The following is a 40,520-nucleotide window of genomic DNA, read 5'->3' on the forward strand; positions in this document are numbered from 1 at the left end:
ATCTAATACACCGGATTATTTGCTCCCAGCATACCAAAATGTGACATCTCTAAATTGGGGAAATGTGACATTACTATATTGGATCTACATTAGTCCTTTGATGGCTTATAAAATAACCAAGATATTCGTGATTATTTGCCAGTAAACAATTGAAAATAAATCTAATGTTGAACTCAGCAGTTTCAAGTTAGAGAGTGGTTATCCTATTAATATTAGTTGGGTAGCCAAAGAGGGAGTAAAACCAAGAGTGGATATGTTTTATTTTAACGTGGTGAACATATTTGTTAATTAACGAATGGCGACTTTAGTCGAGTTGGTTAAACTGATTTAAAAACAGTTTATTAAGTATGAATGGTAAGTGTTATGTTGGCTCACAATATAAGAAAACATCTTTCAAAAGGAGATGATGAATAACGAATTAAATGCCACTTAGATTTTCAAAATCCCCAAAGTACTTAACCAAAGCAGTTGAGAGACTTGCTGTGCCATGCTCCTGAATCTATAGGGCAGATGGTGAAGCTTGATGCATTGATCCAAAAAATAATGTGTGGCGAGTGGATAGGTTCCAGCAAAGTATATTGCGATACTTTGGCATGGAAAAAACGACATGATAGAAAACGACATGATAGAAAACGAACAAATCGCTATAACGATTAATGCATAAAATGTATTTTCTGACATCATTGTCTTTTTTTAGAAGCCATAGACAGGTAAAACTGAAATACTTCGCTTTTTATTACAGTTAGAAAGTCACTAGGGGCTAATAATGTTGTCAGCAGTAATGAGTAAGCAAGTTGATTTTGATGACTTTGATGATTTTGCATCAGATTTAGAATTAGACACTTCAAGCAATAGGATCCAAGATACCAAAGGTTTTACTGATGGTATTATTGAGCAGCAAGATTTAGCGGCTGAATTTGAAAATCAAGCGAAAAAAAGCAGTATTGATGCGATTGAATATGTGGCAGCCAATTGTAATCCCAATCAAAATATTGGCATGGTCAAAAATGCGTTGAATTTCTTAATGGATTGGCAAGCGGCGTTAAATCGAAATTGTGTTTATTGTAGTAAAGCGGTTGAATTGAATTTGAATTCGCTGGTTAAAAACGATTTTGACACTTTTTTTGTTGTGAAGGAAACCAGTGAAGGGGCGTTAAGTCAAGACGTTAAGAATAAGCAGTCCTTTGGTGTGGCAAAAGAGGATGTGATGTCTACTGTATTATCGGACAAGGTGCAAGCGGGTAGCAGAGCCATTATTTATGTTCCGGTAAAAGATCAAGATTTTTCCCATGCGATGAATTTTATTCATCATGAAAAAGGCAGTATAGTGATAGATGGTCAGTTTGGTAAAGTGTACCATCTCAATGATGAAGCAGATAAAAAGCAATTTGATGAAAAGTATGGGACTTCAACGGATAAAGAAAGGCCTTGTACTTTATATGTAACGGGGGATGCGCCGGTTTTTGATGCTGTGAATATCGATGATGAATGGCAAGTTGTTGCACCGATCAACAATATGATATAAATGCCTGTTTTTTATTGATTGTTTTTTGTAAAAGGTTGCAAGCTTTTGCAACCTTTTACAAGAGCTAGGGGATTATGGTGATTGAACGTCCCGCCACCAAGGGTGAGTTTGGGGTAAATCATTGACTGTTAATACTTGCCCCATAATGGGAGTGAGTATAGGGATGTCCGCTTTTTCTGCAAGCGTGGTGATACGCTCAAAGGGTTCATACCAAGGGTGAAAGGCAAGATTAAAGGTGCCATTATGTATTGGCAGTAACGCGGCACCTTTGAGATCAATATGGGCCTGCAAGCTTTGTTCCGGTGTCATGTGATTATTGGGCCATTGTTGATCATAAGCGCCGACTTCAATTAATGTCATATCAAAGGGGCCGTAATGGTCACCTATGCGCTTAAAACCATCGAAATAACCGGAATCACCACTAAAAAAAAGCCTTGTTTTGGGTGAGGAGATCACATAAGAGGCCCACAATGACTTATTTTTATCAAATAAGCCTCGTCCTGAAAAATGTTGTGCTGGGGTCGCAGTGATCTCTAAACCATTTAGCTTAACCGATTGCCACCAATCTAAGGTCACTATTTTTTGACGAGGAACTTGCCACTGGCTTAATGTTTGATTAACTCCAATGGGGACAACAAACAGGGGAGTTTTATGGATTAATGCTTTAATACTGGCTTTATCTAAATGATCGTAATGGTTATGTGAAATGAGTATTCCATCCAGTGGAGGAAGCAGATCTAGTGTGATAGGTGGTTGATGAAAGCGTTTGGGGCCGATAAAGCTCAAAGGGGATGCTCTGTCGCTAAATACAGGATCAATTAGCCATTTTTGACCATTGAGTTGTATGAAAATACTAGAATGGCCTAAGCGTATCACAGTATCAGTCTGTAATTGGTTAAGCTGGTTTGTGCTGAGTGAATGGATGGGAATAGGATGAGTTGGAGTGCTATGTTTTTTACTTTGAGTGACAAAACGAAATAACACGGAATAAATAGATGCACTTTTAGCGAGGGTTTTATCTGTATTGCTAAAGCTTCCATCGAGATTATGATGTGTGTTTTCATAAAAAACAGTTTGCGTGATGGCCTGAGTCTCAGTACTGAGTGTTTTTGTGTTGGAAGCGTGTGGCATAAGCTGATTTGTCCCTTTGCTCAACAGAAAATGGCTATAGGCGATAGTGGCGAGAGTGATGACAGCGATAATAGTGGCAATATAAATGAAAATTTTTAATATCATACTCTTAATATCATACTCTTAATATCATACTAATTAGTGTGCTGCCATTGATCTGATGCCTGTGCAGTCTTACTTAAGTTCTGTTTATTCTTTGAGTATAGTAAAAATGTTGAAGTACCCAAGACATCTAAAGTGATTGACTAAAAATAATGTCTTATTATTTTGTCATACTTTGGTAGCATTGGTTTAATGACTTTAAAACAGTACCTTAGATAATTAGATAAGGTTATTATGTGTCTTCTTGAGTCATGCCAACTTTTGTTCAGAACTTTTTATTCAGAGCTTTTTATTCAGAGCGAGAAAGTTAATCTGGTTGGCATGTTAGTAAAAAAAAGCGCGAGTTTAAGGGAATAAATCAATCATGTTTATGGCGTCTATCATGACACGCTGTCCTCATTGTCAGAATATCGCTAACCCATTTCGTTTTATGCTGATGACGAAATGGAGGCCTTATTTATGCGCAAAATGTGGCAAGCAGTCTGCATTTTCAATGAAAGCCAATAAGATCATATCGCTCTTGAGTGTTATCGCTGGTATGGCTGCGGGCTTAGGTTATTTCGAATTTATCTCCTTTTTGGGGCAAGATGAGCAAGCTTGGTATATTGAACTTGCCACATTCATATTGGTATTTGTCGCCATAATGACACTGGTAAAAGGGCTTTTTCTCAAGTTACGCCCCATATAACAGAGTAGCTAAATTTATATTGATGACTCTATTATTAAATTTATATACATAAAAACGGAGAAAAGTATAATCACTTCACATTGTGTTGTATTAAGAGTGTATTGCTATGTCGCCTAATCCGTTAGATATGATGACGTTTCTTGAAGTCGCCGAGGCACAAAGTTTTACTGCTGCGGCTGAAAAGCTAGGACGGACGACCTCGGCAGTCAGTCAAGCTGTAAACCGATTGGAGAAAGATCTTAATTGTCGCTTGTTTTATCGAACGACTCGCTCTTTGTCATTAACGGATGCAGGCGTGCATGCCATTTCGTATTGTCGTCAAATGCAAGATGTTTATCAGTCAGCAAAAACTAAGCTGCAAAATATTGAAAGTGAGCCTTCTGGATTATTTTCTATCACAGCTCCACATATTTTGAGTCGATCGCTCATTGTACCGACGTTAACACGCTATTGTGACATTTATCCCGATTTATCAATAAAATTGGTAACGGATGATAATCCCATCGACATTGTAGAAAAGCAGATTGATCTTTCAATCAGAATAGGAGAACCCAGTAGCGCCTCTGCTCGAATGACCAAAGTGGGCGTGTTGACAAAAGGCTTATATGCCAGCAGGGATTATGTTACTGGCAAAGGTGGCATACCAATATCATTTTCTCAGCTTGAAAATTGGGATCATATTGCCAGTGGCTGGCAAGGTTCTCCGATTATTTATACTGGGCCCGGTAAAGACAGGATAAAAATCACGCCAAGATACACTTGTAATACAGTATATGACGTTTTAAGTTTTACCGTATCCGGTGCTGGTGTCGGTTTGCTGCCTGATGTGGCAGCCAGAGAGCATCTTCATCAAGGCGCTTTACATAAATTATGTGATTTATTTCCTGTGCCTGTTTATGCGGTTCATCAATATGAACGAAGAGCACCTTTAAAAGTCAAAAACTTTGTTTCGATGCTCAAAGCCGAATTTAAAACTAGGCTTGATTAATGATCACTACTAAGAAAGTTTATGATTGCATTGTTAGAACCCGCTAAATACCTCATCATACGGTAATGGTTTGTTTGAGGCAGTATAAGCAGATGATTCTCTTTTCCATCATCAGCTAACTGCTTTGAGTAACATGATGATTGGCGAATAAACTCTGCCGTTTCATCTTTTCCAACGCAGATCAGAATACGGCTGCTGAGTATTAAATGAGCGTAGATGGGGCTGAGCGTCTTGACATCCTCATTCGATATTTGCAAATCTGTGTTTAAATAAGAATACTTCATAGGCCCCAAATCATATAAGCCACTTAGCAATAACGTTTTCTCAATAGAAAAAGAGTGGTGATTGAATCTATCTTGTTCAAGAATTTTGCACGCAAGAAATGCCCCGACAGAATGGCCACATAAAGTGATTTGATTAATGTTGCCATTCCATTGACTGATATTGGTCAAGATCCAAGAAAACGCCTTGAAGACTTGTTGTATGATTTCCAAGATGGTGACTTTAGGGGCGAGATCATAATTTAGCAGTACTGTCGTGTAGCCTTTTTTGACTAAATTGGCGGCGATAAAGCGATAGTCTTTTTTATCGAGTGCTTTAAAATAGCCACCATGTATGAAGACAAAAACAGGGGCGTTGGCAGACGGTGCAGCAAAAATATCCAATTTTTGCCCTCTTGTGTTTCCGTAAGGAACATCAAGATCGCATTGCAGGTGCTTGCATGTGATATAGCTCTGTAAGCGATTAATGGCTAAATAATAAGGGCGAGAGCGATAAATTTTCTTTAGATCAAATTGCTCATCATAATTTTGCTTCATGTGAATGTCTTCTTTTATCGTTCTTCTTTTATAGTCGCTTCAAAATATACTGGAATAACTCATCATTGGTATCGATTAAAGACTCTATCATGCTGACATGATCTTTGCCGTCCAGAACTTTCATTCGACATTGTTCATTTTGCTTAATGAGTCGTTGTTGGTATTCCTTGGTTTGTCGAAAAAATTCGGCGGTATCATATTCCGGTAGCACTAAATAGAGGGGAGGAAGATCCCTATCATCAGATGCTTTTGAATGCAGCAAGGGGCTGACCGATTGCGCTTGTTCTTGAGTCATGCCTATTTCATCATTGATGTAACTATTCACTAATTCCGTTAAATCAAACAGCCCTGCAAGAGAAAATGCGCTAGAGAGTAAATTAACCACTGCTTTAGAAACACCATATTGGCTTTGCCAATCAATATTTCGCAGTAAGCTGACGAGTTGCCCGCCTGCGGAGTGGCCTACTAGGACGATTTTTTTCGCCCCCTTTTTTTCTGCTTCTTTAAATATTTCAAGCATGGCATATTCAAGCTGTTTGGCTATGGATCCCATAGGATCGTCATTAGTCCAATTTTGTGCCAAAGTGTAGGCTGGAATATACACGGCAGCACCAGCATGATTAAAGGGCTTGGCAATGTACGAGAACATGTCTTTTGAAAACCACTGCCACCAGCCACCATGAATATAAACAATGATGGTGGCGTTATTGGGAATGTGATTGGGCCTGAAAACGTCAATATTTTCTTTCATTCCACGATAGGAATAGGGGATAGAATATAACTCATTATCCTTTAGGCTTTCCTTGTATGCTTTGCTGTGACTTTCGCAAAATGTGATATGAGCGGGAATACATTCATTCGGTGTGATACGAGGTGTCCAAAGGGTGGGGTTAAGTTGATAGTCGAGCATTGCTTGCTTATGTTCAATCATGATTTATTCTCCTAGTGCATTATTTTTAGATGGCACATTCAGGTCAGGCCAACTCAAAGTGTTGAGCTATTTTATGATGAGGCACTAGAGTGAAAAACCCATTTTGTTTAAAATAATTATTAAGATATACTTAATAATGTTGGTCATTCATTTCAGTCTATTGATTGGCATAATAAAGTAGTGGGTATACTTTTTTGAGGCTCAAAAAGTCAAACTCTGAAAGCGTGAATGAATTCGTTGCTACTGCTTATCGCTAATCATTTTACGAGGCAGATGAGCTTTAAAGAATAAAATGGTATTTTAATCAGAACTATCTTACATAAATCACCTAGGCTCTCGACATAATCAGCTACACTTAAAACAGAATAAAACCACTTTATAAAGACTGTTATTTCATGAAAAAATACTTGTTTTTTATGTTATGCATGACTAGCTTTTATTCAACAGGAAAACCATGTGATATGCCTAAGACATTAGATGGCTTACAGTTTTTATTTTCTTTTAGTGAGGAGTTTGGTCATTTCGATCCCGATCCAATGGATCTCATTAGAACTAATTTCAAAAAGCATACCTTTGAAATAGAAAGTATTAAAAATGATTACCAATTTATAGGGGAATATTATTATATTCACTTAGGGAAAGGTCTGGCTAAGCTAACGGCAAGACAAATACTCGGTAATGAAATCATCCGTTACAGCATTGCTTTTTCATGTAATAGCAATGGCTCAGGTTTTTATATTTATAGTCAGATGATTGGTCCTAGGCCTCCTAATATTAAACAAAATATAGGCAGTTATGTGATCCTGAATCTTTAAAAAATAAGGGTTAATGAAAATCAATAAACTATACTCAAATCAACACATTTGTTCATAGATGTATTCATTATAGGGTTATTAAGTGATAACGATGATAAATAAAACCCCCTTTACTGTAATCGGTATACTGTTATGAAGAAATTAGTATTTATATTTTTTTTGTACCTGATTAAACTCGATTTCAGTTACGCAAGTGACTGTCAATTGCCGAAAAAATTGGATGATCTTGTGATGTTACTGCGTGTAGACGGTATTTACACACCAACTAACCCTTTAGCTGATACCGTGCATCAATATAAATTCCATTCTGATAACAACACCTTTATGGTCACTATTCTTAACACTAAAGAAGTTTTTTCAGGTGTTTATGAATATGAATACTTTGATCCCCAACTTACTCGCATTAATTTTACTTATGGTAAGGCACAAACACTCACCATATATTCCATCAGCCTTGTTTGTGAAACCCAACGGGTTGGATATTTTATTTTTAGCCAATCACAAGGTGCGATAAAACCTAATGTCAGGCAGAATACTGGAGTTTATGTGATTGAATAATCACAATGGATAACACGGATGAAAAAATATAACGCTATATATTGGCTCTTTTTAAGTCATACATTATTGACATTGCCTGCTTATGCCGGTATTCAACACTGTGATTTTCCTGATAATTTAACTAATATACGCATTATATTGCAAATTAATAGTATGCATAATTCCACAACGGCTGAAACCAGTTATTTAAGATCACTGACTTTTACTGAAACACATATTCAAGATATGAATATGACAACAGGTAAAACCAATCAGGGAACTTATCAATATGTTAAGCTGGCTAAAGGCATAGGTTTAATTTCTGTCATATTAACTCAGGGGCCAGAGCAAGCTATTTATAAAGACTTATTCGTTTGTAAAACAAGTTTGGAAGGTAAATTTATTTTTAGTCAACGCAAAGGCACTATCAAACCTGATTTAAGACAGGATATTGGCTCTTATGTTATACAGTCTCCTTTTCCAGAGGAATAGTTTAAAATGACAATATTCATCAAAAATAGGCCATTCTTTTTTAGTCACATTTTAGTTTTTTTAGGCTCTTTTATGACTTTTTATTCAGCTGCACAAGATTGTACAGTACCGAATACACTAATCAACTCACGAATTTTATTAGAAATTGATGGTCAATATACACTCTTAAATCCACACGCAGGACATTTACAAGTATTTAGCTTTACCCGCTCAACACTCAGCGTTACCATACTAGAAACAGCAGAGACATATTCTGGACCCTATCAATATCAGGTTCTTTCACCTGAAGTAGGGCTCATTAGTAGCACAATAAAACAAAAAGAAACGGTATTTTCAGATTTCAATCTAGTGTTTATATGTTTGGAAGATGGTTTAGGTCACTATATTTACAGTCAGGATAAAGGAGTGACTAAACCTGATATTAGACAAAATACAGGTAATTTCTTTATTTTTTCTAATGAATGATAAGAGGGTGAGTCCTTGTTTTAGGTACTCGTTTTAGTGAAGTGAGTTTAATACGCTATTTCTGCTTTTGATATAGCTGATAATTGTTAGTGATATATCTGCTAAGGTACGGTTTATGACATTTCTTCATTATTCAGTTTTTTATCTTCCCATTATTTTATGTCTTTAAATACCAGTCAGTTACTTTTGTGTATGCAGCCTAGAATATAAAATACATCATTCGATGTGAAGTTGCTCTTTAACTGAGCTCAAACTGAACTAAAGCTGACCAAAATTTAAATAATAGGTTGATTATAAAAATCTTTTTTATGTAAATTTTTAGCACACAACTTTGAAAATTTAAAACTTTTGTTACTATAAGGCGCATTTTGATTAACAGTAGTGGGATGGCCGTATGCGTTATGGGTTGGTGGGGTTATTTTGTTTGAGTATGATCGCTGGCTGTAATAGTGATGAAGGAGCGAGTGGTAATCAAATCTCTAATGAAGTTGATGATAATAGTGGAAATAATGGAGGCGCCGATGCTTACGTCGGCGAAGACAGTGGCGCAGATGTCAACTATAACCAAATGAGCTGCACTGATGATCTGAAAACCGTGTTGGCTTTGATTAACGAAAAACGTAAACAGGCACAAATGTGTGGCAATGAACTTTATGGTCCAGTGGATGAATTAACTTGGAGTGGGTTATTAACATCTGCTGCTCAATCGCACTCAAATAATATGGCCAATTATGACTTTTTCAGCCATACGGGACTTGATGGAAGCACCATTGGGACTCGAGTGACAGATCAAGGCTACACTTGGTCTTATGTGGCAGAAAATATTGCTGCAGGCCAGAGCACGGTAGAGTCTGTTGTGAATGGGTGGATGGCCAGTGCTGGGCATTGCAAGAATATTATGAGTGAAAATGTGACGGAAATGGGTTTAGCCTGTAGTGCCAATAGCGATGCGAGTTACCATTATTATTGGACACAAGTTTTTGCTAAAGCGCGTTAATGATGAATTGTGTAAGCTGTTAAGATAAAAGAGAATGTATTTTGTATTTGGGCCGTTGGTTTTTTGCGTTAGTTAAAAGACAAGACTTTCTAATATTGACTGTGGTGATGTAGATTTGGAGAAGCTTACAGGAGGTGAGTGAATGAAAATAAGAATGTCCATAGTGCTCATTGTGACACATTTATTCGTGGGAGGTGTTGGTTTTTTAGTGGGAATTTATGCATTGCCTATTCTAACGGCGCCTACTGCTCCTGCTGCCGAAGAGCTTGCTGTTATTTCCGCTAACGCGCAATACAGGACTGAGTTTAAAAAAAACCTTAAGGGCAGTGATTTACTTCATTGGGGGGAAGGACAGGTTTTTCTTAGTCCATCATTTATTACCTTAAAGGGGACACTTGCTCCAGGGCCCAACTATATGCTTTATCTTTCACCTACATTTGTTGAAACGGAAGACGACTTTAATCGCTTGAAGGCCAGAATGATAAGTGTGGGGGATGTTCGAACCTTTAATAACTTTGTAGTGAAAGTACCACCTAATATTGACTTGTCTCAATATAATAGTCTTATTATTTGGTGTGAGGCGTTTGGCGAGTTTATTACCTCAGCAAAATACCGTTGATCATGTTTATGCTATAGCTGAATGCTTAAACTTCCACTTTGACTGAGGCAAATTAACAGCCATTGTAAATCTTGCTGTTCCAATAATAAATCGCTACCTACATTCTAATGTGGTTAAAATGCGAATAGATGAACATCTGCTTAACCTTGCTAACTTGCCATTTAAATGGCACTCATTTTTCTTTTGTCTTAGTCTTAATCTTAGTCCTTTGTCATCGATTTTTTATCTCGTTTTAGATCCCTTTATGACGGTGTCGAATTTCTTCAATAAATACTGATCCGCTAAGTTTATATTAAAGCATTAGGCAATCTTGAAGAAGGAAGCGTAACATGGGTCAAAGAATAAATTATTTTACGGCTGCGCCAAAAGCGATGGAAGTATTATTGGCACAGGAGGAATATCTTGGTCAAGCATTTAAAGATAAAGTGGCCCTTTGGGAACTGGTGAAGTTGAGAGTCTCTCAAATTAATCAATGTGCTTACTGTATTGAGATGCATAGCAAAGATGCACTGAGTCAAGGAGAAAGTGTAGAGCGACTTTATGGATTAACAGCTTGGCGAGAGATGCCGTTTTATTCTGATTTAGAGAAAAGTGCGTTAGGCTGGGCAGAGTTGATTATTTCAGACTCGCCTGTGAGCGATGGCCAATATCAAAATGCTTTGAGCGTATTGGGGGAACAAGGTTTAGTTGATTTGACTATTGCCGTGAATGCGATAAATAGTTGGAATCGTATTGGTAAGGTATTTATACCCGATGTGGGTGTTTATCAGCCCAGTTGATTCGAGCGAGCTAGTATTAGTGAATTCAACCCAGCATTAGCGCAATAATATCAAAAAATGGAGCATTTATCCCGTGAAACCGGAACTTGATTTTACACTTTTTAAACCTAAAGGGTGCTTGGCTGATGAAGTTCAAGCGCTATGGACAGCTAAGGCTTCATTAGACAATATTAAACCTGTTCATCGGTGGCTTAATTGCGATGCTTGTAGTGGCATTGTTTTTCATTTTAATGGTGAGATCAGGCTAAATAAGACTGTTTTCACGCCCGGTGTATTATTACTGCCTGTGAGTAAACAAGCGCAATGCATTGCTTTGTCACCTGGGGCTAAATTGATGGGAATACGCTTTCATCCAGCGGTGAGCTTTGCTCTATTGGGCGCTTTGTATCAGCAGCCGACCTATTTAACTTTTAATTGTGAAGATAGCATGATTGTTGATCTTTATGAGTTGTACGAGCGGCTGGCAAAAAGAGTGGGGCAATATGCGCAAATTGCGGCTTTGTACCGCTGGCTACTCAAAATCATTGAATCTAAACATGTGCTCCCCGATCCACTGAAACACGCGTTAAAGGCGATAGATAAGAATGTGGCACTGGGAATGCTGGCTCAATATGTCCCTCTGAGCCTAAGGCAAACTGAGCGGCAATTTCAAAAATGGATGAGTATGACGCCTAAGTATTATCAAAGAATATTAAGAGTGAACAAGACGATGCATTATCTTAAAAATACCTCTAGTGCATCACTTGCCCATGTGGCAATGGATCAGGGTTTTACCGATCAAGCGCATATGACGCGAGAGTTTACGCAAATTGCTAACGTGACACCAAGGGAATATTGCAAGCGAGCAAGGCTTGCAGGGTGACGTTTAAGTGAAATAACTGAAGAAGAGAATAATGAACCTAATAAAACGAATATTCATCATGATAGCCATGATGTTAGTCATAAAGGAGGTTATGGCAGAGGAAGTCATGATTAGTCAGGATTTGACCTTGTATTATGAGAAGACCGGAGGTGGCAATACCACTATTATTTTTATTCCTGGTTGGATGATGTCAACAGCGGTTTTTCAGCGTCAACTTGCCCACTTTAAAGGATCGACTCGGTACCAAGCACTGACTTACGATCCACGAGGTCAAGGAAAGTCATCTAAACCCGTTGAAGGTCATACTTATCAGCAACATGCGCGAGATTTAGCGCAGTTAATTGAAAAACTTGGCTTGAATAATATTATTTTGGCTGGGTGGTCATACGGTGTGACAGAGCAATTAGCCTATATAAACCAGTTTGGTGTTGAAAAACTTAAAGCCATGATCATGATAGATACAGGGCCTGCTATTGCAGGTCAATCATATGATGAATGGGTGTGGTATTTAAAAGATGATGCCGATGGTTATTCACGTTCATTTACGGAAGGGATCATTGAAAATAGGAAGCGTGTGATCAGAGAGTTTAGCCAATGGATGTTGGAAAGTCCCACAGCTGAAAACCTAGCTTGGCTATCGAATATCGCTCGGCAAACATCAAGTAGTGTCGCTGCGATCACCAATGCAACGGGTTTTTATCAAGATTACAGTGACGATCTTAAGGCTTTAGAGGGTAAAGTGCCGCTACTATATGTTGTGCGCAGTGAAAATAAAGCGGTCGCCAATCGATGGATCAAAGCTAACACGCCGTCTGCCACTGCTGTGTATATGGGGAAACATATGATGTTTTGGGAACGTTCTAAACGTTTTAATCGGGTGGTGGATGATTTTTTGTTTACTCTTGAACATTGACTTTTTTGACAAGGCTGATTTGATGATGTCTTTACAAGTGAGAGTCATTATCATCTAGAGCTTGTGATATTTTTCGGTGGTGGACAGTGGGGCACGGTTGATTGTTCTGTGTAGGTTATCAATAGCTGACTGAACCTTTTGTTTAAGCGTATTGTATCTTTACACGCTATAGTGTGATTGAGGAGACATGAGGACTACTTTATGCCATTTAGTCATAGTGAAAGAGCAAAAGTTGTTTTGTTATGCATTACTGGCGGGTTACTTGAGTTTTTTGATTTTGTTATTTTTGCATTATTAGCCACGCAAATTTCGCAAGTGTTTTTCCTTCTGAAAATAATATTACAGCATTATTGGCAACGTTTACAACGTTTGCAGTGGGTTATCTTGCTCGCCCTTTAGCTGGCATTGTGTTTGGCCATTTTGGTGATAAATATGGTCGAAAAATCACTTTTACTTATTCTATTTTAATCATGGCAATGAGTACTTTTGCCATTGGGCTATTGCCGAGTGATGAAAGTATTGGTGCCTTTGCTGCGGTTTTATTAATCCTGTTTCGAATTTTGCAAGGTTTATGTATCGGAGGGGAAATTCCCGGTGCAATTACCTATATCAGTGAGTTTTGGCCTCAATATAAGAGTTTTTCCAATAGTGTGGTGTTTTTCTTCTTACTGAATGGGACTGGTGTGGGGTTTGCCTTTATGGCACTCCTCACACATTATTCTACTAATGAACAGCTTATTGATTGGGGTTGGCGTTTGCCTTTCTTATTAGGAGGCGTGTTTGGTTTAATAGCGTATAAATTACGTCAACAGTTAGTTGAGTTACCTAGCTTTAGTGCATATTTGTCAGCAGAACATAAATTACCTATCTTTTTTGTTTTTAAAAAACAGATACGCGCTTTAACTTTTTCTTGTATTTTAACCGCTTTTGGTTCAATGCCTTTAGTGATGTTTTTTATTTTTTTGCCTTCGTACTTAACTAAAATAATCAAGCATGATATTGCTGACATCGATCTTAAAAATTCATTGGCCATTTTATTTGCGAGTTGTGTTTGTGTATTGATTGGTTTTGTTTCAGATCATTATCAAGTTAAACGGAAGAAGCTACTGTATGCTTATATTTTTTCAACGTTAATATTGGCCGTGCCTATTTTTTGGATTTATAACCATCATATGAATTGGTCTTTTATTGCTTTGTTTTTTAGTGCCATTATTTTAGCGTTAAATTGGGCCACGATACCTGGGATCCTCGCTTCGTTATTTTCATCTAAGGTACGTTATTCAGCCATTGGTTTTTCTTATAGTGTGGGAATTGGTATTGTCAGTGGGATCACCCCTGTGTTATTGGTGGCAGGCATGAATGTCACGCATAATACCATGCTTCCAGCCTATGTATTATGCATTGCGGCATTAAGTTGTCTGGCTGCCATGGTGTTACTCAAACCAGCCATTAATGATTAAAACCCCTTAGGGCTAATTGGGTGTTTGTTGTTTTTTTATTGTTGTGGGAGTGAGCCTTTCATTATGAAGGCTTCACGCTTTGTACTTATATGAACGGGGATGCATAAAGCATAATGAGAGGATGATATCCTCTCATTATTGAAAACGTCATGCTGTGACGTGAGCGGTTTTAAGGGGTGACTTCGATAAATTCTAGGCATTCAGGGCATTCAAACAGATCATGTTTAACTCTTTGTTCACAATCGTGAGCGGTACATTTCATGAAAACAGCCTTACTTTTTCGAATAAAGCATGAAGGGCAAGGAAAGCCACCCTCATGGTATAGAGCCTTATAATCATTAACCGTGTTTTTGTCGATTGAGATCCCTGAATTTTCCATCGATTCTTTTTCACTGTGTAAGTTTTCTTTAAATTCCTTATACATATTAGCTCCACGTAAATGGCACATTAACCCAGAAATAATAAGTATAGGTGAGGATGATAAGAATATAGCAGTTTCATATGAGTCAAATAGAGCGGCCTTTCAGCTGGTTAGGCTTTTTTACTCTTTTGTACATGCTTCTATTGGTCACATTTTTAATTAGCCGCCGTTCATATCGCTTACTTGCATTAACCCATACTCAGTAATACTACTGTTTTTATATACAGTTGTTTTATGCTTGTTAGTGTTGAATGACTTTTGTGCTTTTTTATTGAGTTCTAGCGGCTGAAAATTTTCACATTTAAGATATAAATGTTTATAAACAAGGTATTATCAATTTATCACTTTTGATCTTCACTCTTCACATTGTTTATTAGGTAATGTGTCTAGTAGGGAATGGGTAAGGTGTTATAGTGGTAAAAAGACGGGAACACATAAATACTGTTTATTTATACAGTGTGTTGCGCTGAACTTGATATTAAGCACTTTATATTCAACATGGGCTGACTTTACTCTTCTCTTTTCATAAAAATCAGCATATTTCCATTAATCCGCCTAAGCTTATGCTTAATATAACAATGACGTGTTAAGGAAAAACCATGCCTTTACTGGGGAGAGATACGATAAAGCAAGTGTTATTGCTAGGAGTGGGGATAGTGACTTTGTTGTTGTCAGCTTGTCATAAGCAAGAGACTAAGCCTGCGGCGCCGATTATTCGTCCTGTTAAATTATTTACGGTAAAAATGAGTGAGGCGGGAGCTATTCGCCACTTTCCTGGGCGTGTTGAAGCTTCACAGCAAGCGGAACTGGCTTTTAGGATCAGTGGCACGTTAACAGACATTGCCGTTAAAGAAGGCGATATTGTTGAAAAAAATCAAGTGTTAGCAAAGTTAGATGACACAGATTTCAAAATTAGCGTACAAGAGAAACAAGCGAGTTATGATAAAACGCGGCGTAATTTTCAGCGAGCAAAAGAACTGATTGTCTCGGGTTATATTTCTAAAATGGATTATGATCGCATGGAGGCTGACGCCAAAAAAGATAAAGCTGCACTTGCGAATGCAAAGCAGCAGTTAGATTATACTCAATTAAGAGCGCCTTTTTCTGGACAAATAGCGCGTCGATTTGTTGATAATTTCGAGGAAGTCGCGGCTAAGCAGGCGATTTTTGCTTTGCAAGGCGTGAATAGTCTTGATGTGGTTATTAATATTCCTGAATCGATTGTACGAAGTTTGAGGGCCAGCGAAGTCGAAGATAGAAAGCGATATATTGCCGTTTATGCAGAGTTTGATGGGCAAAAAGCGCATCGCTTTCCATTGCAGATCAAAGAAATTGCCACAAAAGCGGATCCTGATACGCAAACGTTTCAGGTGCGTTTTACTATGCCTTCTCCCAAGGCCTTCACAGTATTACCGGGAATGACGGTGAATGTGGTAATAGATTTTTCCAAATTTACTAAAGCCGATCCGGTGTTCTGGTTGCCAGTTTCAGCGGTTGTGGCCGATCCGGTATTAGGATCACGAGTGTGGGTCTTGGATCCTGATACTATGACGGTATCCCCTCAGTCAGTGACGATTGGCCGAATGCGGCACAATGAAATACAAGTGACACAAGGGTTAGTCGGCAATGAAGAGGTGGTTGCTGTTGGGGCAACGTATTTAGCTAAGGGAATGAAGGTCTCACGGATGGCGCAATCGGAGCAAGCTGTGCCTCGTCAAGAAAATAGGCCGCTTCAGACTGGCCAAGGAGAATAACGGATGAACATTGGCAAGTATTCAGTCAATAATAAAGTGATTTCTTGGTTGTTGATCTTAATATTGCTGGTGGGCGGCATGCTGGCTTTCAATAAAATGGGCCGATTAGAAGATCCTGAATTCACCATTAAGCTAGCAAAAGTCATCACCTTGTATCCCGGTGCGACGGCACAAGAAGTTCAAGATGAAGTGACTTATTACATTGAAGATGCCATTCAGAAATTGCCTCAAGTTAAGTGGATTAAAATGTCGGTGTCTCGCCCAGGGCTTTCAGACATTACGATAGAATTTAAAGATAAATTTAGGCAAAAAGATTTCCCTAATATTTTTGATGAACTGCGCCGTAAAATTGCTGATGTGACGCCGTCTTTGCCTGCAGGCGCTCATGCGCCAACGGTGATTGATGACTTTGGTGATGTTTATGGAGTGTACGGTATTTTAACGGGAGCAGGTTACTCATGGCGGGATCTCTTTGATACGGCGGATAATGTTAAAAAACACATGGTGCAAGTGCCAGGTGTGAGGAAAATAGTGATTGATGGTGAACAAAAAGAAGTGGTGTATGTGACCATTTCACGTTCACATTTAGCAGAGTTGGGTATTTCATTGCAACATATTGCCAGTATTTTAGCGTCACAAAATGAAGTGATCGATGCGGGCAGTATTCGTGTCGGGAATGATTACTTGCGGATCAGCCCCACGGGGACGTTTCAATCGGTGCAATCCATCGGTGATGTGCTGATCAGCGCTAAAAATAAAAAACTGCTCTATCTTAAAGATATCGCCAACATTACCCGTTCTTATAATGATGTGCCTAATAAACTTTACTATGTGAATGGAGAGCCGGGGTTAGCCATTGGCGTGTCTATGCTTCCGGGGGAAAATGTTGTTGAGGTGGGTAAACGGTTAAGTCAGCGTTTTGCGGAGCTACAATCTATTATTCCAATTGGAATGTCTTTTAAGCTTATTTATAACCAACCTCAGGAAGTGGATAAGTCGGTGAGCGGTTTTATTGTGAGTGTTGGGCAAGCAGTGGCGATTGTGATTGTGGTCTTGTTACTGTTTATGGGGTTAAGGGTGGGCTTGATTATTGGCAGTGTGTTATTGATCACCGTTGCAGGCACATTGTTTTTCATGAATTTATTTTCGATTGATTTACAACGTATTTCCTTAGGGGCATTAGTGATCGCCTTAGGGATGCTGGTGGATAATGCCATTGTGGTGGCCGAAGGCATGATGGTGCGAATGCAAAAAGGGCTTAGTGCGATTCAAGCAGCCTCGGAAACGGTGGGATCGACCATTTGGGCGCTTCTTGGAGGGACGGCCATTGGTATTCTTGCTTTTTCTGCCATTGGTTTATCCCCCGATTCGACAGGAGAGTTTGCGGGTTCCTTGTTTTATGTCATTTTCATTTCATTGTCTTTATCTTGGATAACCGCCATTAGCTCCACCCCTTTATTATGTGCCTTGTTAATGGAAAAAGGCGATGCCTCCGCCGCAGAAGTGGAGCCCTATAAGGGCATTTTTTTTGCAGGTTATCGAAAATTAGTCACCGCTGCGATTACTTATCGTTGGGTGACAGTGGGTGGTGTGGTGGTATTGTTTGTTGCTGCGGTCATCGGCTTTGGTTATGTCAAAAATGGTTTTTTCCCTGAGTCAAATACTCCCCTGTTTTTTATTGATGTCTGGGAACCTGAGGGGAGTGATATTCGACATACCCGTGATACCGCATTAACCATCAGTCGCTATTTAGATAATTTACCTGAAGTATTGCAAACGAGTACTGTGATTGGCGGCGCCCATCAACGTTTTACTTTAGTGTATGACTCAAAAGAACCTGCCTCGGCTTATGCTCAAATTATTGTTGAAACCCAGTCACGTGAAGTCATTCCACAAGTGTGGCAGCAAGTGCAAGACTTTATGAGAGAAAATACCTTATCTAATGATCCTATTATTAAAGCATTGCGTATTGGGCCGGGTCGTGATGGTAAGATTGAAGCGCGATTTAGTGGCCCAGATGCGAGTGTGTTACGAGAACTCTCAGTACGAGCGCAAGCCATTATGCGCAGTGATAATGATGCTAAAGATATTCGAGATGATTGGCGCAATCCAGTCAAAGTGATTACTCCGGTATTTAATGAACAAGTGGGCAGGCAGCTTGGGATCACCCGTGAAGAATTAGCCTTGGCCTTACAATATTCTGGTGAAGGGAATACTGTGGGTCAATACCGTGATAATAATCGCTCGTTGCCGATAAAATTAAGGGCGATTGAGAATGAAAGGGGCGATGTGGCTAATTTACGTGATGTACAAGTGTGGAGTCCGGTATTGGGCAGAACGGTGCCCGCTTCTCAGGTGGTGAGTGAATATCAAACCCGTTGGGAAAATACGGTATTAAGGGGAAGAGATCGTATTCAAACGATTATTGCTTCTTGCAATCCAAAAGGGGAATTAACAGAGCCGTTGTTTGAACGTTTAAAAGCCAAAATAGAGGCTATGCCACTTCCTTCCGGTTATCATTTAGCGTGGGGAGGAGAGTATGAGGACTCACAAAAAGCGCAGGCTGGATTAGCGGGGGCTTTGCCTGTTGGCTTTTTACTCATGATATTAACCTCTATTTTATTGTTTGGACAATTGCGACAACCGCTTATTATTTGGTTAACCGTGCCTTTAGCGATTATTGGGATCACAGCAGGATTATTGATAACAGGTGGCGCTTTTGATTTTATGTCGATACTGGGGGCATTATCCTTAGTGGGGTTACTGATTAAAAATGCCATTGTCTTAATTGATGAAATGGATCAGCAAATTGATTCGGGAAAATCACCGTTTATTGCCATTATTGACTCATCAATGAGCCGGTTACGACCTGTGGTGCTTGCAGCGACGACCACGATTTTAGGGATGATACCACTGCTTCCTGACGTGTTTTTCGTCAATATGTCGATTACCATTATGGCTGGGCTCGGCTTTGCGACAGTGCTTACTATGTTGGTGGTGCCGACTCTCTATGCTATTTTTTTCAATATCAAAGTCACAAAGGATGTTAATGGATCTTGTTCTTAAAGGGGCGATAGTGATATTGCCAGCTTGTTTATTTCGATTTATGGGGTTTGTCTCATCACCTTGTGGAGAGCAATCTCTACTCATATAATGGGGTTACCACGGCTAGTGAAATTCGCGATATGTTTAGCATTGATGGTAGGCTAGCCATTTTATCTGTAGTGAATTAATACTCAAGATTGACTCATTAATACATGAACACCATTAGTATGTGTAACACCTGAGTTACAAATGCATGAGGGTGTTATGTCTCTTTTATTAAGAAAGTATTGTTTGCACTTTATCATTATATTATCTAGTTCATTGTTAATGGCATGTGGTGATAACAAAGAGAGTGATAGAGACTCCGATTTGGCTAACATTGTTAATGGGAATACGGCAATCACCTCAAGTGCTGATGATGGCTCAAGTGCTGATGATGACTTAAGTGCTGATGATGGCTCAAGTGCTGATGATGACTTAAGTGCTGATGATGACTTAAGTGCTGATGATGACTCAAGTGCTGATGATGACTTAAGTGCTGATGATGACTTAAGTGCTGATGATGACTTAAGTGCTGATGATGGCTCAATTGCTGATGTTGTCTTAATTGCAGAGGATGGCTTAAAGGTAGATGACAGCACAAGTACAGATGATGACTTAAGGGCTGATGAAATCATTCTTGTTATAGAAGTTGGTGAATCTTCAAATTACCCATTTAAATGGACAAGATCGAGAACTAGGTTCTGTAACCTTTAATGGTACTCAATTAAGCTATATGCCTACTAGTGGAGTTTTTGGTAAAGATATTTAACTGGTTGGTTGATGGCTTATCAGTAGGGACATTGTCAACGCTTGAAGCGCAAATGGTGGATACTGCTTCTAACATTCAATTACAAGTGTCTGGTCAAGATGAATACGGTCAAGTTGCGTTGCCTCAGTATGCCACTTATACGCCAAATCATATTGTGAATGTATATTCGACCACGATTGCTTTTGCTGCATTGAAAAAAGATGGCAGTGTCGTGACATGGGGAGATAGTCGATATGGAGGAGACAGCAGTAAAGTCGCTGATAAACTGGCTATGGGGGTGGAGACTATTTCTTCAACTGATTATGCTTTTGCTGCACTAAGGACGGATGGCCGTGTTGTGACTTGGGGCGAGGATTTTTTTGGCGGTGATAGTAGTGCCGTTGAAGATAAATTAATGAGTGGCGTTAAACATATCTCTTCAACCACGAGTGCCTTTGCAGCATTAAAAGATGATGGAACTGTGGTGACATGGGGATATTCTGGTGGTGATAGTAGTGGGGTTTCGAGTTATCTTACTAATATTGAAGGATTATTTTCAACTAATGGTGCATTTGCTGCGCTTAGAAACGATGGCAGCGTTATTACTTGGGGAGAAAACGCTTCTGGAGGGAACAGCAATAATGTTGCGGATCAACTCCAAAATGGTGTGAGTAGCATATATGCGAATGAGGGCGCTTTTGCTGCATTAAAGGTTGATGGCACCGTTGTCACTTGGGGGAAAAATGATTTTGGAGGAAATAGCAGTTATGTGGAAGAGCAGCTTATTAACGTAGAGAATATCGTGGTGACTCGCAAAGCGTTTGCGGCATTGAAAAGGGATGGTATGGTGATTGTGTGGGGAAACAGTCTTGATGAACAGCTCTATGATGTCAAAAAGCTATTTGCGACCAATTATGCTTTTGCTGCATTGAAATACGATGGCAGTGTTATGACTTGGGGGGAGAGTAAATATGGCGGTGATAGTAGTGACATCGCGGATCAACTGACTAATATAGAGAATATCTTTTCAACCGATTACGCTTTTGCTGCAATAAGAGCCGATAATCATGTTATTACTTGGGGGCGTTATAACTATGGTACCGACAATATTGCTCAAGTAGAACCATTTACCATGGGAGTTAAGACTATTTATACCAATGACTTTGCTTTTGCTGCGTTAACCGAGGATAACAAAGTGGTGACATGGGGAAGTAATACTTTTGGTGGAGATAGTCATAGTGTTGCTCAGCAGCTTATTGATGTAGAAACTATTTATATGAATAGATATTCTTTTACTGCCCAAACTGCCTCTGGCAAGCTGATTTCCTGGGGTATTAATACCGGCGGAGATAGCCGACATGTTATCAATCAACTCAATGGTAATATTGATACTGTGTATTCAGTCGATTCTGCCTTTGCGGCACTTACTCATGATGGTAGTGTGGTGACATGGGGACAAAAAGAATATGGTGGAGATAGCAGTCATGTTGCCGATCAACTTGCTGATGGTGTGGAACACATTTATTCATCAGAAGGGGCATTTGCTGTACTCAAATATGATGGTAGAGTGGTGACATGGGGTTATAGCGATTCAGGTGGTGACAGCACGGCTGTGAGTGAGGACATTGCCAGTGGTGTGACTTTTATTTCTGCCACTAGAAGTGCATTTGCAGCATTAAAAGATGATGGTAGTGTGATTACATGGGGAGAGAGCAATTACGGCGGTGACAGTACTAGTGTTGTCGAGAAAATAAGTAGTGGAGTCACACAGCTTTATGCCAATGATTATGCGTTTGCAGCATTGAAAACAGATGGGAGAGTGATTACATGGGGAAGAAATGGATACGGTGGAAATAGCAGTAATGTTGAAGATGAGTTGGTGAATGTTAAAGCTTTGTTTTCCACAGAAAGGGCATTTGCAGCGTTAAGGGAAGACGGAAGTGTCGTGACATGGGGAAATAATACTTTTGGTGGCGATAGCAGTGATGTCGCGGCTAATTTGATTAATATAGACAGAATATTCTCAACTGATGGTGCTTTTGCCGCTATGTCAATTGACGGTAAAGTTATTACATGGGGATATCGATTTTCTGGTGGTGACAGCAGTGATGTTACTGATGATTTGGTAAACGTAGAGACGATTTTTTCAAATCAGCGTGCTTTTGCCGCATTGAAAGAAGACGGTTCGGTTGTCACTTGGGGAGAAGGCGGTGACGGTGGAGATAGTAGTCATGTTGAATTGGTTAATATTAAGGATATTCAGTCAACTCCCTATGCTTTTGCCGCATTGAGAGAAGATGGCACCGTTGTCTCTTGGGGAAAAAGTTGGGCGGGTGGTGATAGTGGCTCGGTTGCAGATGAATTGGTTAATGTCAGCTCCCTTTTTTCAACCAGAAGTGCCTTTGCGGCGCTAAAAACTGACGGAACGGTGACTACTTGGGGAGGTGGTAATGGTGCGGATAGCCAAGCAGTCACCCATTTATTGATGAATGTAGAAACAATTTATCCCAGTGGTAGTGCTTTTGCAGCAGTAACGGCAGAAGGTGAACTGATCACATGGGATGATAATTATGGCCAAGATAGTCGTGCTGTCACGGATAAACTGGCGCCTTCTTTACTATTACTTGAAACATCTGTTGCGCCTTAAAAAGAATATGCCCTGATCTAATTGATGAGATCAGGGCATATTCTTCTGTCATTGACTTTAGTGTCACGAGTTCATTATTATTGCAGTAATAAAAGCGATCATTGATAACTTTATTTAGAAATAACCAGTATTACTCATAATAAGCCTAATGTTTATGCATGGAGCAACGGATAATAAGGCTTAAATCTGTCACTACCTCATAATACATTACCCCGTCGTTTGATTCGATATTTTAAAGGGGGTGGTTTTTTATTTTCATCAATTACTTTCACCTCAATACTTGCGCTTATTGCCAACGCTCTTAAGCGCAATAATGGAATCATACAAAGGAATGAAAAAAGGAATGAAAAGTCATGGCTAATGCAAGCAAGCTTAATCAAGTTCATTCAACGCCGATTGACTTAATGGAAAGTCAGGAGGATTTTTCAGCGGTTAAAAAAATGAAGAAGGAGCAAGGAGGGGAAGAGCAATCGATTTCTCATCAAGCGCCTTTTTATCATAAACGCAGAAAAGCCTTATCTGCAGAAGATATTGTGGTGATTATTGCCATTGTCATGACCTTGTTGTTAGCACCTGTACTGACCGTGCTATGGTATTTAAAAGAGCCAATTCTAGTGCCGCCACCTATTATTGCGATTTTTTTAGGCATTGCTGTTTCTTCAATACTTTATCGATTTCTAGGCGGGATCCATAATGCTTCATTGACGATTGGAGCATTAAGAGTCACTGGCTCTGCCGCTATTTTGATTTTTGTGGCCTGGTGGAGTAACGATGAATTGAAAGCGTTTATGCCCGTTATTGAACCTAAAGTGCCTGTATTTGATTTAACAAAAGATGTGATCCCCATGGCGCATTCTTGGCATGCGGTGAACACTGAAACCGGGCAACCTGTGTCATTGAATTTCCCTCACCATGATCAACAACATTCAGCACCTTCTTATGAAACCTTAAGTGATGTTAATATGCAGCATTCTTTGAATTTACATCAAAAAGGAGACAATTTAGTGGTGTCGCTGGATCATCACGCTCGGCATATCATGGGAACATTGCCCCTTGAAGAGCTTAATGCCTTAGGTTTTTTCAATAAAGTGAATATGCAGTTAAGGCCTTTTGAGGTGGCGACATTTGGCGCAAAACAAGGTATTGATATGAACTCGACATTGCCTTTTACTATCCATACTAATGGATTTTCGGAGAACTATACGCGTTTTACGCTTAAGGCGAAAAATGATGAGAAAATCATTTATGAAGACTCGATTTTACTCAGGGGAGCAAAGCTATTTCAATATAAAAATAAGTATTATTTTATCAGTGTTGTGCAAGTGAATCATGCTCCCGATGATATTGAGCCTTATGCAAAAATTTATCTTGCCGAGTTAGGTGTGAGTTACATATAGTCGTGATTGAAAGAGTATTTGTTTGATTGAGTCACCATTGACGTATTTCATTGATTAAATTTAAATGATGTAAGGATAATAAAGGTGGCTCTTTCGTTCAGTTCGTCCTACTTTAAGCGTGCCGAATAGGAAAGGTTATTTGCTAAGTTTACCAGAAAAGAGATCCTCAATATTTAATATTGTTCCAGTGAGATTCAGGTATTTAGAAAGTGGTTTAATAGTGGTAAACTGCATTTAAGACTTCAGTTTTCCCTTTTGTTCTGACGATGCATTCACCAATGAAATTATCAGTATTGAGTGATTTTAAGCAAGACACTCACTCTATCAATACCCCTTGTGATACCCTCGGTGTTGATGTGCAGCTGGCGGAACTTCAATGGCCTGTGCTGGTTTGCTATCAAGGTGATGATGAACTGGTTTATATTGCAGATGAAGCCGCTTGGTTGGCGTATTGTGATGAGGCGCCAACTTTGATAGCAGGAGAAGATAAACTGATTGATGCCAGTGGCCAGCTTTATCATATGATAGAAAGTGACGGTCAATTAGTTTTGTTTGCCACCAATAGGATCTTTTTGTTCGCCGAATTGTTAGCTTTAGTAAGAAAAAATGCCTGTTTAGTGCAACAAAGCTGCAGTGCAAAAATCGATGCAAATACTTATCGCCAGCTTATTCATATTGTTTACGACCTTAATCGAGTGGAAAGCCTATAGCCTTCTGGTGTGGGCAAAATGTTATGCTCTGCGTTTCATAATAGGGCGCTTAATGACAGGAGCCTGTCTTTTCATATTCTGTTCCCAATTGACGCTCTTATATCGTATGATAAATATACTTGGCCGATAACAGTGGATTAAAATGAAAAAGATCATTGAATATTTGCGTTTAATACTCTTTATGGCAGGTGTGCTGGTGGGTATACAAGCGCCCAGTGTTGTGGATCAATATGGTAAACGTTTACAATCACAACTCACCGAATCTAAATTGAGTTTAAGTGCCTTTCAAGGTGATGCCGATCGCTACTTTGGTGGCAGTTTGGATAAGCTGATCGCATATTATCAGAATAATGAGGATCCCGTGTTTAGTGATGCGGGCAAGAATGTGGAAGCTCTCATGCAGCGGCAAATTGCATTATCAACGGCTTGGCAGCGCTTTTCTGCGAATATATACAGTCCTTATCTGCAGTTTGTCTTTGATCCTATGTTGGATATTAAAACCCAAGTATTAGCCCAATATACTTATTCTATCGTATTAAATAAGCAAGCGATTGTGCTTGGTTTAATGGCCGGGGGCCTGCTGGCGGCTGGGGCTGAATGTTTGCTAATCTTGATGTGGCAAACATTGGCTTTATTAAAACGTATGGTTTTTGGCCCGGCACGAAGAAGAAGGCCTATTTAATTTGATAAGATGACACAGTCACTCACTTGAAATCATAGCAGGTTAATGACTGGATTATTGTAATACCTGTGATACCTGTGATACCTGTGATACCTGTGATACCTGTGATACCTGTGATACCTGTGATACCTGAATCCGACATTTTCAGTTCAGGCATTACGGGTATCATTCATATCATGTTACTTGGGTTTAATGATGATGGTTGAAAGGTAACATCATTAATATGATTATTTTCATCATTGTCCTCATTAAGCATTTTAATATCTTCCTCAAGTTCTTTAATCTCTTTAGCGTTTGTGGAGGTTAACTCTAGATTATGAATAGGAAGCTCAACCGGTTTGTTTATAGCGTCTTTTTTGAGAACTTGATTACCATTACCTATATCATGTACTTGCATTTCACCCTTAACGGCATTGATTTTAGCAATGAGGATATTGGCCATATAGAAAGAGGTTGTCACATTATGATGATCTTCGCGTTTATGAAATTCACCGATAGCACCTTGACCCGCTAATTCCCGTAACGCTTCGAACTTTTCATTGAGTTTTTTGAGTCTGTCTGGATGGCTAGTGTTATTAGCAATATCTTGTAATGATAGATACTCATCACCCTCAAAATACTGATTAGCTTGTTCAATTCTTTGCATATTTGTACGGGGATCGGTGAGTTCTTGAAGCTCTTTTAGATTATGGCTTAGCTTATTGAGTATTTCTCCATCAGGATCGTCGGTATTGACTTTACTGAACACATTCATTTCTTTTATTGCATTTAATGCCTGTTGTTTTTTACTGTGGCAGAAAATCGTGTCAAAGGCTTTTTCAAGTACCGTCAGTTTAGTGGCTTTGTCTATGTCTCCGTTTAGTAATGCTTTGGCTCTTTCTTTTCCGATTGAAATATCTTGAAGATCAGGGGCGTAATGTGACATATGCAAGGTGACATTCGTGAATATACTCATTATTTGTGCTCAAAGATAAAATGATATTGGTATTATTGTATTTTTGTGCTAATGAATGCTTCCAGATTTATATCAAAGTAATATTTTTAATGTCAATTAATGTAAAGCTTTTACGTATCCGTTATTTAACCTGAACTCGGGATAATGAGTGTCAAAAATGTGAGGTAACCCATTTAATATTATAAAATTGAATGAAATTGGGTCATTCTTTATTGTCGAACTTGGCTTAATACTGCAATTTTTGTCGATATCAAGGCGTGATTTCGTATCTAATAGTAAGCTATTAGTAGAAAGCACAACACAGATAGGGGCAAGAATAGTGCTATTAAGCGGCGCTGCTTATCCCGAATTCAGGTTATTTATGTATTACGTAAAAACTGAAACTTATTGGAATAAGATTAAAATGATAGCTCTTCAGCAACCCAAGCGCCGGAGGCTGATAAATCTAGACTGTTTTCAAAGCCGCCACAAACGGCGTTGACCTTAGCAATGATCTGTCCGTCGACAATGAAGGTGGTATGACTATCCACTTCATTTCTTTTGATTTGAAATAGTGCACTATTTCCCTCTCCAGCAAGTTCTTTTAATTGTTTAAAATTATGTTCCATGGCAATAACTTGCTGAGTTGCACTGTGAGTTTTATCGGTAAATTCAAGATCAACCATGGCATCAATGACATTCATTGCATTGTCTTTTTTGCTGTCACAGAATATTCGGTCAAAGGATTTTTCAAAGCATCCAAGCTGAGTCACATTATCAATATCACCTCTAATGAAGGCGGTGAGCCGTTGTTTGCCTAAAGACACATCTTTAGTGGTTTGCTCTGAGGTGTTTAATTGATCTTGAGATATGGTCACTCTTGGGTGAATAAGTGAAAGAGTCGGCATAGTTTTCCATTGCATGTAAAAATTAAAATGATAGTTTGGATTAAATACGGCTTATTTTTGTCTATTTTAAGATCAAATTAACGCCTTGTAAGTTAACTAAACCTATTGTAAATAAGATTATTTAATCGATACAGATTATTGTGTTATTACCGCTATTTCACTATCACTTTTTAGCATTTCTTTTTAAAAGTGGTCAAACCTGCTTTGTTGAAGAGTCAATTGGAAAGTCATCGGCGCGGCGCCATATCGTGCAAACAGTGCAAGATTGAGTCAATTATCGAGATTTTTTGTCTTTTAACGAAGAAAGTCTCTTTTATGAGTATAATTTAATCATCATTGAGGGTAAGAGTATTTCGCCGCTTTTTGACTTTTGTTAAAATAGAGAAAATTACAGGAGAGATGTGTATATGTCAGTTTATGTTGTGGGCCATAAAATTCCAGACTCAGATTCTATTTGTGGTGCGATCGCTTTAACCTATTTGAGAAATCAGATTGGTGAAGATTCCATTGCAGCGCGTTTGGGGGAGTTATCGCCAGAAACTGCGTTTATTTTAGATAAATTTGGTTTTGACGCGCCAGAGCTCAAACTCAGTTATGCTGGCGAAAAAGTGTATATTGTGGATCACTCTGAAGTGACTCAAGCGCCTGATGATATTGCCGATGCGACCATTGTGGGTATTGTTGATCATCATAAGTTAGGGGATTTAACGACATCGACACCGCTAGAATGTTGGATCCGCCCAGTGGGCTGTAGTAACACTATTATAAAAATGATGTATGATTTTCATAATGTTGCCATTCCAAAAGCCATTGCAGGCATTATGATGTGTGCAATTTTAAGCGACACTGTGATTTTTAAATCACCAACCTGTACCACTGCAGATATTCGTTGTGTTGAAGCCTTAGCTGAAATTGCTGAAGTTGAGGATTTCAAAGCACTGGGAATGGAGATGTTTAAAGTCAAATCTGCCGTCGAAGGCACACCTGTGCGTGATTTGGTGATGCGTGATTTCAAAGACTTTAACATGAATGGCCATAAAGTGGGAATTGGTCAATTAGAAGTTATTGATTTATCCGTTTTTGATGACTTAAAAGCCGACTTGGAAGCGGATATTGCCGCCTTAAAAGAGGAAGGTGAGCGCCACAGTGTGCTATTGTTGTTGACCGATATTATGAAAGAAGGCTCAGAATTACTGGTGAGCAGTGATGATGCGTCGCTCATTGAGAAAGCTTATAATAAAGGTTTGATTGAAGACAAAGTTTGGCTAGATGGTGTATTAAGCCGCAAAAAACAAGTTGTGCCGCCATTGCAAGCCGTGTTTGCTTGATAGAAGCGTTATCTTAAGCGTCTTTAATCTTTATTTGTGCTAACTGCTTTGTGGCTGTGTTGTAAGAGTATTGCAGTATATTATCGAAGACGTATAGCGACAGAATCAATAATGCCAGTCAGTTTTACTGACTGGCATTGTCTTTTATTAGGTATTAGGTATTAGGTTTTAGGTTTTAGGTTTGCAGTTCACTTATTGAGTATTCGTTCGTAATTTAGTTAATTTAGCTTGGGCTAAACCTAAGACAGAGTTTGCCGAATAATGGTCTTTCTCATTGGGTTTACCCATTGGGGTATCCATTAACAGTTCAATGGCTTGGTTGACATGTTTAATGGCCCAAATGTGAAAGTGTCCCTTTTTCACGGCGTCTATGATGTCTTTTCTTAACATTAAATTGTGAATGTTTGCATGGGGAATAATGACCCCTTGGGTGGGCTTTACTCCTTTTATTTGGCAAACATCGAAAAAGCCTTCAATTTTTTCATTAACCCCACCTATAGGCTGGGATTCACCAAACTGATTCATTGAGCCTGTAATTGCGATATCTTGACGTAAGGGCAACTCTGAGATGGAAGACAATATGGTACACAGCTCAGCCATGGTGGCACTGTCACCATCGACACCCGCATAGGATTGTTCAAAGGTGAGGTGGATTGAGAGTGGGATTTTATCTGTTTTACCCAGAATGGAAGCGATAAAGGCGGTTAAAATCATCACACCTTTTGAATGAATACTGCCGCTTAATTCTACTTTTCTTTCAATATCAAAGACTTTACCTTCGCCAAAAGAAGTGGTTGCTGTGATCCTGCTCGGTGCACCAAAGAGGTGATCGGACGTGGACATGACAGATAAGGCATTGACTTGGCCTATGGTTTTGCCTTGTGTATCCAATAAAGTGGAGCCATTAATGAAACTTTGCATAAACTCATCTTTGGCTCGACAAATTCTTAGTTCCTTATTTTGCAAAGCTTGTTCAACATGGCTTACGCGAATGAGTGTTGACTTTACACTGCGAGCGCAATAATTGGCTTCTCTGAGTAAGTTAGCAATATCAACTGAGTGTAAGGAGAGTTCATTTTGATTGTCCGCTTGTCTTGCACTAAATTCGATAATCCTAGCAATGGCGGCACGATCGCAATGTCGCATTTTATTGCTGTGAACAATACTGGAGATAAATTGTGCATAATGGTGTTCAGATTGTGGCGTGCGAGGCATTTTATCTTCAAAATCGGCCGTCACTTTAAACAATTCACAAAATTCAGGATCGAAACTTTGTAGCAATTGATATGTGCGATGATCGCCAAACAAAATAATTTTAACATTTAATGGAACGGCTTCAGGATCTAGCGAGATTGCGCCGGATAAGGTTACTTCTTTTTCAAGTGAGCTCATGCTGAGTTTTTTGGAACGCAATGCGCGTTTGAGACCATCCCAAACATAGGGGTGTTCAAGTACTTTTACCGCATCAAGCATTAATACACCACCATTGGCTTTATGTAAGCTACCTGGGCGAATGAATGAAAAATCCGTGATAACGGTGCCTTTATAGGTGGCATTTTCTACATAACCAAACAAGGTATGGTAATTGGGGCTGTCTTCAACAATGATGGGAGGGGTCTTTTTTTCTTGTGAGACTAAGATATTGACTTGATACCGCCGAGGCATTTTTTTACTCAATGCGGCGTAAGCCAAGGCGATTTGTTCTTCATTTTCTTCAAGAAAAATATCCAGATTATCCAGTATGTCTTTTTGCATTGCCGTTAAATATTGTTTTACTTGCGGTAATGCGATGTATTTTTCAAGTAATTTATGAAAATTGTGTTCTAAAACATCCTCTGCCACTTGTTCATCATGTTTTTGTTGTTTTTCAGTGTACTCTTCTTCCCAAACGGTGATTTTTCTGATTAAGCCTCTTAATTTGGCTTCCAGTTTACTGATGATGGTTTGCAATTTTGCTTGTTTTGCTTGACTCAGCTGACTGTAAGACTCTTCTGTATGAGGTTCTTCCCCATTCAGAGCTACCAGTTCATAGTTTCCTTTTGCTGAAATGGTTAAACTGACACCGAGTTTTTTCGCATCTTCTGTGAGGGCGATAATGGCTTGCTCTTGCTTTGAAGCGAGTTCATTTTTAAGTTTATCGGCCCGTGAATAATACATTTCATTATCAAATGCTAAAGGCAGTGCTTTTAGCAATTTTTGCATGAGCTTTTCAATGTCTTTTTTAAACTTTGGACCCATTTGTGAAGGCAACATCAATACCTTAGGCTGCCTTGCATCTTCAAAATTCACCACATAGCACCAATCATATAAAGCGGTGTTATCATCTATGGTATCGCTTTCTAATTGATGCTGTTTATTGAGATGGCGCAAGATCATGGTGCGCTTGCCTAGACCATTTCGGCCCAATGCGTAAATATTATAGCCTTTCTCTTTCATCGATAGCGCAAATTCAACGGCGTGCTGAGCACGGGCTTGACCGACAATTTCATCTAAGGGGGCTAACTGTTTAGTGGATGTGCAATTGACATCGAGTGCTTTGAGTTCAGAGCGGCGATACAGCTGCTCACTGCTGAGAGGGGTTATAGGCATAATGCGTCCTCTTAAGGCATATTTTTTTCTACTCTATACCCTTAGTGATTTCATTTCTGCACTAAATGGTCATTTTTCACAATTATTAATAAAAATAATGGCTTTTAGGGTGTTTTTTGTACAGATTAAGGTGTATTTAATCCGTTTTTGAAAGTGATCGTAATGATGTAAGTAATCGCAATGATGATGACTAGTTAAATCAAGGGAGAAGAAGTATCGCGGCCACAGAATGTGACCGGAATACTTTTTATGATGTTACTTTGTCATTACAGTTTTGGGTAATGGGGTTTAATATCGGTTGGAATACTGGCCATTTTTTGATTGATACTGGCGACGTCATCATCAAGTACGGCGTATTTGGCTAAAAAGGCTTTGGCCGCTTGATAATCTCCCAGCGCTTGGATCATAGTGATCTCCTTAACGAGATCGCTGATGGCCATTTCTAATTCAACAAAGTTAACTTTATAAGTCTGTGTCTGTTTATCAAAAGTAAAGGCTTGCTTTTCTTTGAAGAAATTATATTGAAATGCCGCGCCAGCACCGTGAGCCTCATGAATACCAAATCGCATTGAACGGAAAAGCCCAGCAAAATAAGTGACTAACATATTTTGGCGTTCAGTTTTAGGTAATTCGCCTTTATCCATTAAGAACAGCATGTTATAGGCCCCCATAACATCTGCTTTGCCTTCTTCTATTTTAGAGTAGGTTTCTTTTAACTCTTCGCTCACACTGGTTTCACGACCATTTAGCGTGAGTGTACCTGGGCCTAATCCGTGGGAGAGCTCATGGAATAAGGTTTCATTGAAAAAGTATTTTTCCATTAATAACGGCTGTTGCTCTTTACTAATGATGAGTGAAGAAATAGGCTGCATAATAGCTTGATATTTTGCATTGAGTACATTCTTCAACATGACTTTTTTGCTGCCTTTGACTTCTCTAACATATTCATCATTGGGCAAGTTAAAAGCCACAGTTTGCACGCCAGGTTTGTTATCGCCACCTCCTGCAATCTGATCCACCACAGAAATTGGCGATTCAGAACCACGTTGTAAGTTCTTGTATTGGTCTTGAATGGGAAGATTGAGTTCCATCTGCGTTAAGTACTTTTTGTAAACCGCCAGTTTGGCACTATCTTCGGGGTTTCTGACAGTGATAAAGGCCTCAAAAAATGTTTTGTAACCAAAGAGTTTATCCGTATAGGTTTCATAAGGCCCAATAGCGACTTCCAGCTGACCAGTTAAATCCATCCAAGCCATTTCTGAGTCACGGTATTGATCATTTAAAAAGGCATCCGCGCGCTTTAATAAAAATATTCGCAAACTTTTATCATGTGTTAAAGCGGCGGCTTCTTGCATTAATTTCGCCGCTGCTTGAAGTTCTGTGGCGTAATATTGGCTATAGGGAATGGCTTTGAGTTTATCGCCCTCACGAACAATGACAGTATAGCCACTTTTAAATGCTGCTTCATCTTCTGGATGGGCGGCGATCCATTGATTAAATTCTTCTCGAGTCATATCTACTGGGTAGACTCCCGCGCCATCAGGCCGCTTGGTGTCACCAAAAAATGGCTTATCTGCCTCTAAGGTATCCCAAGGGCCATAATGTAAATCAAATAAGGACAATAAAGTGGACTGATGTGGGCTGTTTGAATCGATAATGGCTTTGCGGATCTGTGCATTATTTTCATAAGTTTGTTTTAGATAGATCACATCTAAAATATCGGCGACTTGGATTAACTTTTTGAGGACTTGAATATCTTGTTTTGAAAGCGCGGATAAATCGGTGTGCATATCGACATCAACAAAACGATTCAGCATATGTTGGTAATCTTGGGCTATTTGTGTATTGCTCGCTTCTGTGAGAGTGGGGGAATGGCTTTCTGGTTGTGAGCAAGCATTTAACAAGCTAACCAAGACAAGGGAAATCAATGTGGGTTTTAGCAAGAGGAAGCTCTCCATTTTATAATTGTTGTTTACATTTATCGATAGTAATCTACATATAGCGAGAGCATTAATAAAGCTTATTTGCATGAATTTTGCGCTTTTAGATATTGATTGATGTGTTTTTAGCTTTTTTGGGGATACTTTTATCATTTTTATGTAATTCAAAAGTGCTTTTGATTTATATTGAGTTTCCAATATGTGATGATTAAGCTTATGGCGTTTGTTGTTAAAAGGTGTAAAAGTGAGTCAAAGATTAGCTATAGAGTCGGTCATTAAGCCATTAGAAATAGAAGATTTCCCTGCTGTAATATCATTAGGTAATAAGGTACATGGGGAAGGTTATTTAACAGAATCAAGTTTAATGACAATGAGAAACATGGGCATTAAAGCAGGGATTAATGCCAGTTTTGTATTATATCAAGCAAGGACGTTAGTGGGGTTTAGATTAACTTACGCGCCTGAACAATGGCAAATCGATCAATGGTGTTCTCCTAAGCAATGGAGAATGCGTGTTCAAGATTTATGTTATTTTAAATGCAATACCATTGCGCCAGATTTTCAGGGACAAGGGGGGGGAGGACGATTATTGGCGGCGGCAATTCAGGCTGTTAAAAAACAAGGTGGCTTGGGCGGAATAAGCCATCTTTGGCAACAAAGTCCTAATAATGCAGCAGTGAAGTATTTTACGAAAGCTGGCGGGGAATTAGTCGCGACTCATTTGAAGCGATGGAGCGATCCTGTGGAATATGCCGATTATGAATGTGTCTTATGTGGTTCACCATGCCAGTGTAGCGCATGCGAAATGATTTTACGTTTTTGAGTCGATTGTTTTGGGAGTTATCGTTTTATGTCGACGCATCATGTTAATTTTGATCCCCTTGTTCAGTCTTTTCCTCATCATCAAGAGCCGCCTCATTCTTACTGGGCGAGTACGCAAGCATTACCTTCTGCGCGCCCAAGTTTAGTCGGTACACAGCAAACTGAAGTTGCCATTATTGGTGGAGGATATACTGGGTTATTGACGGCATATTATCTTGCTAATATTTTTTCAATTGACGCTTGTGTTTTAGAAGCCAATCAAGTGGGCTTTGGTGCCAGTGCATGTAATGCCGGCTTTGTATTGAAAGGATCGGGACGTTTAGGTTATCAACAAATGGCTAAACGTTGGGATGTGGATACGGCAAAAGGTATTTATCGAGAATTCAGTGACGCCGTGTCTCGAGTCGATGCGCTTATTCAAGATAATCATATTGCGTGTGAGCCACAACAAAAAGGCTATCTCAAGATTGCACACAATGAAAAGGCCATGGCGCAGCTAAAGGGGGCCGCTAACTTTATTAGCGAGCATTTAGGTGAGGATGCGACCTTTATTTCTCGTGAGCAATTATCGACAGAGTTTATGGATCATAAACAAGCTTATGGTGCATTAAGGTTAAATGACGGCTTTGGGATTAATCCGTTTAAATTACTATTAGGCTATAAAAAACTGCTTCAAAGTCAAAAGGTGCCCTTATTTGAAAATGCATGTGTGCTGCAATGGATAGAAGAGCAAGGAAAGCATCGTTTATTAACAGATAAGGGTGAGTTAACGGCGAGAAAAGTCATCACTGTGGGTAATGCTTATACGCCTAAGCGTTTTAATTACCGTGTTGATAATCACTTTTTACCGATTTTAAGCCAGGTTTTTGTGACAGAGCCCTTAACGCAAGAGCAATTAGCCTTATCGGGGCTGAAGACCCACCAGGTGGCGATGGATACTCGTATTTTAAAATATTATTATCGTTTACTGCCTGATAATCGATTATTATTTGGTGGCCGAGGGGCTATTTACGGTAAAGATGCCCATAAGTCAGAATACTTGCAGCGCTTATACTTGGCTATGTTGCGATGCTTTCCACATCTAGCATCCACCAATATTGCATATAGTTGGACGGGGTGGATAGCTGCAGCCATGGATGATATGCCCCATGTTTATGAAAAAAAGGGGGTAGGTTACAGTTTGGGATATTGTGGAGCTGGAGTATCATTCAGTGCTCAGGCCGCTTTTCGACTGGCTCAACAAATTGCCGGTGTTAAAGTGCCTGATTTGCCTCTATACACACAAGCCTTACCCAGTTTTCCTTTTCCAAGAGCGAGAAGAGCGGGGCAATGGGCGTATTATCATTATGCTTGGTTAAAAGATAAATGGGGTTAGCAGGTATTGATTAAGGTGCTTTTGGGAAGAAGCTGATGAGATGAAGGTGTTATTTTGATTGCACTTGATATGGAATATTATCAACGAGAAATGGTAGTGAAACATGGCAAAAACAACACTCGATAAAATGCTAAACAGACATGACAAATTAATTCATTCTGAAGCTATGAAAGTCGTTAGCCATACACAAAGAGAAAAAGAAGAATGGGTATTGCATACGTTAATGGTTGCAGGCTGTGAAACGCCTTTTAAATTTCGGCGTACTCAAAAGTACAAAAGTTTAGCCGGTGCTCGGGTGAACATGACATATTACAGTGATGTTGAGCAAGTAGCCGGTTTTGATGTCGATATTTTTAAAATAGTGAGAATAAAAAGGGCGTAAATGTCCTTGATTGACGAATAAAAAAACCTGTCAAAGACAGGTTTTTTTATTGGGGACAAAGCATTAATTAGAATGCAGTACTCATATAGTACTGAGTATTAGTACTAAGCATTCATTAATGCGAGTGTGTTATCTAGCATACGATTACTAAAGCCCCACTCATTATCATACCAAGCCATGACTTTCACAAGACGACCGCTTACGCGAGTTTGTGTGGCATCAAAGTTAGATGAATAAGGGTTGTGATTAAAATCAATAGACACTAATGGCTCATGATTAACCGCTAACACTTCACTTAGCGGTGAGCTTTGCGCTGCTTTTTCAATAATAGCATTGATTTCTTCAACACTTGTATCGCGTGCAGCAATAAAAGAGAGATCAACTAGTGACACATTAATCGTTGGAACGCGAACGGCTAGGCCATCAAATTTGCCTTTGAGTTCAGGCACCACTAAGCCAACAGCGGCAGCTGCGCCAGTTTGTGTTGGGATCATGGATGCTGCGGCAGCACGGGCACGACGAAGATCATTATGATAGACGTCAGAAAGACGTTGATCGTTAGTATAAGCGTGAATGGTCGTCATCAGACCTGATTCGATGCCAATTTCATCATTAAGTGGTTTAGCGAATGGCGCTAAACAGTTAGTGGTGCATGAAGCATTTGAAATCACCGTCATGTCAGAGGTGATTTCATCATTATTCACGCCATAAACGACAGTGGCGTCGACATTTTTACCTGGTGCAGAAATAATAACTTTCTTAGCGCCAGCATTGAGGTGAGGCTGAACAGCTTCTTTAGAAGTGAAAATGCCTGTGCACTCATACACAACGTCAACGTCCAATTCTGCCCAAGGCAGATTAGCAGGATCACGCTCTTGAAAAGTGGCGATTTTATCTTCATTAATAAAAATAGCGTCTTCACTATGTTCCACTTTGGCGTTAAAACGGCCATGAACAGAATCATATTTGGTTAAATGAGCGTTAATAGACGCATCACCTAAATCATTGATAGCAACAATTTGGATCGGGTAATCTTTTTCACTTTCATAAAGTGCACGTAAAATATTGCGGCCGATACGGCCATAGCCATTAATTGCAACGCGGATAGTCATTTGATATCCCTCAAGTCATGTGTAAACTGAAATTAGTTGTAAAATTACCAAACTGACAGAAATCGTCAAGTTATATCGCCTTATTTCCCATTATTTACGGTAAAAAGACGGTTTTTTATTACATAGAGCACATTTTTCGCTTTTTAATAGTACAGTTTAGAGGCATCAATCCTACTTCTTGTATGCGAGACGTTATCCAGTGGTGTTGTGATATTGAAGTCTCATCCTTTTGAGTCATTGGCTATAGTAAAGTCTATTTTGATTGTTTTTGCGTTGTTTGAGATCAATGGAATGTTTAAAAAAAGCGATTTCCAGTCAAAATCGAGTCAATTTGAATATGAATACCCTTTAAAATGTTTTATTTCATTTTTATTCCATGAAATAAAAAGGCGTAATTGGTCCTTTAAAGAGACTATTTTTACGTTAAAGAGGGGGAAATGATGTAAACATTACAACATTGCGTGCCCAAATGCCTTTATTTCTGATTTTTTGCTAATTAAATTACATATTTACTCATTTTTTCTGACTAGAAAGCCAAAGGGATTTTCATTACAATAAGGCCGTTTTTACATGAATAATCACCTTTCTTTTTGTTACTCAAACAGTTCTGTTTTCACAGAGATATGAGATCAAGGATTTATAAATGAGCGCTGATAAACACCTACAAAGTTGGCAAGAACGTTTTGAAATGGCTGAGGCAATGCAGCCTTTGTTAGGAAAATTATACCGTAACCAAGGTGTTGAAGTGGTTGTTTATGGTAAGCCTTTATTAAATGCCTCTACCATAGATATCATTAAAGCGCATCGTTTAGTGCGTCACCATGTGGGAGAAAAATTGCGATTGCGTGAGAGTTTACCTTTTATTGAAGCGCTGACTCGGTTAGCGGTGAAACAATGTAAAGTCGATATTGGTAAAGTGGCAGTGAACTATTGGCGTGAGTATTCTGATGACGCTCAAATCGATGCTTATATGAGTGATGTATTAGCGCCTGCAATTAATGAAGAACATGATGATGAAGCAAAGGATGTGGTGCTTTATGGATTTGGCCGTATTGGTCGTTTATTGGCACGTTTGTTAATAGAAAGAAGTGGTGTCAGTAATAAATTACGATTACGCGCCATAGTGTTGCGTGGGGGACGAAAAGGGGATTTAGAAAAAAGAGCCAGCTTACTTCGCCGTGATTCCGTTCATGGTCCTTTCAACGGCTCTGTATCCGTAGATGAAGAAAATAATGCCATCATTGCCAATGGTACCTATATTCAAATCATTAATGCTAATTCTCCAGATGAAATTGATTATACTCAATATGGTATTGAAGATGCGCTAATTGTAGACAATACGGGGATCTGGAAAGATGAAGCGGGATTAGGCTTACATCTTAAATCTAAAGGGGCGGCAAAAGTCTTATTAACGGCGCCCGCAAAAGGTAAGATTAAGAATATTGTCTATGGCGTTAATGAGGCCGATATTTTGCCTGAAGATACGATTATCTCAGCGGCTAGTTGTACAACCAATGCTATTACGCCAGTGTTAAAGGCGGTGAATGACGAATATGAAATTGTGAATGGTCATGTGGAAACCATCCATTCTTATACGAATGATCAAAATTTGATTGATAATTACCACAAAGCGGATAGACGAGGCCGTAGCGCCCCACTGAATATGGTGATAACTGAAACTGGCGCAGCAAAGGCTGTTGCTAAAGCCTTACCTGTGCTAGATGGCAAGCTAACCGGTAATGCGATACGTGTACCGACGCCGAATGTGTCAATGGCGATTATCAGTTTAAATTTAAATATTGAAACCGATAAAGCGGATATCAACGATTATTTACGTAATAAAGCATTGCATTCAGAATTACAAAATCAGATTGATTTTACTGAGTCGACCGAAATTGTCTCGAGCGATTTAGTCGGTTCACGTTATGCGGGAGTGCTAGATTCACAAGCTACGATTGCGGACGGTAAGCGTGCTATTTTATATGTTTGGTATGACAATGAGTTTGGCTATAGCTGCCAAGTGGTGGGTGTGATGCAAAAAATGTTGGCACTGAATTACCAATCTTTACCTCAACTTTAAACCTTAGCTTCAAGTGTTAAGGTAGATTTTTTAATCTAACGTTCAGAAATCAAACGCTCCGCTTAGTCGGGGCGTTTTATATTTAATCAAAAAAGTTAAAAAAACAACAGCTTGATTGATTTGGCAGCAAACGGAAGAATAAAATCATTTTGTTGATTGACTCTGATAAACAAATCGGTAGAATGCCATCCCGTACTCAAGACGAAGTGAACAAAATAAGTTATGTTCATCGAGTTTTAGAAGTTATAACCGCTTAGGTTAAAGGCGGCATTAACTCAGTTGGTAAGGTTGGAAATTGATACCTTCAATTGGATTAGGTGTAACAAAGTAGGCAATATCAACTCAGTTGATAAGGTTGAAATCGATACCTTAGATTGTGTTAGGTATAGCAAAGAAGGCGACATTAGCTCAGTTGGTAGAGCGATACCTTGCCAAGGTATAGGTCATCGGTTCGAACCCGATATGTCGCTCCAAAATAATGTTAAGTTATTTTGAAATAAAATTTGGCGCGATGGCAGAATGGCTATGCTGCGGATTGCAAATCCGTCGATCTCGGTTCGACTCCGGGTCGCGCCTCCAAATAAAGAAAATTTGAGTCAGCGATTTTACTATCAATGGCAGTATTAACTACCGATAATACGCATCAATTTTTCAAAAAGTTTTGCCCGAGTGGTGGAATCGGTAGACACAAGGGATTTAAAATCCCTCGCTTAATAGGCGTGCCAGTTCAAGTCTGGCCTCGGGTACCATTTTATGCATTGACGATGACTTTTAAAGTTAAATGAATGCGGGAAAAAATGGATAAGAAGGCATTAATTCAATCTATACGCTATCTATGTATATGAATGAATTAATGCAAAGCGTAATGCTTAACTTCTAAGATAAATGAACAAAAAAGTTTTGCCCGAGTGGTGGAATCGGTAGACACAAGGGATTTAAAATCCCTCGCTTAATAGGCGTGCCAGTTCAAGTCTGGCCTCGGGTACCATTTTTATTAATGCTTGTTCTGTTTAACAGTTAAGCGTGAAAAATGGTTAAGAAGGCATTCATTCAGTCGATACGCTATCTATGTATATGAATTAATGCAAAGCGTAATGCTTAACTTCTAAGATAAATGAACAAAATATTTTTGCCCGAGTGGTGGAATCGGTAGACACAAGGGATTTAAAATCCCTCGCTTAATAAGCGTGCCAGTTCAAGTCTGGCCTCGGGTACCATCTCATTAAAGCCCTAGCATAAGCTAGGGCTTTTTTGTGCCTGTTAATTGTGTGATACCAAATTGAGTAAATAGTGGCTCACATTCGAGTGATGGGATCGGTGAACACAAGGGATTTAATATCCCTCGCACGCTTGTTATAAAGAGCGCGTGCCAGTTCAAGTCTGGCCCGGGTACCATTCCATTAAGGCCCTAGCATAAGCTAGGGCTTTTTTGTGCCTGTTAATTGTGTGATACCAAATTGAGTAAATAGTGGCTCACATTCG

General features: G+C 39.2%; 36 protein-coding genes and 5 tRNA genes. 31 read left to right on the plus strand and 10 right to left on the minus strand.

All coding sequences use genetic code 11. From position 1 onward, the window contains the following. The first annotated feature begins 766 nt into the window (after window positions 1-766). The gene (locus Q0791_RS13395) at window positions 767-1,525 is read left to right on the plus strand and encodes a hypothetical protein (RefSeq protein WP_299007146.1); all 759 of its coding nucleotides are present in this window, start codon (window positions 767-769) and stop codon (window positions 1,523-1,525) included. A gap of 72 nt (window positions 1,526-1,597) precedes the next feature. Here Q0791_RS13395 and Q0791_RS13400 read toward each other — a convergent pair whose 3' ends face one another. Beyond that, a complete protein-coding gene (locus Q0791_RS13400; protein ID WP_299007149.1) occupies window positions 1,598-2,761 on the minus strand; it encodes an MBL fold metallo-hydrolase in 1,164 nt (387 codons plus the stop codon). Window positions 2,762-3,140: 379 nt separating this feature from the next. Here Q0791_RS13400 and Q0791_RS13405 point away from each other — a divergent pair, with 379 nt between their 5' ends. Both Q0791_RS13405 and Q0791_RS13410 read left to right on the plus strand, forming a co-directional pair. Next, on the plus strand, window positions 3,141-3,446 hold the full coding sequence (locus Q0791_RS13405; RefSeq protein ID WP_299007152.1) for a SpoIIIAC/SpoIIIAD family protein: 306 nt from the start codon (window positions 3,141-3,143) through the stop codon (window positions 3,444-3,446). A 106-nt stretch (window positions 3,447-3,552) separates the two neighbouring features. Next, on the plus strand, window positions 3,553-4,434 hold the full coding sequence (locus Q0791_RS13410; protein ID WP_299007154.1) for a LysR family transcriptional regulator: 882 nt from the start codon (window positions 3,553-3,555) through the stop codon (window positions 4,432-4,434). Here the strand turns inward: Q0791_RS13410 and Q0791_RS13415 are convergent. After that, window positions 4,431-5,252 (minus strand): alpha/beta hydrolase, encoded by an 822-nt coding sequence (locus Q0791_RS13415; protein ID WP_299007156.1) that lies wholly within the window; start codon window positions 5,250-5,252, stop codon window positions 4,431-4,433. The two genes, Q0791_RS13410 and Q0791_RS13415, sit on opposite strands and share 4 nt — an antisense overlap. A 28-nt stretch (window positions 5,253-5,280) precedes the next feature. Next, window positions 5,281-6,183 (minus strand): alpha/beta hydrolase, encoded by a 903-nt coding sequence (locus tag Q0791_RS13420; RefSeq protein WP_299007159.1) that lies wholly within the window; start codon window positions 6,181-6,183, stop codon window positions 5,281-5,283. A 461-nt stretch (window positions 6,184-6,644) separates the two neighbouring features. On the opposite strand from Q0791_RS13420, the gene Q0791_RS13425 reads away from it, so the two are divergent. The 11 genes from Q0791_RS13425 (at window position 6,645) to Q0791_RS13475 (ending at window position 14,122) form a co-directional block, all read left to right on the plus strand. Continuing rightward, window positions 6,645-6,998, plus strand: coding sequence for a hypothetical protein (locus tag Q0791_RS13425; protein ID WP_299007161.1), 354 nt, complete (start codon window positions 6,645-6,647; stop codon window positions 6,996-6,998). A 204-nt stretch (window positions 6,999-7,202) separates the two neighbouring features. Beyond that, window positions 7,203-7,556 carry a hypothetical protein gene (locus Q0791_RS13430; protein WP_299007163.1) on the plus strand — a complete coding sequence of 118 codons (354 nt, stop codon included), beginning with the start codon at window positions 7,203-7,205 and terminating at the stop codon, window positions 7,554-7,556. 18 nt (window positions 7,557-7,574) lie between these two features. Continuing rightward, a complete protein-coding gene (locus Q0791_RS13435; protein ID WP_299007165.1) occupies window positions 7,575-8,027 on the plus strand; it encodes a hypothetical protein in 453 nt (150 codons plus the stop codon). A 6-nt stretch (window positions 8,028-8,033) separates the two neighbouring features. Continuing rightward, on the plus strand, window positions 8,034-8,492 hold the full coding sequence (locus Q0791_RS13440) for a hypothetical protein (RefSeq protein WP_299007168.1): 459 nt from the start codon (window positions 8,034-8,036) through the stop codon (window positions 8,490-8,492). Window positions 8,493-8,886: 394 nt separating this feature from the next. Continuing rightward, complete coding sequence (locus tag Q0791_RS13445) at window positions 8,887-9,489, plus strand: CAP domain-containing protein (protein WP_299007170.1); 603 nt, start codon at window positions 8,887-8,889, stop codon at window positions 9,487-9,489. Window positions 9,490-9,631: 142 nt separating this feature from the next. Then, window positions 9,632-10,108 (plus strand): DM13 domain-containing protein, encoded by a 477-nt coding sequence (locus Q0791_RS13450; protein WP_299007172.1) that lies wholly within the window; start codon window positions 9,632-9,634, stop codon window positions 10,106-10,108. A 329-nt stretch (window positions 10,109-10,437) separates the two neighbouring features. Then, window positions 10,438-10,887 (plus strand): carboxymuconolactone decarboxylase family protein, encoded by a 450-nt coding sequence (locus tag Q0791_RS13455; protein WP_299007175.1) that lies wholly within the window; start codon window positions 10,438-10,440, stop codon window positions 10,885-10,887. 73 nt (window positions 10,888-10,960) lie between these two features. After that, entirely contained in the window at window positions 10,961-11,749 is a 789-nt protein-coding gene (locus Q0791_RS13460) for a helix-turn-helix domain-containing protein (RefSeq protein WP_299007177.1), read from the plus strand. Between the two features lie 31 nt (window positions 11,750-11,780). Continuing rightward, the gene (locus tag Q0791_RS13465) at window positions 11,781-12,662 is read left to right on the plus strand and encodes an alpha/beta hydrolase (protein ID WP_299007179.1); all 882 of its coding nucleotides are present in this window, start codon (window positions 11,781-11,783) and stop codon (window positions 12,660-12,662) included. 201 nt (window positions 12,663-12,863) lie between these two features. Continuing rightward, window positions 12,864-13,061, plus strand: a complete 198-nt coding sequence (locus tag Q0791_RS13470; RefSeq protein WP_299007182.1) for a hypothetical protein — start codon at window positions 12,864-12,866, stop codon at window positions 13,059-13,061. After that, window positions 13,013-14,122, plus strand: a complete 1,110-nt coding sequence (locus tag Q0791_RS13475; protein ID WP_299007184.1) for an MFS transporter — start codon at window positions 13,013-13,015, stop codon at window positions 14,120-14,122. Before Q0791_RS13470 ends, Q0791_RS13475 begins: the two co-directional genes overlap by 49 nt. Before the next feature lie 169 nt (window positions 14,123-14,291). Here the strand turns inward: Q0791_RS13475 and Q0791_RS13480 are convergent, their stop codons facing one another. Then, complete coding sequence (locus Q0791_RS13480) at window positions 14,292-14,546, minus strand: hypothetical protein (protein WP_299007186.1); 255 nt, start codon at window positions 14,544-14,546, stop codon at window positions 14,292-14,294. A 596-nt stretch (window positions 14,547-15,142) separates the two neighbouring features. Between Q0791_RS13480 and Q0791_RS13485 the strand changes: the two genes are divergently transcribed. The 7 genes from Q0791_RS13485 (at window position 15,143) to Q0791_RS13515 (ending at window position 25,568) form a co-directional block, all read left to right on the plus strand. Beyond that, the gene (locus tag Q0791_RS13485) at window positions 15,143-16,297 is read left to right on the plus strand and encodes an efflux RND transporter periplasmic adaptor subunit (protein WP_299007189.1); all 1,155 of its coding nucleotides are present in this window, start codon (window positions 15,143-15,145) and stop codon (window positions 16,295-16,297) included. Between the two features lie 3 nt (window positions 16,298-16,300). Beyond that, window positions 16,301-19,363 (plus strand): efflux RND transporter permease subunit, encoded by a 3,063-nt coding sequence (locus Q0791_RS13490; RefSeq protein ID WP_299007191.1) that lies wholly within the window; start codon window positions 16,301-16,303, stop codon window positions 19,361-19,363. 243 nt (window positions 19,364-19,606) lie between these two features. Then, entirely contained in the window at window positions 19,607-20,098 is a 492-nt protein-coding gene (locus Q0791_RS13495) for a hypothetical protein (RefSeq protein ID WP_299007193.1), read from the plus strand. Window positions 20,099-20,136: 38 nt separating this feature from the next. Next, the gene (locus Q0791_RS13500; RefSeq protein WP_299007196.1) at window positions 20,137-22,779 is read left to right on the plus strand and encodes a hypothetical protein; all 2,643 of its coding nucleotides are present in this window, start codon (window positions 20,137-20,139) and stop codon (window positions 22,777-22,779) included. A 353-nt stretch (window positions 22,780-23,132) separates the two neighbouring features. Then, entirely contained in the window at window positions 23,133-24,176 is a 1,044-nt protein-coding gene (locus Q0791_RS13505) for a hypothetical protein (protein WP_299007199.1), read from the plus strand. A 278-nt stretch (window positions 24,177-24,454) separates the two neighbouring features. Continuing rightward, complete coding sequence (locus tag Q0791_RS13510) at window positions 24,455-24,886, plus strand: DUF4144 family protein (RefSeq protein ID WP_299007201.1); 432 nt, start codon at window positions 24,455-24,457, stop codon at window positions 24,884-24,886. A gap of 142 nt (window positions 24,887-25,028) precedes the next feature. Continuing rightward, a complete protein-coding gene (locus tag Q0791_RS13515) occupies window positions 25,029-25,568 on the plus strand; it encodes a DUF2937 family protein (protein WP_299007203.1) in 540 nt (179 codons plus the stop codon). Between the two features lie 22 nt (window positions 25,569-25,590). On the opposite strand, the gene Q0791_RS13520 is transcribed toward Q0791_RS13515, so the two are convergent. The 3 genes from Q0791_RS13520 to Q0791_RS13530 form a co-directional block, all read right to left on the minus strand. Beyond that, window positions 25,591-25,725, minus strand: coding sequence for a hypothetical protein (locus Q0791_RS13520; RefSeq protein ID WP_299007205.1), 135 nt, complete (start codon window positions 25,723-25,725; stop codon window positions 25,591-25,593). Between the two features lie 12 nt (window positions 25,726-25,737). Then, the gene (locus Q0791_RS13525) at window positions 25,738-26,523 is read right to left on the minus strand and encodes a hypothetical protein (protein ID WP_299007207.1); all 786 of its coding nucleotides are present in this window, start codon (window positions 26,521-26,523) and stop codon (window positions 25,738-25,740) included. A gap of 398 nt (window positions 26,524-26,921) precedes the next feature. Beyond that, the gene (locus Q0791_RS13530; protein ID WP_299007209.1) at window positions 26,922-27,410 is read right to left on the minus strand and encodes a hypothetical protein; all 489 of its coding nucleotides are present in this window, start codon (window positions 27,408-27,410) and stop codon (window positions 26,922-26,924) included. Between the two features lie 407 nt (window positions 27,411-27,817). Here Q0791_RS13530 and Q0791_RS13535 point away from each other — a divergent pair, with 407 nt between their 5' ends. Further along, window positions 27,818-28,738, plus strand: coding sequence for a manganese-dependent inorganic pyrophosphatase (locus Q0791_RS13535; protein ID WP_299007212.1), 921 nt, complete (start codon window positions 27,818-27,820; stop codon window positions 28,736-28,738). Between the two features lie 192 nt (window positions 28,739-28,930). Here Q0791_RS13535 and Q0791_RS13540 read toward each other — a convergent pair whose 3' ends face one another. Both Q0791_RS13540 and Q0791_RS13545 read right to left on the minus strand, forming a co-directional pair. Beyond that, window positions 28,931-31,327 (minus strand): AAA family ATPase, encoded by a 2,397-nt coding sequence (locus tag Q0791_RS13540; protein ID WP_299007214.1) that lies wholly within the window; start codon window positions 31,325-31,327, stop codon window positions 28,931-28,933. Between the two features lie 266 nt (window positions 31,328-31,593). Then, window positions 31,594-33,270 (minus strand): hypothetical protein, encoded by a 1,677-nt coding sequence (locus Q0791_RS13545; RefSeq protein WP_299007216.1) that lies wholly within the window; start codon window positions 33,268-33,270, stop codon window positions 31,594-31,596. Window positions 33,271-33,511: 241 nt separating this feature from the next. On the opposite strand from Q0791_RS13545, the gene Q0791_RS13550 reads away from it, so the two are divergent. From Q0791_RS13550 to Q0791_RS13560, 3 genes are all read left to right on the plus strand, one after another. Then, complete coding sequence (locus tag Q0791_RS13550) at window positions 33,512-34,090, plus strand: GNAT family N-acetyltransferase (RefSeq protein WP_299007218.1); 579 nt, start codon at window positions 33,512-33,514, stop codon at window positions 34,088-34,090. A gap of 27 nt (window positions 34,091-34,117) precedes the next feature. After that, window positions 34,118-35,464 carry an FAD-binding oxidoreductase gene (locus tag Q0791_RS13555; RefSeq protein WP_299007220.1) on the plus strand — a complete coding sequence of 449 codons (1,347 nt, stop codon included), beginning with the start codon at window positions 34,118-34,120 and terminating at the stop codon, window positions 35,462-35,464. A 103-nt stretch (window positions 35,465-35,567) separates the two neighbouring features. After that, entirely contained in the window at window positions 35,568-35,846 is a 279-nt protein-coding gene (locus Q0791_RS13560) for a hypothetical protein (RefSeq protein ID WP_299007222.1), read from the plus strand. Window positions 35,847-35,950: 104 nt separating this feature from the next. Here Q0791_RS13560 and gap read toward each other — a convergent pair whose 3' ends face one another. Next, window positions 35,951-36,958, minus strand: coding sequence for a type I glyceraldehyde-3-phosphate dehydrogenase (gap, locus tag Q0791_RS13565; RefSeq protein ID WP_299007224.1), 1,008 nt, complete (start codon window positions 36,956-36,958; stop codon window positions 35,951-35,953). A gap of 643 nt (window positions 36,959-37,601) precedes the next feature. Here gap and Q0791_RS13570 point away from each other — a divergent pair. The 6 genes from Q0791_RS13570 (at window position 37,602) to Q0791_RS13595 (ending at window position 40,255) form a co-directional block, all read left to right on the plus strand. Continuing rightward, window positions 37,602-39,038 (plus strand): glyceraldehyde-3-phosphate dehydrogenase, encoded by a 1,437-nt coding sequence (locus Q0791_RS13570; RefSeq protein WP_299007226.1) that lies wholly within the window; start codon window positions 37,602-37,604, stop codon window positions 39,036-39,038. A gap of 397 nt (window positions 39,039-39,435) precedes the next feature. Beyond that, window positions 39,436-39,511 (plus strand) — tRNA-Gly (locus Q0791_RS13575). A gap of 32 nt (window positions 39,512-39,543) precedes the next feature. Next, a tRNA-Cys gene (locus Q0791_RS13580) sits at window positions 39,544-39,617 on the plus strand. A gap of 84 nt (window positions 39,618-39,701) precedes the next feature. Next, a tRNA-Leu gene (locus tag Q0791_RS13585) sits at window positions 39,702-39,787 on the plus strand. Between the two features lie 153 nt (window positions 39,788-39,940). Then, a tRNA-Leu gene (locus Q0791_RS13590) sits at window positions 39,941-40,026 on the plus strand. Between the two features lie 143 nt (window positions 40,027-40,169). After that, window positions 40,170-40,255: transfer RNA gene (locus Q0791_RS13595), tRNA-Leu, on the plus strand. Window positions 40,256-40,520: the final 265 nt, after the last annotated feature.

Source organism: uncultured Shewanella sp., assembly GCF_947495455.1.
In the GTDB taxonomy this organism is placed as follows: Bacteria; Pseudomonadota; Gammaproteobacteria; order Enterobacterales; family Shewanellaceae; genus Shewanella.

Bases quoted from the DNA above. Each gene is read 5' to 3' on its own strand.
- Q0791_RS13395 (WP_299007146.1), top strand. From the start codon at position 767: ATGTTGTCAGCAGTAATGAGTAAGCAAGTTGATTTTGATGACTTTGAT.
- Q0791_RS13400 (WP_299007149.1), bottom strand. From the start codon at position 2,761: ATGATATTAAAAATTTTCATTTATATTGCCACTATTATCGCTGTCATC.
- Q0791_RS13405 (WP_299007152.1), top strand. From the start codon at position 3,141: ATGACACGCTGTCCTCATTGTCAGAATATCGCTAACCCATTTCGTTTT.
- Q0791_RS13410 (WP_299007154.1), top strand. From the start codon at position 3,553: ATGTCGCCTAATCCGTTAGATATGATGACGTTTCTTGAAGTCGCCGAG.
- Q0791_RS13415 (WP_299007156.1), bottom strand. From the start codon at position 5,252: ATGAAGCAAAATTATGATGAGCAATTTGATCTAAAGAAAATTTATCGC.
- Q0791_RS13420 (WP_299007159.1), bottom strand. From the start codon at position 6,183: ATGATTGAACATAAGCAAGCAATGCTCGACTATCAACTTAACCCCACC.
- Q0791_RS13425 (WP_299007161.1), top strand. From the start codon at position 6,645: ATGCCTAAGACATTAGATGGCTTACAGTTTTTATTTTCTTTTAGTGAG.
- Q0791_RS13435 (WP_299007165.1), top strand. From the start codon at position 7,575: ATGAAAAAATATAACGCTATATATTGGCTCTTTTTAAGTCATACATTA.
- Q0791_RS13440 (WP_299007168.1), top strand. From the start codon at position 8,034: ATGACAATATTCATCAAAAATAGGCCATTCTTTTTTAGTCACATTTTA.
- Q0791_RS13445 (WP_299007170.1), top strand. From the start codon at position 8,887: ATGCGTTATGGGTTGGTGGGGTTATTTTGTTTGAGTATGATCGCTGGC.
- Q0791_RS13450 (WP_299007172.1), top strand. From the start codon at position 9,632: ATGAAAATAAGAATGTCCATAGTGCTCATTGTGACACATTTATTCGTG.
- Q0791_RS13455 (WP_299007175.1), top strand. From the start codon at position 10,438: ATGGGTCAAAGAATAAATTATTTTACGGCTGCGCCAAAAGCGATGGAA.
- Q0791_RS13465 (WP_299007179.1), top strand. From the start codon at position 11,781: ATGAACCTAATAAAACGAATATTCATCATGATAGCCATGATGTTAGTC.
- Q0791_RS13470 (WP_299007182.1), top strand. From the start codon at position 12,864: ATGCCATTTAGTCATAGTGAAAGAGCAAAAGTTGTTTTGTTATGCATT.
- Q0791_RS13480 (WP_299007186.1), bottom strand. From the start codon at position 14,546: ATGTATAAGGAATTTAAAGAAAACTTACACAGTGAAAAAGAATCGATG.
- Q0791_RS13485 (WP_299007189.1), top strand. From the start codon at position 15,143: ATGCCTTTACTGGGGAGAGATACGATAAAGCAAGTGTTATTGCTAGGA.
- Q0791_RS13490 (WP_299007191.1), top strand. From the start codon at position 16,301: ATGAACATTGGCAAGTATTCAGTCAATAATAAAGTGATTTCTTGGTTG.
- Q0791_RS13495 (WP_299007193.1), top strand. From the start codon at position 19,607: ATGTCTCTTTTATTAAGAAAGTATTGTTTGCACTTTATCATTATATTA.
- Q0791_RS13505 (WP_299007199.1), top strand. From the start codon at position 23,133: ATGGCTAATGCAAGCAAGCTTAATCAAGTTCATTCAACGCCGATTGAC.
- Q0791_RS13510 (WP_299007201.1), top strand. From the start codon at position 24,455: ATGAAATTATCAGTATTGAGTGATTTTAAGCAAGACACTCACTCTATC.
- Q0791_RS13515 (WP_299007203.1), top strand. From the start codon at position 25,029: ATGAAAAAGATCATTGAATATTTGCGTTTAATACTCTTTATGGCAGGT.
- Q0791_RS13520 (WP_299007205.1), bottom strand. From the start codon at position 25,725: ATGCCTGAACTGAAAATGTCGGATTCAGGTATCACAGGTATCACAGGT.
- Q0791_RS13525 (WP_299007207.1), bottom strand. From the start codon at position 26,523: ATGAGTATATTCACGAATGTCACCTTGCATATGTCACATTACGCCCCT.
- Q0791_RS13530 (WP_299007209.1), bottom strand. From the start codon at position 27,410: ATGCCGACTCTTTCACTTATTCACCCAAGAGTGACCATATCTCAAGAT.
- Q0791_RS13535 (WP_299007212.1), top strand. From the start codon at position 27,818: ATGTCAGTTTATGTTGTGGGCCATAAAATTCCAGACTCAGATTCTATT.
- Q0791_RS13540 (WP_299007214.1), bottom strand. From the start codon at position 31,327: ATGCCTATAACCCCTCTCAGCAGTGAGCAGCTGTATCGCCGCTCTGAA.
- Q0791_RS13555 (WP_299007220.1), top strand. From the start codon at position 34,118: ATGTCGACGCATCATGTTAATTTTGATCCCCTTGTTCAGTCTTTTCCT.
- Q0791_RS13560 (WP_299007222.1), top strand. From the start codon at position 35,568: ATGGCAAAAACAACACTCGATAAAATGCTAAACAGACATGACAAATTA.
- gap (WP_299007224.1), bottom strand. From the start codon at position 36,958: ATGACTATCCGCGTTGCAATTAATGGCTATGGCCGTATCGGCCGCAAT.
- Q0791_RS13570 (WP_299007226.1), top strand. From the start codon at position 37,602: ATGAGCGCTGATAAACACCTACAAAGTTGGCAAGAACGTTTTGAAATG.